Below are 56767 nucleotides of genomic sequence, written 5' to 3'. Positions count from 1 at the left end.
GCCGGTTCATGGCAGGACGCAGGTGAAATATGCAAACAGCACGGCTTTCGCGCAGGCTGGGCGCAGGTGAAACAGCTTTCTCTGGCCGCCCGCCACACCGGTTTCATCAAGGATCTGCATAATCGGCATGTCGACATCCTGTTCCTGTGGCGCGGCCTGCTTGGTCGTGCCGGATTGGCGTCATTGGCCAGCCGGGCGGCCAAGGTTCCCTGTGTCTATTTCGAGCGCGGTCCTTTGCCGGGATGGCTTCAGATCGACCTGAATGGCGTCAACGCGCGCAGCTCGATCCCGCGCGATCCGGCATTCTTCGCGCGGTGGCGTCAACAAGCGGGCAATATCCGCGACTGGCGCAATTTGAGCACCAGCCTCGTGGCCCGCACGCCGCGCCGCGATCTGGTCGCACAACATGCGCGCACCGATTGGACCGATGAAGGGCCGTTCCTGTTTTGCCCGTTCCAGCTGAACGCCCCGCGCGACATGCTGCCCGACGGAGGCTGGGTTTCCGACCCTGCCGAACTGGTCCGGGTTCTGGCGCGGGCCAGCGGCAATTTGCCCGATGGCTGGCATCTGCGCATCAAGCCCCATCCCAATGCCCCCGGCGACCTTGCCCGCCTGCTGGCACCACATCTTGGCCCCAAGCTGAAAATGGATCGCGACACCAACTCGCTGGATCAATTGGCCGCATCGCAAGGGGTCGTTACGGTCAATTCTGCAATGGGGCTTGAGGCGTTCTTCTACGACAAGCCGGTCATTGTGCTGGGGGACAGCTATTACAGCGATTTCGGCCGCAGTCAGATCGCAAACTCGGACCAACAGCTTGCTGAATTGCTGTCCAGGCCGGACCGCCTGTCCTTCGACCAACAAGCACGCGACGACCTGATGTCATTCCTGTTCAACGATTTCTTCGTCCCCGAACCAGAGCTGAAAGACGGAAGGTTTACGGTCGCCACGCTGCTGGCGCGACATGACCGGCATTTGGCGTTGCTTGACCAGAACCAGCCGCTTGCGTGACCGGTGCCAGATCGTGACAAGCCCGTCGAACATGACCGCAATTGCAAACAGCCCCGGAATTTCCGGGGCTGTTCGGTATTCAGGCGAAATCTGAAATCAACGCCACGCGATCACGCGTCGTTGGTTTCTTCTTTCTTCTCGGTGATCTCTTCGCCGGTCTCCTGATCGACCATCTTCATGCCAAGGCGCACCTTGCCACGATCGTCAAAGCCCAGCAGCTTGACCTTTACTTCCTGACCTTCCTGCAGCACCTCGGAAGGGTGCCCCAGACGGCGGTTGGCGATCTGGGACACGTGGACCAGACCGTCGCGCTTGCCGAAGAAGTTTACGAAGGCGCCGAAATCGACCAGTTTCACGACCTTGCCGGTGTAGATCTGACCTTCTTCGGGCTCTGCCACGATCGAATAGATCATGTCATAGGCCTTCTGGATCGACTCGCCGTTGGCGGAAGCGATCTTGATCACCCCATCATCGTTGATGTCGACCTTGGCACCCGAGGTCTCGACGATCTCGCGGATGACCTTGCCGCCCGAACCGATCACTTCGCGGATCTTGTCGGTCGGAATCTGCATCGTCTCGATGCGTGGCGCATGGGCGCTGAACTCGCGACGTCCTTCGGTCAGGGCTTTGCCCATCTCGGCAAGGATATGCATGCGGCCGTCTTTGGCCTGGCTCAGTGCCTGCTGCATGATCTCGGGCGTGATGCCTGCGACCTTGATGTCCATCTGAAGGCTGGTGATGCCGTTTTCGGTGCCCGCAACCTTGAAGTCCATGTCGCCCAGGTGGTCTTCGTCACCCAGAATGTCGGTCAGAACCGCATAGCGGCCATCGTCTTCCAGGATCAGCCCCATGGCGACGCCGGCAACCGGTGCCTTCAGCGGAACGCCAGCATCCATCATCGACAGCGAACCACCGCAGACCGATGCCATCGAGGACGAACCATTCGATTCGGTGATCTCGGACACGACGCGGATGGTATAGGGGAAATCGGTCGCAGCCGGCAGAACAGCCTGCAGCGCGCGCCATGCCAGTTTGCCATGGCCGATTTCGCGACGACCGGGCGAACCCACGCGGCCAACCTCGCCGACCGAATAGGGCGGGAAGTTGTAGTGCAGCAGGAAGTTCGAACGGAAGTTGCCGTGCAGCGCGTCGATGATCTGTTCGTCATCGCCGGTGCCCAGCGTGGTCACAACCAGACCCTGCGTTTCGCCACGGGTGAACAGCGCCGAACCATGGGTGCGCGGCAGGAAGCCGACTTCGCTGCTGATCGGACGCACGGTTTTCGTGTCGCGGCCGTCGATGCGCGCACCACCATTGATGATGTCACCGCGCAGGATGCCCGATTCCAGCTTTTTCAGTGCCGAGCCAAGATTGGCGTCAGCCAGTTCTTCTTCGCTGAGACCTTCTTTGACCTTCGCCTTCGCGGCAGCAACGGCGTCCTGACGGTCCGACTTGTCGCGGATCGCATAGGCGGCGCGCATGTCGGCCTCGCCCAGTTCTTTCACGCGGGCATAGAGCGCGCCATATTCCGGCGACTGAAAGTCGAAAGGTTCTTTCGCGGCGGCCTCGGCCAGATCAATGATCAGGTCGATCACCGGCTGCATCTGGTCATGGCCGAACTTGACCGCGCCCAGCATCTCGTCCTCGGACAGCTCATAGGCTTCCGATTCAACCATCATCACGGCGTCTTTTGTGCCGGCGACGACGAGGTCCAGACGCTGTTCGGGGTTGTTGCGCAGCTGATCCATATCCTGAACTTCAGGGTTCAGCACATATTCGCCATTGGCGAAACCGACACGCGCAGCGGCGATCGGTCCCATGAACGGCACGCCGGAAATCGTCAATGCGGCCGAAGCTGCAATCATGGCGACCATATCGGGGTCGTTGACCAGATCATGGCTCAGCACGGTGCACATCACCAGCACTTCGTGCTTGAAGCCGGGGGCGAACAACGGACGGATCGGCCGGTCGATCAGACGGGCCGTCAGCGTTTCTTTTTCGGTCGGGCGCGCTTCGCGCTTGAAGAAACCGCCCGGCACCTTGCCGGCGGCATAGTATTTTTCCTGATAGTGAACCGTCAGCGGGAAAAAGTCCTGACCCGGCTTGGGTTCCTTGGCGAAGGTCACGTTGGCCATGACGCTGGTTTCACCCAGCGTGGCAATCACGGTGCCATCGGCCTGACGGGCAACTTTACCCGTTTCCAGCGTCAGGGTTTCCTGACCCCACTGGATTGATTTCTTCACTTCATCAAACATCTGATTTCCTCTCGGGCATCACACCGACCCTTTCGGTGGTGCCCATGTCAAATGGCGGCCCCATTGCCGCCGCCCCGATCCTTTGCGTAGCCCCGGGGCCGGGCGTCACGTCTCAGATTGTGGGCGAATACAGGAAAACATGACAGTTGGGAAGTGCCGCATGCCATCCCGTCATGTGCCGCCCCGCCCCTTCACCAGACATCAACGAAAAACGCCCGCGGCGAGGGCCACGGGCGTTCGGATCAGCAGATCTGCAAAGCTTAGCGACGCAGGCCCAGCTTGGCGATCAGGGCCGCGTAGCGCGACTGATCTTTTTTCTTCAGGTAGTCCAGCAGCTTGCGGCGCTGTGCGACCATCATCAACAGACCACGGCGCGAGTGGTTGTCTTTCTTGTGCGACTTGAAATGCTCGGTCAGCGTTGCAATACGCGAGGACAGGATCGCAACCTGAACTTCGGCGGATCCGGTATCACCTTCTTTGGTGCCGAATTCCTTGATCAGCCGGTTCTTTTCTTCAACAGTGATCGACATCGTGATCTCCTTTCGGAAAAAGGGTGAAGGCCAAGCCCGGGATGTCGTCCAGAACCGGCCCAAAATATGAAACCGCCCAAGGTTTCCAAGGGCGGATGCGGGCGTTTAGCCGAGTTGGGATCGAATTGGAAGCCCCTTTCGCCCTCTGCCGATCGTCACGACGATCTAGCCCTGATGGGGAACGATCACGATGTCGGCGGCGCTCAGCCCTTCGGCCTGCAACAAGCGCCCCACTGGCTGCCCATTCAAATGGATCAGGGTCGTGCCATCATGGTCCGCCTGCAACGCCACCTGAACATCCGCCGACATGCCATCAGGCAGATGCAGCTGAATCACATCTTCGGCGGTGTTGTAGTCAGCTATGATGGGCAGGTCCGCATCGACAGGGCGCAACACGAAAGTATCGGCGCCGGCCAGACCCTCGGCAAAATCGCCTGCTCCGGGCATCAGGGTGTCATTGCCGTCTCCGCCCCGCATCCAAACGGTTTCATTGTCATCCGCGCCGATCAGCACATCATCACCGGCGCCGCCGTCCAGATCATCCGCACCGCCGCCAGAGACCAGCAGATCGTCACCCTCATGTCCGGACAACCAGTCATTGCCCGCGCCACCATACAGCGAATCGTTCCCCTGACCGCCCAGCAGCGTGTCATCGCCGCGACCACCATCCAGATAATCGTTACCGCCCTGTCCCGCCAACGAGTCATTGCCATCTTCACCAAAGATGTGATCGTCGCCCCCGGGGCCATAGGTGCCATCGCCCTGCACCCAGTCATCGCCGGTGCCAGCATAAATCGTGTCATTCCCCTGACCGCCACGCAAATCGTCATACCCGCCGTGGCCGTGAATCAGGTCATCGCCATCGCCGCCCATCATCACGTCGCTGTGATCCCCCCCATCGACGCGATCGTCCGAATCATCCGTGGCCATATCCGTTCCGGGTGAGGGCGGTGACGCGGGCTCTGTCGGGTCATTGTCCGCGGGATCAGGCGCAGCCGTCTGGTCAGCGGGCGCAGCGTCATCTTCGAGTTCATCGGGGTCGGGCATATAGGGCGGTAACAAACCCTCGTCGTCCTGCGCAGCCCCGTTGGGATCATCCAGATCATCATCATGGCCACCACCACTATCGGTGTCTGACGTCACATCGACGGTCAGGCCGGCCATCAGCAACCCCATAATACTGGCAAGCACAAACATGACATTAACCCTTAACGCGATTCAGGCATTCGCCCGAACCCAATATACACCCGGACATCGCCAACTGCGAAACCGTTTCTTAAGAAAGAGTTAATCCCACGGTACCAGCGCGGTTGCATAGCTGATATAGAGCGGATGACGCGGTTGCCCCGCGCGGGTGAGACCCAGATGACACAACTTGGACGAGTGTTCGCGCAACAGGCCCAGAACCTCCTGATCGCGCGCATGATGTACCCCGTGAACACCCCAGGCGCACAGCACCCGATCAGCCCACCCCACCGCCTCGGTCAGGATCCGGTCATTCATCGCCCCCACGGGATGCGCGGCGCGTTTCAGGTCGCGCGGGTCGGTTGCGCGAAAAGCAAACAGATTGACGATCTGCATCGCCCCGAAGCCCAACTGACGGGCGCGGCGTTCACATCTTTCGATGGTCGGGTCGTTGCGACGCTCGTCTGCCGTCGAAGGGTTCAACATCACATAAGCGATTCGCTGTCCCGGGCCCCACTCACGGGTCAACGCATAACGATAGGCCAGACAATCCGAGAAAACCGCCCAAGACCTGCATTCGCCATCCTGATGACTGCGGGTAATCATTTCCTGAAAATCCCATGAAAAAACCCGCCAGAGGCGGGTTGTTTCGTTTTCGCTGTGATCACGCGGCCGGATCAGCCCTGACGAGCCTTGAAACGGCGGTTGGTCTTGTTGATCACATAGATGCGGCCCTTGCGGCGCACGACTTGGCAGTCGCGGTGCCGGCTCTTGAGCGAGCGGAGCGAGTTGCGAACCTTCATCGGTCTTCTCCATCGTCGCGGCGCGTCGCAGCCGCTTGGAAAACGAAATGCCCCCGACGCCAAAGCCGGGGGCGGCGAAATAAATGGTGGGCGGTACTGGGATCGAACCAGTGGCCACTACGATGTCAACGTAGTGCTCTACCGCTGAGCTAACCGCCCTTACCTTTGGTGCCTCACACCGCCTTCCGTCAGAAAACTGTTGTGAAACCCCGTTGGTTCGCGTTCCTATATAGACCTGTTTCGGGGGATTCAAGACCTATCCGCACAACATTTTTTAAGGGTATAACAGATTATCCACGAGGACGCCGGGGGGCGGATTTGAACGCGCCTGACATGCCAATATCACTAAGCCGCCCCGATCGCTGGCGCAGCGGGGTGATTTTTGCATCCCCGCATTCAGGTTGTGACTATCCCGATTGGTTTCAACAAGAAACCAATCTTCCCATGCATTTGCTGCGTTCATCGGAAGATGCCTTTGTCGACAAACTGATCGAGACGGCACCGGATGCGGGCGCCGTCGCCCTCAGCACCACGGTGCCGCGCTGCATCGTGGATCTCAATCGCGGTTGCGACGAAATCGATCCGCTTGTCGTGCAAGGCGTGCCCCGCCACCCACTGAATCAACGAACCCTGGCGGGGCTGGGGGTGATTCCCCGCGTGGTGTCTCAGGGGCGGACGATCCATCAGCGCCCGATGTCCCGAATCGAGGCTGAGCGCCGAATCAACGCTTATTGGCGCCCTTATCACCAGATACTGACCGCCCTGATCAGCGAGGCCCGCGCCCGATTTGGGCAGGCGATCCTGATCGACATGCATTCCATGCCGCATGACGCATTGAACCACCTGCAGGGGCGTCGCCCGGACATGGTGCTGGGCAATCGCCACGGATTGTCCGCCTCGGCCCGGGTTTCGAACGCGGTTTGCGATGCTGTTCAGGCGCAAGGCTGGACGGTTCGGCGCAACTCACCGTTTTCCGGTGCCTATATCTGCACGGCCTACGGACGGCCCGGGCACAATATCCACGTGCTGCAATTGGAAATCGACCGCTCTCTCTATATGGACGAAGTGAACATTACGCCGCGCGCGGATTTCGACGATTTTTCGTCACGCATGGCAAGGGTGGTCGAAACCCTCGCCGGGCTGGGTGCCGAAGATGCGGGGGAATGCACCGAGGTCGCGGCCGAATAGCGACAACAGCGATCAAGGACATGGCATGCAGGACCCGATTGAAATTCTGACCCAGTTGCTGGGACAAAACCTGGCCCTGCTGATTTTGGCCCTGGTCATCTTCCTGACCATCGGTCGCGCCGTGCGCATCGTGCCACAATCCGAAAAATTCGTTGTCGAACGTTTTGGCCGTCTGCGTTCGGTGTTGGGGCCGGGAATCAATTTCATCGTGCCGTTTCTGGATCGCGTCGCCCACAAGATCTCTATTCTGGAACGCCAGCTTCCCACCCACAGCCAGGATGCGATCACAGCCGACAACGTGCTGGTCGAGGTTGAGACAAGCGTCTTCTATCGCATCATCGAGCCGGAAAAGACCGTCTACAGGATTCGTGATATCGACGCAGCCATCGCCACCACCGTTGCCGGGATCGTTCGCTCGGAAATCGGCACGATGGAGCTGGATCAGGTGCAGTCCAATCGCGCCCATCTGATCGGCCGGATTCGCGATTCGCTGGCCAATGTGGTGGATGACTGGGGCATCGAGGTGACCCGCACCGAAATTCTTGACGTCAATCTGGACGAAGCGACCCGCGCCGCCATGCTGCAACAGCTGAATGCCGAAAGAGCAAGGCGCGCTCAGGTCACCGAGGCAGAAGGGGCGCGGCGGGCGGTTGAACTGGCCGCTGATGGCGAACTTTATGCCGCCGAACAACTGGCCAAGGCCAAACGTGTGCTGGCGGATGCCGACGCCTATGCCACATCGACCATCGCCGCCGCCATCGCCGCGAACGGCATGGAGGCCGCCCAATATCAGGTGGCGGTCAAGCAAATCGAGGCGCTGACACAGGTCGGCCAAGGCGAAGGGAAGCAAACGGTCCTGATGCCCGTGGCCGCGCTCGATGCGTTTTCCGATGCGTTCAAGATGTTGAAAGGGCGACCCTGATGGGATGGCTGAATGGCTGGCTGTGGATCATCGCCGCGCTGGTGCTGGCCGGTCTGGAACTGTTGGTGCCGGGCTGGGCGTTCCTGGGAATCGCGCTGGCGGTCGCAGCCATGGGTCTGTTGCTGCTGTCAGGAATATGGACAGCCGGCCTGCCGATCACATTGGTGGTGACGGCGATGATTTCGGGGCTTGTCTGGCTGGCCCTGCGCCGCGTGGCGGGGGTGCGCAAGGGACAGGTCCGAATCTGGGATCGCGACATCAACGACTGATGCCCGTGACCGCGCAATCATCGGATTTCGTGGGGGCTAAGCTGTGCCTGACCTGTGACGGCCATATCCTGACCTATCTTCGCGACGACATCCCGGACATCCCCTTTCCGGGGCATTGGGATCTGCCCGGCGGCGGGCGCGAGGGAACGGAACCGCCGATGGATTGTGCCAGACGCGAGTTGCAGGAAGAATTCGGCCTGCACCTGGCCCCCGCGCGGCTGCGCGGAAGACCATTTCCTTCGGGGCAGGAACCGACCCGCCAGTCATGGTTGTTCAGCGGCAACCTGACGCGGGCCGAAATCGCAATGATCCGGTTCGGCGAGGAAGGTCAGTTCTGGACCATGATGGCCGTCAGGACCTTCGTCACCCATCCACGCAGCATCCCACATTTCACGGATTGGATCCGCGCGACGCTTGGCTGACCGGGCGCTTCGCGGTTCAGGCTTGCTGCAACTCTCCGTTAATGGCGCGCGCAGCGGCTTGCGGGTCGTCGGCCTGCCAGATCGGGCGACCCACGACAATATGATCCGCACCGGCGCGGATGGCGCTGACCGGAGTCTCGACCCGTTTCTGATCGCCCAGCTCGGCACCGGCTGGACGCACACCCGGCGTCACGATCAGGCCCGATCCGGGCAGCGCGCGAACTGCCGCAGCCTCGCGCGGAGAACAGATGATCCCATCGGCACCGGCCTCGAAGGCGCGCGCCGCGCGTTCGACGGTGATCTCGTGCAGATCGCCCTCGCGCATCATGCAGGCATCCAGATCGGCTCGCTCAAGCGAGGTCAGGATCGTCACGCCAAGGATTTTCAGGTTGCTTCCGGCCGCGCCCTGCTTGGCGGCGCGCACGACATGGGGGTCGCCATGCACGGTCAGGAAATCGATGTCATATTGCGCCAGACCTTTCACCGCGGCCTCAACCGTGGCGCCAATGTCGAAAAGCTTCATGTCCAGGAAGATGCGCTTGCCGTGTTCCTGCTTAAGCTCGTTTGCCAGGGCCAGCCCGCCGCCGGTCAGCATGCCCAGCCCGATCTTGTAGAAACCGACCTCATCGCCCAGCTTGCGCGCCAGCTCCAGCCCGGCAAGTGCGTTCGGCACATCCATTGCCACTATCAGTCTGTCATCCATGCCAGCCTCCGAAACGATGATCCGGCGGTATATTGCACGCCAGAGGCCGCAAAAAAAGGGCGCAAATGCCGCCATTTGCACTCAGCATGGCGGTCGCGACAAATCGACCTTATCGACCTGCTCAGCCTTGAAACCACCCTGCGCTGCCCCATTTCCTATACAAAGACCCGAACGGGAACGTGCCGCATCAGGGCGTTCGCAAGACGGGGGCTATTGAAAAGGAGAACTGCCGATGAACATGGAAAAGTTCACGGAACGGTCGCGTGGCTTCCTGCAGGCCGCCCAGACCATTGCGATCCGCGAAGAACAGCAGCGGGTCGTTCCCGAACATCTTCTGAAAGCGATGATGGACGATGATCAGGGGCTGGCCGCCAATCTGATCAACCGCGCTGGCGGCGATGCCGGGCGCGTGAAACAGGCCGTCGATCAGGCCGTGGCGAAACTGCCCAAGGTGTCGGGCGGCAGCGGTCAGGTCTATGTCGATCCGTCGATGGTGCGCGTGCTGGACGAGGCCGAAAAGATCGCCAAGAAGGCCGGCGACAGTTTCGTCCCCGCCGAACGTGTGCTGATGGCGCTGGCGATGGTGAACACCAACGCCAAGGATGCGCTGGATGCGGGGGCCGTCAGCGCCCAGAACCTGAACAGCGCGATCAACGACCTGCGCAAGGGCCGCACCGCCGATTCGGCCAGTGCCGAGGACAGCTATGAGGCCCTGTCTAAATATGCCCGCGACCTGACCGAGGCCGCCGAACAGGGCAAGATCGACCCGATCATCGGCCGCGACGAGGAAATTCGCCGCGCCATGCAGGTGCTGTCGCGCCGCACCAAGAACAACCCGGTGCTGATCGGGGAACCCGGCGTCGGCAAGACCGCCATCGCCGAAGGGCTGGCCCTGCGCATCATCGACGGCGATGTGCCCGAATCCCTGCGCGACAAGAAGCTGATGGCGCTGGACATGGGTGCGCTGATCGCCGGATCGAAATATCGCGGCGAGTTCGAGGAACGGCTGAAGGCGATCCTGAAGGAAATCGAGACCGCCGCCGGCGAAATCATCCTGTTCATCGACGAATTGCACACCCTTGTCGGGGCCGGCAAGACCGATGGCGCGATGGATGCCGCCAATCTGATCAAGCCCGCGCTTGCACGGGGTGAATTGCATTGCGTCGGTGCGACCACGCTGGATGAATACCGCAAATATATCGAAAAGGACGCGGCCCTGGCCCGTCGTTTCCAGCCGGTCATGATCGAGGAACCCACCGTCGAGGACACGATCAGCATCCTGCGCGGCATCAAGGAAAAATACGAACTGCATCACGGCGTCCGCATCAGCGATGCGGCGCTGGTGGCGGCTGCGCAGCTGTCGAACCGCTATATCACCGACCGTTTCCTGCCCGACAAGGCGATCGATCTGGTCGATGAGGCCGCCTCGCGCTTGCGGATGGAGGTCGACAGCAAGCCCGAAGAGCTGGACGCCCTGGACCGCCAGATCCTGCAAATGCAGATCGAGGCCGAGGCCCTGAAAAAAGAGGACGACGCCGCCAGCAAGGACCGTCTGGAACGGCTGGAAAAGGATCTGTCCGAACTGCAGGAACGCAGCGCGGAAATGACCGCCCGCTGGCAGGCCGAACGCGACAAGCTTGAAGGATCCCGCCACCTCAAGGAACAGCTGGACCGTGCGCGGGCCGAACTGGATCAGGCCAAGCGCGAAGGCAATCTGGGCCGTGCGGGCGAGCTGTCCTATGGTATCATCCCGGGGCTGGAAAAGCAGCTGGCACAGGCCGATGACGCCGAGGCCGACGGGCTGATGGTCGAAGAGGCCGTGCGCCCCGAACAGATCGCCGAGGTGGTCGAACGCTGGACCGGCATCCCCACCAGCAAGATGCTGGAGGGCGAGCGCGAAAAGCTACTGAAAATGGAAGAGGAAATCGGCAAGCGCGTCATCGGCCAGTCCGAAGCCGTGATCGCCGTCAGCAACGCCGTGCGCCGTGCGCGTGCGGGCCTGAACGATGAAAACCGTCCGCTTGGCAGCTTCCTGTTCCTTGGCCCCACCGGCGTCGGCAAGACCGAACTGACCAAGGCCCTGGCCGAATACATGTTCGACGACGATCAGGCGATGGTCCGCATCGACATGTCCGAGTTCATGGAAAAACACTCGGTCGCCCGCCTGATCGGCGCGCCTCCGGGCTATGTCGGCTATGACGAGGGCGGCGTCCTGACCGAGGCCGTGCGCCGCCGCCCCTATCAGGTGATCCTGTTCGACGAGGTGGAAAAGGCGCATCCCGACGTGTTCAACGTGCTGTTGCAGGTGCTGGATGACGGGCAGCTGACCGATGGTCAGGGCCGGACGGTGGATTTCAAGCAGACGCTGATCATCCTGACCTCGAATCTGGGGTCGCAGGCGCTGTCGACCCTGCCGGAACAGGCCGACTCGACCGAGGCACGCCAGCAGGTGATGGAGGCGGTGCGGGCCCATTTCCGTCCCGAATTCCTGAACCGTCTGGACGAGATCATCATCTTCCGTCGCCTGACGCGCGAAAACATGGACGGCATCGTCAACATTCAGCTGTCGCGGCTGGAATACCGTCTTGCGGCGCGCAAGATCGCGCTCGAACTGGACGCCGATGCCCGCAAATGGCTGGCCGATCAGGGCTATGACCCGGTTTTCGGCGCCCGTCCGCTAAAGCGGGTGATCCAGCGCGCGCTGCAGGACCCGCTGGCCGAACTTCTGCTGTCGGGCGAGGTGCTGGACGGGCAGACGGTCCATGTCTCGGCATCAGATGACGGGCTGGTCGTGGGGGACCGGATCGGCAAGGCCGGACACCGGCTTGGCGCGGTCGGCGAAGGCCCCAAGCCCGACATGCCGCTGCACTGATCCCCGAAGCCCCGGCCCCGAAAGGCCGGGGCTTTTCATTTGCAAAGCCTCGCGCCCATTTGTCGCCGCGTCACCCATTGCCGGACATGAAACCGCACGCCATCCTTTGCCCAACCAGAGGAGAGAGACGTTCATGCTACCACCCATTCTTCAGAACCTGCGCATTCCTGTCGTCGGATCTCCGATGTTCATCGTCTCGGGGCCCGAGCTGGTGATCGCCCAGTGCAAGGCCGGAATCGTCGGCAGCTTTCCCGCGCTCAACGCACGCGAAGGCGAGGGAGAGGCGCCGCTTCTGGAGGCATGGCTGACGCGCATCACCGAAGAACTGGATCGGCACAACCAGGCCAATCCCGATCAGCCGGCCGCGCCCTTTGCCGTCAACCAGATTGTCCATCGCAGCAATGCACGGCTGCAACGAGACATCGAAATCTGCCACAAGCACAAGGTGCCGATCTGGATCACATCGCTTGGCGCGCGCCCCGAGGTCAATCAGGCCGCCCATGACTGTGGCGGCATCGCGCTGCATGACATCATCAACAACAAATTCGCCCGCAAGGCCATCGAGAAGGGCGCAGACGGGCTGATCGCGGTGGCCGCCGGCGCTGGTGGCCATGCGGGACCGCAATCGCCCTTTGCGCTGGTCCAGGAAATCCGCGACTGGTTCGATGGCCCGCTTCTGCTGTCGGGTTCGATCGCCACGGGTCGCGCGGTTCTGGCCGCGCAGGCAATGGGGGCCGATCTGGCCTATATCGGCAGCCCCTTCATCGCGACCGAAGAAGCCAATGCCGATGGCAGCTACAAGCAGATGATCTGCGACAGCGGGGCAATGGATATTGTCACATCCTCGCTGTTCACCGGCGTGTCGGGCAACTATCTGGCGCCATCGATTCGCAATGCCGGGCTGGACCCCGAAAATCTGGACAAGGCCGATGTCTCGTCGATGAACTTCTCGAGCAGCAGCAGCAAGCCAAAGGCCTGGAGCCAGATCTTTGGCGCGGGACAGGGTATCGGCGCCATTCGCGACGTGCTTCCGGCCGCGCAACTGGTCGACCGCCTTGACCGTGAATACCACCAGGCCCGCACCACCTTGCTGGGCTGACCTTTTCACGACGCGACCTGCACCCCATATAGGTGGGCGACAGAAACCGACCTGTAGGGGGTGGCATGAACTATCGCAAATCAAAGGCCGCCGTTGACGCGCTGACCCCGGAACAATACCGCGTCACGCAGCAAAATGGCACCGAGCGCGCGTTCACCGGCGAATATGATCACCATTTCGAGCCCGGTATCTATGTAGATATCGTGTCGGGTGAACCGCTGTTCGCATCTTCGGCGAAATATAATTCGGGATGTGGCTGGCCGGCCTTCACCAGACCCATCGACGAGACGGTAACCGAACATCACGACGCCACGCATGGCATGATCCGCACCGAAGTGCGTTCGAAATTTGGCGACAGCCATCTTGGCCATGTCTTTCCCGATGGACCGGCCGATTCAGGCGGGCTGCGCTATTGCATCAACTCGGCCTCGTTGCGTTTCGTCCCAAGGCACGAGATGGAGGCCCAAGGATACAGCGCCTATCTGGATCACATCGAGGAACGTGAAAATGACTGAACGCGCAGTACTTGCCGGGGGGTGTTTCTGGGGCATGCAGGATCTGATCCGCAGACTTCCCGGAGTGATCGCGACCCGCGTGGGATATAGCGGCGGCGATATCGCCAATGCCACCTATCGCAATCACGGCACCCATGCCGAAGCGATCGAGATCCGTTTCGATCCGGAACTGATCAGCTATCGCAAGCTGCTGGAATTCTTTTTCCAGATCCACGACCCGACCACGACCGACCGGCAAGGCAATGATATCGGCAAGAGCTATCGCTCGGCCATCTATTACGAGAACGACGAACAGCTGCAGCTTGCCAAGGAAACCATCCGCGATGTCGAGGCGTCGGGCCTGTGGCCGGGCAAGGTCGTGACCGAGATCGTCCCTGTCGGGGATTTCTGGGAAGCCGAACCCGAACATCAGGACTATCTGGAGCGTTTTCCCAATGGATATACCTGCCATTTTCCAAGACCCGATTGGGTGCTTCCCAAGCAGAGCGTGAAAAACTGACCACGGTCAGATCTCGCCGCCCCTGTTTCGGCCGGCCCTGTTTCGGCCACCCCTGTTTCGACTGGCGCACCCGAAGAAAGGCTCCGCAAGATGAACTTGCGGAGCCTTTTGCGTCCCGCGATGGCGCCGCCGCCAGACCAGCCTTTGCGCTGCAGGACCAGCATCAAGGCGGCGCCGCAGACCAGCGGCACCAAAAGCAGGCAGGGCCGCTGATGGTGCCATCAGCTGTGAGGCTTCTTCACGTTGAATACGGCACAATAGAGCGCTGGCACGAAGACAAGGGTGATCAGCGTTCCCGCGATGATCCCCCCCATCATCGCGAAGGCCATCGGCCCCCAGAAAACCTGCCGCGAGATCGGTATGAGCGCCAGAGAGGCGGCGGCGGCCGTCAACAGGATCGGGCGTGCGCGACTGTCAGAAGCCTCGAAAACCGCGTCCCATTTGCTGCGGCCCTTTTCCAGCAGGACCTGAATTTCATGCACGAGAATGATCGAATTCCGGATCAGGATCCCGATCAGCGCCAGAATCCCGAGGATGGCGACAAACCCCATCGGAACACCGAACGGGACCAGCACCGCGACCACACCTATCAGCCCGAGCGGCGCGGCGGCAAACACGATCAGAGACAGGCGAAAGCTTTGCATCTGCGCCATCACCAACAGCGCCATGATCAGCAACATGACCGGCACCACGGCAGCGATCGGCGCCTGACTGTCAGCCGAACTTTCAACCGTGCCACCCACGTCGATCGTGACCGAAGACGGCAGGGTATTGCCGTATTCGGCAACCCGCTCCTTGAGCGCGGCAACCAGGGTCGCGGGCTGGTCATTGCCGGCAATCGCCGCCTTGACCGTGACGGTCGGCAGTCCGTCACGTTGCAGGATCAGGGGTTGTTCGGTGCCGTAATGCAGCCCGACCAGCGCCGTCAGGGGAATGCTTGGTCCCTGCCCCGTCGGCAGTTGCAGATTCCGGATCGAATCCAGTGATTCCCTGTCCGTATCTGCCCCGCGCGCGATCACATTGATCAGATATATATCGTCGCGCAGCTGGGTAACCACCTTGCCGGAAAACAGCACTGACAATGAATCGGCGATATCTTCGCCCGACACACCCAATTGCCGGGCCTGATCCTGATCGACCTCAAGGCGGACGACGCGCGCCGGCTCATTCCAGTCCAGAGAAATATCGCTGAGCCGGGGTTCCGTGGCCAGCACGGCGGCCAATCCGTTTGCAGCATCACGTGCTTCGTCTGTATCGGCGGCGCTGACGCGATATTGCACGGGCTTTCCGACCGGCGGGCCGATTTCCAGGTTTTTCACATAGAGGTCGACGCCCGAAAACTCTGTATCGGCAAGCGCGTTGATTCTGGCCTTGACCCGATCGCGCGCCTCGAGGTCCGGGGTCTGGATGACGATTTGCCCCATATGCGGCCCGGGTGTCGGCACGTCCATCGACAATACGAAACGGGGCGCACCGCGACCCACATAGGAGGACCAGAACAGGACATCCTCGTCCTCGGCCAGGACTGCCTCAAGGCGATCCATATCTGCCGTGGTCTTGGCGATCGACGCATTCTGCCGTTCGGTCACATCCACGATGACTTCGGTTCGGTCCGAGGTCGGGAAAAATTGCTGCTCGACAAATCGCATGCCGAACACGGCAAGGGCAAAGATCAGCAGCGTTACTGCGATGGTGAGCCATTTCAACCGCATGGCGCCCAGCAGCAGGCCATGGAAACGCCGCCGTAGCCAGCCCGCCTTTTGATCGTGATGCGCCATCTTGCTGGACAAGAAAGTTACCCCCAGCAATGGCGCGAACAACACCGCGACAATCCACGAAATGACCAGCGAAACCGCAATCACGACGAACAGCGAAAAGGTAAACTCGCCCGCCGCCGAGCTGTTCAATCCGATGGGAATGAACCCTGCAACCGTCACCAATGTGCCCGTCAACATCGGAAAGGCAATCGACGTCCAGGCATAGCTGGCCGAATTTTCCAGCGTATCGCCGACCTCAAGACGCGAGATCATCGTCTCGATCGCGATCATGGCATCATCGACCAACAGCCCCAGAGCAATGATCAGCGCCCCAAGCGAGATACGCTGCAAGGTGATGCCATACAGGTCCAGAATGACGAAGGTGATCGCCAGAACCAGCGGAATCGTCAGCGTCACGACAAACCCCGCACGCATGCCAAGACTGACAAAGCTGACGATCAGCACAATGATCACCGCCTCGGCCAGTGCCTTGACGAAATGGCCGACAGCGTGATCGACGACATGGGGCTGATCGGCGATTTTGGCCATTTCGATGCCGATGGGCAGATCGGCGGCCACATCGCTCATCAATGCATCCAGTTCGGCCCCGAACTCCAGGATATTCTCGCCCTCGCGCATGCCGATCTGCAAACCGATGGCTGGCCGACCATCATAGCGAAACAACGAATCCGGCGGATCCTTGTATCCTCGCCGCACCGAAGCGACATCGGTCAGGTTGAAGAACCGTTCGCCGACACGCAGATTGACCGCCTCAAGCGCCGAGGTATCGCTGAACTGTCCGCCGACCCGGATCAGGACCCGTTCTGGCCCCGACTGGATAACCCCCGATGGCGAGATCGCGTTCTGGGTTGCCAAAGTCGCCATGACCTGCTGTTGGGAAAGCCCCAGCGCCGCAAGCCGCGCGGAAGAAAATTCGAGATGAATTTCCTCTTCCTGCTCTCCCAACAGGACGGTTTTGCCCGCCGCATCCAGCGCCGCGACGCGCTTGCGGATGCTGTCCACCCGGTCACGCAATTCACGTGGGGAATACCCGTCCGCCGTGAAGGCATAGATATTTCCGAACACGTCGCCGAAATCATCGTCGAACTGGAACCCGGCGAATTCCTGCGGAAAATCGGGCCGGATATCCGACATCATCTGGCGGACGCGTTTCCAGATCTCGGGGACCTCGGCACTGCGTGTGGTGGGCAAAAGTTCGACATAGACAACCGATTGCCCCGCCGAGGTGACCGAACGCGTAAAGTCCAGCTCGTCCAGTTCTTCCAGCTTCTTTTCGATACGGGTGGTAACCTGCTTGAGGGTTTCATCCACCGTCGCGCCGGGCAATGCGGCACCGATCACCATGACCTTGATGGTGAAATTCGGATCTTCTTCCCGCCCCAGATTACCGTAGCTGATCGCCCCCGCGATCATCGACAGGATCAACAGGAACCAGACAAAACTGCGATGTTTCAAGGCCCAGTCGGACAGGTTGAATCGCTTCACGGCTTGACCCTCCGGCCGACGGGCTGACCCTCTTGCAGGGAATTGACACCCCTGATGACAATTTCATCCCCGGCCAATACCCCAGAGGCAATCACGACCCGACCCTGCAACTGCAATCCGGTCGTGACCTCGACGGCCTCGACATGAGCCTCATCGCCGTCGCGCAACACACACCAGACAAAGCTTCCGTCCTCGCCATGAACCACTGCCTCCGACGCGACCGTCAGCACCGGCGCCGAAGCGGTCCCCAACCGGGCGCGAACCAGCGCCCCAAGCCGAAAGCTGACCTCAGGCGGCAAGGACAGATACAGGCGCCGCGTCCGCGTGGCCGTGTCTGCCATCGGATCGATCCGGTCCAGAACCGCGGGAACCTGATTGGCCGGATCCGTGCGCTGCCACACGGTAAAGGCGGCATCACGTGACAACCCGGCAAGGGCGGTTTCGGGCAGGTCAATGACCACTTCTCGTTGATCTTCGGCCGAAAGCTGCATGACCGGTGCCCCGGCCCCGACGACGGCGCCGGTCGCTTCGTAGACAGCACTGATCACGCCGGAAAACGGTGCAGTCATCGTGGCAAAGCCTTCTGCGTCCTGCGCCTGAAGCAGTTCGGAATTCGCCTGCGCCACGGCCGCCGCCGCCGCCGCCGCCGCGCGTTGGGCCTGTTCCAGCTGTGCATCCGATGCAACATTGCGTTTTCTCAGGGCTTCGGTGCGCTCCAGCGTGCTTCTCGCGGTGCTCAGCTGAACCTCGGCGGAATCCAGCGCCGCCTGCGCTGCACGGGTGTTTGCCTGCAAATCCTCGATCGCCAGCTCGGCCAGAACATCGCCCTTGGCCACCCGCGCGCCCAGATCGACATTTCGCGCAATCATGCGCCCCAGGGTCTGAAATGCCATTTCCACCTGTGTTCTCGACGCGATCACCCCGGGCACCCAACGCGACGCCTCGCCGCGATCTTCGAGGATTTCGGTGACGACCGGGCGCGGATTTCCGGCTTCGACCGTTTCGCCGGATGCCGATAGCCAGGATGGAAGCCCCAGAGCCGCAGCCGACCCCGCGATCGCAACCGCGGCCACAACGGCAACAAGAAATCTGTGCAACGTCAACGCCCCCCTTCGACATTCGCGACCCGGCGTCCCGGATACATCCGCTGGGACCCGGCCGCGACAACGGTTTGTCCCGCCTGCACACCATCCGAGACATAGACCGTTCCATCCGAGAAATGCTGAATGGTGACGGGCGTCAGATGCACCCGCATGTCGTCATCGACCAGCCAGACCGCCGGTTCTTCGCCGCTGCGCATCAAGGCCGTCCACGGAATTGCAACGCCTTCCTGGCTGGTGAAATACAACCGCCCGCGCACGGCGGCACCAAGCAGCGCGGTCGTATGCGACAGGCCCTCGATCCGGGCCTTGACCGTCACGGTTCCCGTTTGCGGATCCACCAGCGGCGCGATCTCGGTGACATGGCTGGTCATCTGGGCGCGGTTGATATCGATGGTTTTCAGGCTGACCTCCTGCCCCATCGCATCGCGCAATTCAGGTTGGTCCGGGGCAAGAAAAACCGCTTCCAATCCATCGAGCGTTGCCAGGGACAGGGCGGGCTGGGCGGCAGCAATGACCTGACCTGGCGCGATATCACGCGCGGTGACAACGGCCCCCTGTGGCGCCACAAGAACCGTATCCTCCAGTGCCCGGCGCGCCTGATCGACTGCGCTTTCAGCGCGTTGCACCGCACCCGTAGCTTCGGACAGGGCCTGCGCCGCACTGTCGCGCGCCGCACGCGTCCCCACGCCTCGCTTCAGCATCGCGATGGCCCGGTCATAGGCCTGCTGTGTCTGTGATTGTGATGCCAGCGCCGATTCGAGGCTTGCCTGCGATACGTTCAGGGCCTGATCCTGCTGCACGGAATCCAGCCGCGCCAGAACCTGCCCCGCATCCACGCGATCGCCTTCTTCGACCAGAACATCGGTCACCCGCCCGCCTTGACGAAAGCTCAGCTCGATCGTGTCCAGGGCTTCGATCGTTCCCGACAGTTCCAGTTGCAGCCGCAGCGGTTTCTGCATCGCGGTCGCAAGTTCGACGGCAATTTCATCATCGGCCGCCAGTGAAGGCCCCGACAACATCAGCGCCACCCCGACCGCAAGCACACGACAAGCAAACATGGAACCCTCCAAAGCCTATCTTTTGCGTCAGATTTAGCAGCTTTGGAAGCCCCGTGACCCTACGTCACATCGGCGCGTTGTCGATAATCGTCACGATCCCACGATTGATTCGCCAATATCCGCGCCAGTCCATCCGCAGCACGCTCGACATCGCCGAGGTCATTGTAAAGCGGGGCAAAGCCAAAGCGCAAAACATCGGGCGCGCGAAAATCACCGATGATTCCCTCGGCGATCAATGCCTGCATCACGGCATAGGCCTGAGGATGGCGAAACCCGACCTGAGATCCGCGCTGCAGGGGATCGCGCGGCGAATGCAGCACCAAATCCGGGCAGCGCGCTTCGACCCGGGCGATGAACGCCTCGGTCAGTTCGATTGATCGTGCACGCAGGTCGTCAATCGACACACCTTCCCAAACGTCAAGCGCTGCATCCAATGCGGTCATTGCAATGACAGGCGGCGTACCAACGCGCATACGCTCGATCCCTGCGGCGGGTTGATAATCAAGATCGAAATCGAACGGCGCATGATGCCCCATCCAGCCCTGCAGGATCGGGCGCGCCTTGTCGGCATGTTGTGGATGCACCCAGATGAAAGCGGGAGCCCCCGGCCCGCCATTCAGGTATTTATAGGTGCAGCCGACCGCGAAATCGGCATCGCAGTCCAGCAAGGCAACGTCAACGGCCCCAGCCGAATGGGCCAGATCCCAGACGGTCAGGGCGCCAACCTCATGCGCCTTGCGGGTCAGGGCCTTCATGTCATGGCGCCGACCGGTGCGATAATCAACCTCTGTGATCATCAGAACGGCAAGGTCATCGCTGATTGCGGCTTCGACATCCTCGGGGGCGACGACACGCAACTCGGCATCCACCGCAGCCGCCAGCCCGTGGGCAACATATAGATCCGAAGGGAAATTTCCGCTGTCAGACAGGATCACGCGCCGGTCCGGGCGCATCGCACGCGCCGCACTGACGGCCTGGAACACCTTGATGGACAGGGTATCGCCCATCACGACCTGACCTGAACCGGCACCGATCAGCCGCGCGATCCGGTCGCCCACCTTGCGTGGCTGGGCATACCATCCTGCCTTGTTCCACCCGGTGATCAACATCCGGGACCATTCTTCAGACATCATCCGCGAAACCCGTTCAGCCGCGCTGGTCGGCATCGGCCCCAAGGAATTTCCATCCAGATAAGTGATCCCGGATGGCAGGTCGAACGCCTGTCTTGTCCTGTTGAAATCCGTCATGATGCCCCCCCTCGTGCTTGACCGCAGGCTAACAGCGGGTTCACCTGCCCGGAAGAGGAGCCGCACATGTTTTACACGATCACCGACTGGGATGACGCCTATGCCAATGGGCCCCATATCCCCGACGCAGCCCTGTATCCGCCCCGCTGGCAGGAACTGGCCGCAGCTTTTCGCGCGACGCATCCCCCACGACAGCTGGGTCGCAGCGACCTGTTCCTGCCACGCGGCGACGCGGCGGGCCTGGCAGTTTTCATTCACGGTGGATACTGGATGAAATTCGCGCCATCCGACTGGTCCCATTTTGCCGCCGGTCCGTTGATGACGGGTTGGGCAGTGCTGATTCCGGCCTATACTCTGGCACCGGCAGCCCGGATCGCACAGATGACCAGCGAAATCGCCAGCGCCATTTGCGCGGCGGGGCAGATGGTCGATGGGCCAATTGCCCTGACGGGGCATTCGGCGGGCGGTCATCTTGCCGCACGCATGATTTGCGATGACGGCACCTTGCCCGACACGGTTGCTGACCGCATTTCGGCCTGTGTTCCGATTTCGGCGCTTGCCGATTTGCGACCACTGATCCGCACCGCGATGAACGCGACCCTGAAACTCGACACGCCAGAAACCCTGAAGGAAAGCCCCGCACTGCTGACCCCGCGCCCCGACATTCCCGTCACGGCATGGGTCGGCGGCGCGGAACGGCCCGAGTTCATCCGTCAATCCAGATTGCTGGCTGATATATGGGCTGGTCTGGGTGCCCGAACCGATTTGGTGATCGACCCGGGTCGCCATCATTTCGACGTGATCGACGCATTGCGTGACCAGAACAGCCCCCTGACGCGCCGACTGCTTCAGCCGGCCTGACGGCACAGGGCTGTCAGATCGTGAAATCGGCAGCCTCGGCACCCGTCATCTCAAGCAAATGCGACGGCGAGATGGAAAAAATGTGGCGCGGCGTTCCTGCCGCGGCCCAGACCCGATCGAATTCAGACAGGCGCGGATCGAAATAGGTCCTTACGGGGTTCAGATGACCCACAGGTGACACCCCGCCAATTGCGAAACCGGTTTCGGCCCGGATCAACGCCGCATCCGCCTTGCCCAGAGGTTGGCCTGCAACCGTGGTTGCCTTATCTGCATCGACACGGTTTCCTCCGGCTGTCAGGAACAGAAAGACCTCGCCACTGTCGATGCCGCGAAAGATGATCGACTTGGCAATCTGGTCAACCTCGCATCCCGCCGCATCGGCCGCCTGGGCGGCGGTGCGCGTCGAGCCGGGCATTTCGAGGATATCGATTGCTTCACCAGCACTTTCCAGCGCCGCCCTGACGCGTTTCAAACTTTTGCTCATATGCGCCCCCTGTTTCGGGGCGACAATATCCAGCGAAGCAGCGGGCGAAAAGGCGGTTCCGCTACGCCAACCCGTTGCCTGCCGCCTTTGTCGGGCTTGCGCCAGCAGGTCGGCAGGGTTAGGCAAAACAGGTTAACGAATGCAAAAGGCACGTCATGGACGTCTATACCCTGTTGGTCGAAGTCGGTCGCAAAACCGGAGACGGGCTGCCCAGGAAAGCCACGGGCGCGGCGTTGATGTGCTTTGCAACCGGCAAGGATGAATCCGAAGCCGTGCGCGAAACCGTCGCGATTCTCAAACAGGCGGATATGGCGCCCCTGGATGTCACCGCCTATGGCACGCTGGAAGACAGGCTGGCCGAGGGCCATCAGATCGATGACGATGAACGCGCGCTGATGCAACGGGCGGCAGATGAGAATGCCGTGATCATCGCGCAGTTCCAGCCATTCTTCGATGGCATGGACAAACCATCCGGCGGGCAGGCCTAGGCCCGAAAACGCGGGCAAAATCCCGCCCTGGAAGAGGTTCACTGACCCTACCCAAGCCGATTCACGACTGCTACAGTTCAATCACAAGAACAACACCAGCAGTCACGAACAGGCGAACGACATGAGTTTTTCAAGATTTTTCCTGACCACGACCCTTGTCGGGGCGCTTGCCGCTTGTGCGGGGCCAAGCAATCGCGCCCCTGGCAGCTTTGGCGGCGCGGCACCGGTAACGCCTTCGCCGATCCCGGCTGCGGCACCGGGCGACGAAGCCGGCCTGCAACAATTCGTCCAGTCCTTCCGCTCTCGCGCGCTGTCATCCGGCATTTCGGCGAACACTTATGACCGGGCGATGCGCATTGCGCGCTACAACCCCGATGTCATTCGCCTTGATCGCAAGCAGGCCGAATTCTCGCGGCCAGTCTGGTTGTATCTGGACAGCGCGGTTTCGGACGCACGTATCCAGACCGGACGCGAAAAGCAGGGCCAATTGTCCAGCACGCTGTCGGCCATTGAATCGCGCTATGGCGTCCCTCGCGAGATCGTTCTTGCGGTTTGGGGCATGGAATCGAATTTTGGCGCCAATCGCGGCAAGATGCAGATCATCCCATCGTTGACGACGCTGGCCTATGACGGTCGCCGGGGCGAGATGTTCCAGAACCAGCTGATCGCAGCGCTGAAGATCATTCAGGCGGGCGACACCGATGCCGAGCACATGCTGGGCAGCTGGGCCGGCGCGATGGGCCACACCCAGTTCATGCCGACCTCTTATCTGGAATATGCGGTTGATTTCACGGGTGATGGCCGTCGTGACATCTGGTCCGAGGATCCAACCGATGCCCTGGCCTCGACTGCGGCCTATCTGGCGCGCAATGGCTGGAAACGTGGTCAACCCTGGGGCACCGAGGTGCGCCTGCCGGAAAACTTCAACATGGGTCAGATCGGCAAAGGCACCCGCAAATCGAATGCGACCTGGGCCGCTCAGGGTGTCACGCGGTTTGGCGGTGGCGCGTTGCCATCGGGCGGTGGCTCGATCATCATGCCGGCCGGCGCACGCGGCCCCGCCTTCCTGATCATGGATAACTTCCGGTCGCTGCTGCGTTACAACAATTCCGACAACTATGCGCTTGGCGTGTCCTTCCTGGGCGAACGTATCGCCGGGCGGTCGGGCATTCAGGGGGCATGGCCGCGCAACGACCGCCCGCTTTCAACCTCGGAGCGCAAGGAAATCCAGCAAAGGCTGCGCGCCAAGGGGTTCTATGACGGCGAGATCGACGGGCTGTTCGGTTCCGGTACCATGACCGCAGTGGCGGCCTATCAGCGTTCGATCGGGGTGACGCCGGATGGCTATCCCACTTCGATCCTGCTGGGGCAATTGCGCAAGTAAGGTTGCCTGATGCTTCCCCCGGAACCGGTTTTCGGGGGAAGCGCCTGACAGAAAAAACAACTTTTCAACGGGTTAATCTTTCCTTAAGCGCTTTGATCCATCAATTCGTTGAAAGATTGTTTAATTCATCAATGGGAGTTCGCCATGTTCCACAAAATCGCAATGGCCGCGATGGCCACCGCATTCATTGCCGCTTGTTCCCCCAAAAGCTTTGAATCCGCGCCGGTGACGGTGGAAACGGCACAAGGCCCCGTCATATGCCAGCTTTACACCAAGAGCCTTGGCGACTGGGACCGTTCCGTATCGCGCCCCGAGGGCATGAGCCTCGAAACCGCCGATCAGGTCTGCGTTGCCGAAGGTCAACGCGAGATGAAAAGCTGATCCTTGGCCAAAATACGGTGCGGCGCCTGAGGGCGCTGCACCCTGCTCAGCGAGCCAGATATTCGCTGAACGATCCCAGAACCTGCTCGTAGACCGCGCGCTTGAACGGCACGATACTTTCCAGCAATTCCGGTGCCGGCATCCAGCACCACCGATCAAATTCGGGATGGGCTGTCTCGATACAGATGTCACTGTTTTGCCCGAGAAAGCGCATCAGCACCCATTTCTGGCGCTGCCCGCCGAACTTCCCCTTCCACGCCTTGCCCAGCAATTCCGGTGGCAAATCGTAATAAACCCAGTTCGGGTCTTCGGCGATGATCTGAACATTGTCCGCGGCGACGCCGGTTTCCTCGGTCAATTCTCGCAACGCGGCTTGCGTCGGGCTTTCACCGGGATCGATGCCCCCCTGGGGCATTTGCCAGGCACCGGGCCAATTCAGGCGCTGGCCCGCAAAGACCAACCCCTGAGCATTGATCAGGACGACACCGGCACAGGGCCGATAAGGCAACCCGCCAGGCCCCAGACGTTCAGCGCCCGAAGCCTCATCCGTGCCGGATCGTTCAGCCATTGTCATTGGATGCCCCTGAATTTCCCGCCCCTTCACCGGTTACGGCCGGGGTTTCCGCCGTGGGCACATCACCTGCCTGAAAATCAACGGCTGCCAGTCCTTTCAGAATATCGACGGCATAGGCCAGCTGGTAATCATCTTCACGCAGCTTTGCGGTCGCCTCGACCTCGGCGGCCTCTTGTTCCATCTGCTTCTTTTCCTCGTCGCTGACGGAATCGTTGTTCAACGCACCGCGCAAATCGGCCTCGCTGCGCCCGAAATTCGACTGGCTGCGCGGTTCATCTTCTTCTTCATCGACGGGTCGGCGCGGTTGGGCGACCAGAATGTCGGGCTGGATGCCGAGCGACTGGATCGAGCGTCCCGACGGCGTGTAATAGCGTGCGGTAGTCAACCGGATCGCGCTGTCCGATGTGACGGGCATGACCGTCTGAACCGACCCCTTGCCAAAGGATTTTTCACCCACGACGATCGCGCGGCGGTGATCCTGCAATGCGCCCGTCACGATTTCCGAGGCGCTGGCCGAACCACCATTGATCAGCACGACCATCGGCTTGCCTTGCGCCAGATCGCCGGGTTCGGCATTCCAGCGTTCGCTTTCCTCGGGAACGCGGCCGCGCGTGCTGACGATTTCACCGGCGTCAAGGAAGGCATCGGACACGCTGATCGCCTGATTCAGCAAACCGCCCGGATTGTTGCGCAGATCCAGAACAAAGCCGGTCACCTTGTCGATACCGCCGCTTTCCTCGACAGCCTTGGCCAGTTCGGACTTCAATGTGTCATAGGTCTCGTCATTGAAGGTCGACACGCGCAGGACAACGGAATGACCTTCGAGGCGGGTCTTGACCACGGTCAGCTTGATGGTGTCGCGCGTCATGGTCAGATCAAAGGGCTCGCTTTCGCCTTCGCGCAGCAATGTTACGGTGATTTCCGATCCGACCGGGCCGCGCATCATGTCCACGGCTTCGTCCAGGGTCAGGCCCAGCAGGGATTCGCCATTCACATGCGTGATGAAATCACCCGATTTGACGCCGGCTTCCGCCGCAGGGGTATCATCGATCGGCGACACCACCTTGACCAGACCGTCTTCCTGGCTGACCTCGATGCCCAGACCGCCAAAGCTGCCGCGTGTCTGGGTTTGCATTTCTTCGTAATCATCCGCAGACAGGAACGAGCTGTGCGGATCCAGCGACGTCAGCATCCCGTTGATCGCCGCCTCGATCAATTGCTTGTCGTCAGGCGCCTCGACATAATCGGCGCGCACGCGTTCGAACACGTTTCCAAACAGTTCAAGCTGTTCATAGACCGAAACGTTGTTGCCTGCTTCTTGTGCGACCAGCGGCCCGGCAATCTGGGTCGTGACAACGGCTCCGGCAAGAATGCCCCCAAAGCCTGCGATCAGATAATGTTTCATGGCGGCCTTTCCTGCCTCAGTTCTCTTGCGGCTCGACTATCGGATTCAGCACGAACCAGTCCGCCGGGTCCAGCGTTTCATCGCCTTGCCGCAATTCCAGATACAGGCTTTCGGTTCGCCCTGCATCCAGACCGCGTGCGGCATCCGCAACGAATTGCGCCCCGAACTCTTGTGCCGGCGCTTCTGATCCCCCCATAAGACCGATCGGATCGCCTGCTTTCAATACATCGCCTACTTCACCGAACACCTGTGACAAACCCGCAAATATCAAAAGATAGCCCTGCGCGGGCTCGACAATCATCACATTGCCGTAATCCAGCAAGTTTCCGCGATAACGTATTGTCGCCGGCCAGGGTGCAGTCACCAAGGCAGCCGGCGCGGTTGCGATGATCCAACCGGGACGCTCGACGCCAGCCGCATCGGGCTGTCGATAGGGTCGCAGCACGGTTCCGATGACGGGCAGAGGCAGGCTGCCCTGCGCCCCGGCAAAGTCATCCATCGGCGGACCGACATCGCTTTCCATGCTTTCGATACCACTGGCGAAATCATCCAGGCTCTGGGCGGCGTCGCGCAGCTTCTGCAATTCCTGCGGCGCTTCGGAAAAGCGCACAGGAACGGTCGAACGATCGGTGACAGCACTGGCCAGAAGCCGGCGGGCCTCTTGCACCGACGCCAAACCCGACCCCAGCATCTCGGCGGCGGCGGATTGCAGGGCGCGAACGGTGGATATTTCTTCGAGATCCGCCTGCAACCGTTCGGCCTCGGTCTGCAATCCGGGCGTCACATCAGACAGGATCATGCCGGAACGGGCATTGGCCAAGGCCCCTGCCGGATGCAACAGCAAGGTCGTTTCCGGCGATTTCTGCAACGCGGTCATGGCCCCCAGAACACCGGAAAGGCGGGCGCGCTCGGCCTCGAAACGCGTGTGCAGCTCTGCTTCGCGCGCGCTGGCCTGTCGCAAGCCCTCGCGCAGCGCCGACAGGCCCTGTTCATAGCCACGAATGACATCGGTCAGGGCCGTCACCTGATCATCGGCAGACACCGCCTCGGCCAGCTTGCCCACCGAATCCCGCAATTGCGCGGCTGCAGCCTCGGCTTCGCGCACGGCGTCATTCGCAGGTGTCGAGGATTGGGCCGGTGCCGCGGTCGCGATCCCGCAGCACAATATCGCCAGAAGAAAGCGTCGGATCATGCGGGCACGATCAGGCTTTCGCCGGTCATCTCGGACGGCTTGTCCAGATCCATAAGCTCCAGCACGGTCGGCGCCAGATCGGCCAGACGACCAGCCCGAACCCCGGCGCCGACCGGACCGTTGTAAACGATCACCGGAACCGGATTGATCGTATGGGCCGTGTGGGGGCCCCCGCTTTCGGGATCAATCAGGGTTTCGCAATTGCCGTGATCGGCACAGATCACCGCAGCGCCGCCAGCCTTGTCCAAGGCCGCCAACATGCGCCCGACCTGGACATCCACCGCAGCGCAGGCGCGTTTGGCGGCTTCCAGACTGCCGGTATGGCCAACCATGTCGGGATTGGCGAAGTTCACGACAATCAGATCATAACCTTCGCCGATGGCCTGCACCAGACGATCGCCCACCTCGGATGCCGCCATTTCCGGTGCCAGATCATAGGTCGCGACCTTGGGGCTAGATGGCATATGGCGATCCTCGCCGATCTCCGGGGCCTCTTTTCCGCCATTCAGAAAAAAGGTCACATGCGGGTATTTCTCGGTTTCAGCCAGGCGAAACTGCCGCAACCCTTTCGCGGCAACCCAGGCACCCAGCGTGTTTTCCACCTGCCGCTTGGGATAGGCCGTGCCCATGAAATCATTGTGGCGCACACTGTAATCCACCATGCCCAGCATCTCTGCCCAATCGGGTCGATCATCGACAGAAAACTCAGCGAATTCGGGATCCGCAAGCGCGAACAGGATTTCGCGCGCTCGGTCAGCACGAAAATTCAGGCAAAAGAACCCGTCGCCATCCATTGCGCCATTGTAACCGTCGATCACGAAGGGCTGGATGAATTCGTCGGTCTCATTGCGCGCATAAGCTTGGGAAATCGCGGCCTCGGCGCTGTCCGCGGCCTCGCCCTGTCCGGCCACGATGGCACGATAGGCGCGTTCGACCCGCTCCCAGCGGTTGTCGCGATCCATTGCGAAATAGCGCCCGATCACGGTGCCGACACGGCAACCGTCAGGCAGTTGGTCCTGCAATTGCGCCGCGAAATCGCGGGCCGATTGCGGGGCCACGTCGCGCCCATCCATGATCGCGTGAATGACAACCGGCACGCCGGCCCCCGAAATCGCCTTGGCGGCGGCCAGCACATGGCGCAAATGGCCATGAACGCCACCATCGGAAATCACGCCCATCAGATGCGCGCTGCCGCCGGTTTCCTTCAAACTGGCCGCAAAGCCGCGAATAGCCTCGTTTTCAAAAAAGCTGCCATCTTCGATCGCCAGGTCGATCTGCCCGAGATCCATGGCCACGACCCGCCCGGCGCCGATATTGGTATGCCCGACTTCGGAATTGCCCATCTGCCCCGAAGGCAGGCCGACATCAGGACCAAAAGTCGTCAGCGTCGCGTTCGGGCAATCCTGCATCAGGCGGTCGAAATTCGGGGTTTCGGCCTGATCCGGGGCGCTCTGTTCGGGGCGATCAGAAATCCCCCAGCCGTCAAGAATGCACAGGATCACGGGTTTCGTCATGTCGGCCTCGCTATGGTTTGCGCCTTGTTACCCCCGCCAGCAGGCTGCGACAACCGCCCTCAAGGGCAGGTGAAGGCGGGTTTACATCATCAGGACACAGCTGCCGTCATGCGCGGTGATACGGAGACCCCGCCAAAATCGTCGCGCCGCGATACAGTTGTTCCGCCAGCATGACCCGCACCAGCATATGCGGCCAGACCATCCGCCCAAGGCTGATCTGCCAATCGGCACGCGCGCGCAATTCCGGTGCCAGACCATCCGCTCCGCCAATCACAAAGCAGACATCCTGCGCGCCATCGCGCCATTGCGCAATTTTCTGTGCTAATTCAGGCGAGGTCGGCTGATCGCCGCGTTCGTCCATCATGACAAGGACTGCGGATTGCGGGATGACCCGATCCAGCAACTCTGTTTCGGCGGCCATGCCACCGCCCCGCCGATCCTCGACCTCATTGATCTTGACCGGCGGCAATCCCAGCCCGCGACCGACTTTTGCAAAGCGATCCAGATAGTCCGCAACCATCACGGATTCCGGACCTTTTTTCAGCCGCCCGACAGCGGCGATTTCTATTCGCATTTTCTACTGCGTCGGCTGCGCGGAATCGCGGACACGGCTCAGCGTGTCAGCGGGCATCCACATCTTTTCCAACTGATAGAATTCGCGAACCTCGGGGCGAAAGACATGCACGATCACATCATCGGTATCGATCAGCACCCAATCGCCGGTTTCCTTGCCTTCGATGCGCGGCGCGCGACCTGTCGCTTCCTTGACACGCTCGGCCAGTTTTTCGGCGATTGCGCCGACCTGCCGGGCGCTGCGCCCAGAAGCAATCACCATGTGATCGGCCATGGACGAACGTCCCCGCAGATCGATGGTGACGACATCCTCGGCCTTGTCATCATCGAGCGAGGACAGAATACGGGCAAGTTGCTGGTCGCCCGCGGCGGTCGCGGCCGGCCCACCGGCCGACGAGACGTCTTGTGACAGGGTTGTATCCTCCGGTCAGCGCGCCGATCGCCCCCGGCGCAGGGGTCTTATAAAGATAACACTTTTTCGGCCCATCTCAATGATCCCTCTCGAAATCGGGATCGGCATGGGAAACCGCGTCACTACGCATTGTAAACTCCTTGTTCAACACCCTGACCTCACGTTGCGGGAACGGAATCTCGATCCGGTGTTCCTTGAACGCATCCCACAGGGCCAGATAGACCTGCCCGCGCACATTCGTCAGCCCGCTCTCGGCATCGCCGATCCAGAACCTGAGAACGTAGTCAACCGAACTGTCGCCAAAGCCGGTGATCCAGCAAACCGGGCGGCGATGCGCCAGAACCCGCTTGACGCCCATGGCGGCGCTAATGGCGACTTCGCTCACCTGATGGGGGTCATCGCCATAAGATGTGCCAAAGCTCAGGTCCAGCCTGACAAAATTGTTCGTATGCGACCAGTTCACAACCTGCCCGGTCACCAGGTCTTCGTTCGGGATCAGGTATTCCTTACCGTCCCGCGTCACCACGCTGACATAGCGCGCGCCCAGTTCCTCGATCCAGCCGAAGGTATCGCCAAGGCTGATCACGTCACCGGGCTTGATCGACTTGTCCAGCAGGATGATTACCCCCGAAACAAGGTTGGACACCACTTTTTGCAGGCCAAATCCCAGCCCGACACCGACAGCCCCCGAAAACACCGCCAGTCCCGTCAGGTCGAATCCCACCGCTTTCAGCCCGGAAATGATGGCTACGGTGAACAGCACCACTTGCGACAGCTTGGCCGTCAGGACGCGCATGGTCGGGGAAATATCCTCGTTGCGCGCCAGCCGCGTTGCGATCACACGCGACAGGGCGCGGGCGGCGGCAATCATCAATCCGGTGATCGCCAAAGCTTTCAGCACCGTCAATAAGGACAGGCGGAAATCCCCCAGCGTCAGCGCCACACTTTCCAGAAAAGCCGCAAACGGATCGGTCAGGCCCAGCAGGAACAGCGTCACCCAGACCCAGGCCGCCCAGGACACGATCCGGCGCAGAAACCGGTTCGAGATGATCCGAACCACGAAATAAATGCCGACCCAGGCTGCCGCAATGGTCGCGGCCAGGGCAATGACCTGGCTGCGAAAACTATAGGTCACCTCGCGCAGAACCAGCACGATTGCCCAGCTCAGCACCGTAAAGATGATCAATGTCAGGCGATGATCTATTAACAACCCAAGGCGCAAACGCCATTTCGGCCAGTTGTCGCGGCTGCGCAGCCAGCGGGTCAAGAGCGGTGACAACAGGCGCGCCGACAACCATGACAGCAGGACCAATCCGGCAATCGCAGGCAACTGATACATGCGCGATGGCACCAGCATGGTTTCCAGAAACATCCAGACACGTTCCATCAGGCCCTGCGCGGCCGAGACGACTTCGGGATCCAACTGTTCCATCAATTCCTCCTGCGACCAGCAAACCCCGTCCGAAGCTTTCCGACAAGCCCCAAGCCCATATTGCGTAAGCATGGCAGGATGCCTAAAATGGCGCACATGTCGGGCTTTATTTATTTTGACATCCATGATCGGGCGCGATTGCCATCGCGCTTTTACGGCGAGACGCTTTGCGTCACGTCGAACGGCTGATCGCGGGCGGATGATCCGCCACGCCACCGCCTGCCCAACCAAGAATTCGCCTCACAGCCGAAAGTCACAGCCATGACGAATCCCGCAACGCCGCGCACGCTTTACGACAAGATATGGGACGCCCATGTGGTGGACCGTTCCGATGACGGCACCTGCCTTCTGTATATCGACCGCCATCTGGTGCACGAAGTAACCAGCCCGCAGGCATTCGAGGGCCTGCGCATGACCGGGCGCAAGGTTCGCGCCCCCGAACGCACCATCGCGGTGCCCGATCACAACGTGCCGACCACGCTGGATCGCCAGAACGGCATCGACAACCCGGAATCGCGCATTCAGGTCGATGCGCTGGACCGCAATGCCCGCGAGTTCGGGGTGAACTATTATCCCGTGAACGATATCCGTCAGGGCATCGTTCATATTGTCGGACCCGAACAGGGCTGGACCCTGCCGGGCATGACGGTTGTCTGCGGTGACAGCCACACCGCCACGCATGGCGCGTTCGGCGCCCTGGCGCATGGCATCGGCACATCAGAGGTCGAACATGTGCTGGCGACCCAGACGCTGATCCAGTCGAAATCCAGGAACATGAAGGTCGAGATCACCGGACGGCTGGCTCCGGGCGTGACTGCCAAGGATGTGGTGCTGCGCATCATCGCGGAAACCGGCACGGCGGGCGGCACCGGCCACGTGATCGAATATTGCGGCGAAGCGATCCGCAACCTGTCGATGGAAGGCCGCATGACGATCTGCAACATGGCCATCGAAGGTGGCGCGCGCGCCGGTCTGATCGCACCCGACGAGACGACCTTCAACTATGTCAAAGGCCGTGCCCACGCCCCGAAAGGCGCCCAGTGGGAAGCCGCCGTCGCATGGTGGAAAACCCTGTTCAGCGATGCCGAGGCGCATTGGGACAAGGTCGTGACCATTCGCGGCGAAGATATCGAACCGACCGTCACCTGGGGCACCAGCCCCGAGGACGCGCTGCCGATCTCGGCCCGGGTCCCCGCGCCCGAGGATTTCGCAGGCGGCAAGATCGACGCCGCCCGCCGCAGCCTTGACTACATGGATCTGAAACCGGGCACCGAGCTGACCGACATCTCGATCGACGCGGTGTTCATCGGATCTTGCACCAATGGCCGGATCGAGGATCTGCGCGCCGCAGCCGATGTGCTGCGCGGCCGGAAACTGGCCAACGGTGTCCGCGGCATGGTCGTGCCGGGTTCGGGGCTTGTGCGCGCCCAGGCCGAGGAAGAGGGGCTGGACCAGGTGTTTCTGGATGCCGGCTTTGAATGGCGTCTGGCCGGATGTTCGATGTGCCTTGGCATGAACCCTGACCAGTTGTCACCGGGTGAACGCTGCGCCGCGACCTCGAACCGCAATTTCGAGGGACGGCAGGGCTACAAAGGCCGCACCCACCTGATGTCGCCCGCGATGGCGGCGGCGGCGGGTGTCGTGGGGCATCTGACCGATGTGCGCCAGCTCATGGCGCAAACGGTCTAGGCCCGGAATGCCGGACCGGTTCGACAATCAGCTTGCGGGACCAGGCGGTGCGGCCCTAGCCGCGCCGCAACACCCGAAATGCGTTCAGGCCGATCAGCACCAATCCTGTGTTTTCAAGCAGGTAATTGGTGCTGACACCAAAGCTGCGATGGCCGATCAGCGCATCCATATGGTGAAAACCGATGGCCCTGATCGCGACAAAGCCACACAGAACCGTCAACCCGGCAAGCGCCAGACCATACCGCGCCAACTGACCGCGCAGCGCTCGCAATCCCATCAGCAAGGCCGCCACCATCAGGGCAAGCACACCCAGAACAAAGGCGGCCTGAACGATACGGCGATTGTCATACCACCCCTGCGCCTGCGCCAGACAGCGCCCCGTTGCGGTCAGCGCGCTTTGCAGGTCCAGCTGCTTGTTCAGGGCCAGAAACAGCATCAGCAACGCCACCAGCCCCCAAAAGGCCCGGCCCGGCTGACCGCTGAGTTTCACCCAGACCCGCACCGACAGGACAAGGCACAGCACATAGGCCAGCACGGTCAGCCAACCCGTTGCGTTCGGATCTCCGATCCCCGGCTGCCACGCGGCTGCCACGCAAGTCATCAAACCAGACATACTCACACCATCACATCTTCTTGGCCGCTTTGGGCCTGACATTCCCCATTGCCGCGTCAAGATACAGCAACCCCGAGGACCACATGGACAAGTTCACCACGCTGACCGGTATCGCGGCCCCCATGCCGCTGGTCAATATCGACACCGACATGATCATCCCGAAACAGTTCCTGAAAACGATCAAACGTTCGGGACTGGGCGTAAACCTGTTTGACGAGATGCGCTATGACCGCGACGGGAACGAGATCGCCGATTTCGTCCTGAACCAGCCCGCCTATCGCAATGCCGAGGTTCTGGTTGCGGGCGACAATTTCGGCTGCGGATCGTCGCGTGAACACGCGCCCTGGGCGTTGCTGGATTTCGGGATTCGCTGCGTCATCTCGACAAGCTTCGCCGATATCTTCTTCAATAACTGCTTCAAGAACGGCATCCTGCCGATCACCCTGCCCCAGGAAGCCGTCGATGTGCTGATGGACGATGCGCGCAAAGGTGCCAATGCCCGCATGACCGTCGACCTGGAAAACCAGACGGTCAGCACCTCGGATGGGGTCGAGTTCCATTTCGACATCGACCCGTTCCGCAAACATTGCCTGTTGAACGGTCTGGACGATATCGGGCTGACCATGGAAAAAGCCCCCTCGATCGACAGCTACGAAGACCAGATGGCACAGGCGCGCCCTTGGGTCTGAAGGCAGCCGCCTTTCTTATGTGCCTGGCTGGGACGGCAGGTGCCCAGCCAGTGCGCATTGCGACATATGATCCGGGGCTGACCCGCAAGGGGCCCGGGCTGTTGCTGCGCGACATTCGCAAGGATGATCCGCAGGTGATCGCCGCCGCACAGGTGATTGCAGCCGCCCGGCCCGATGTGATCCTGTTGACGGGCTTTGACTGGGATCTCCGATCCATTGCCCTGTCGGAATTCAGGGCGCTGGTTGCGCAACAGGGGCATGACCTGCCGTTCTGGCATGCCAGCCGCCCCAATCGCGGCCTTCCCACCGGTCTTGACCTGGATGGCGATGGCCGATTGGCCGAGGCAGATGACGCACAGGGCTGGGGACAGTTTACCGGCCAGAACGGCATGGCAATCCTGTCTCGTCTGCCGATCTCTGCGGTGTCGGACTATTCGGACGCGCTTTGGCGGGACCTTCCCGATCATATCATGCCCCCCACCTTGCCAGAGGTCGCGAGTATTCAACGGCTGCCCTCGACGAACCATTGGGATGTAACCCTGACCACGACGCGGGGACCGATGCATCTTCTGGCATGGTCGGCAACCCCGCCCGTATTTGACGGCCCCGAGGACCGGAACGGGCGGCGCAACCACGATGAGACCGCTTTCTGGCTGCATCATGTGCCGGATGCGCCATTCGCGCTGATCGGCAAGATGAATCTTGATCCGGCCGATGGCGACGGCCGCCCCGAGGTTCTGACAAGGCTGAATGCGTTGGTTCAGGATCCCGAACCGCGCGGGGACTGGCAGCCCCCCCAGAACGGCGTCAATGCCGGGCATCGGGGCGATCCGGCACTGGATACTGCGGTCTTCGACGCGGCCGGGCCGGGAAATATGCGCGTGGATTACGTCCTGCCCGGCCATGAACTGAAGATAATCGACAGTGGCGTTTTGTGGCCATCACCCGATCATCCATTGGCCGGGGCGGTCGAGATTGCGTCCAATCACCGGCTGGTCTGGGTCGATGTCGTGCCCTACCCCTCGAATGAGGCAATGGCCCCCCAGGCCAGATCAAGATCATCTGCGGTCACGCAATAAGGCGGCAACACATAGACCGTGTTGCCAAGTGGTCGCAGCAGAACACCCTGTTCCAGAAAATGCGCACGCATTCTTGGACCGGTTTCTGCAAGATAGCCGCCATCCGTCACTTTCAGGTCCAGCGCGGCAATGGTGCCGCATTGCCGCGCGTTTTCGAAACGGCCATCCTGACCAAGCGCGGCAAGCCGCTCGGCCTGCATTGCGCCAAGATTCCCCAGAATATCGCCCATCGGTCGCTGCTGCCACAGACGCACCTGGGCCAAGGCAGCCGCGCAGGCAATCGGATTGGCCGTGTAGCTGGACGAATGATAAAATGTCCGGCGACGATCGGTCGAGTAATGCGCCTGAAAAACCCGCTCACTGGCCAAGGTCGCGGCCAAGGGAATGACGCCCCCCGTCAACCCCTTGGACGTGCACAGGATATCGGGTGAAATGGCGGCGTGATCACAGGCCCATAGCCGCCCTGTCCGCCCCCAGCCCGTCATGACCTCATCGGCGATCAGCAAGACGTCATGGCGGTCGCAGATCTTGCGCAGGCCAGCCAGGACCTCGGGGGAATACATCTGCATTCCACCGGCCCCCAGGACGAGCGGCTCGACAATAATCGCCGCCATTTGTCCGGTCCGGGCCAGCGCCTCGAACGCAGTCAGCGTGTCCTGACCGTCTGCGGAGGGAAATGGCAGCTTGTCGACAGCAAACATCAGCGGATCATAGGCGGCATTGAAGACGCCGCGTTCACCCACGCTCATCGTGCCGATGGTATCGCCATGATAGCTGCCTTCGAAGACCGCAATCCGATGGCGACCGTCGCCTTCATGCCGCCAATAGCCCAAGGCCATTTTCAAGGCCACCTCGACCGCGGTCGAACCGCTGTCACTGTAAAAGACCTTGGTCAGACCGGCAGGAGCCATCTTGATCAACGCCTCGGCCAGCTGTTCGCCCGGCTCATGACTTAGCCCGGCGAAGATAACCTGATCCAGACGCGACGCCGTGCTTTGAATCGCCTCGACAATTTCCGGTTGCCGATGCCCATGCGTGACCACCCACCAGCTCGAAATACCATCCAGCAAAGGCTGGCCCCGATCCGTGAACAGATAGGCGCCCTCGCTGCGCGCAATGCGCGGGGGGACGGGTTCGGTCGCATGTTGGGTAAAGGGGTGCCAGACCGCGCTCAACGGAAATCCTCCGGATCGAATTGTTCATGCATCGCCGCCGCAAGACTGTGGCGGTCCAGTTGTGGCAGCTGCGGCAGGCGCCCCAGCACCCTGACCTTTGCCAATTCGGCAATGGTCGCGATGTTGTCAGCATTGTCATCACCGACAAATGCCAGGCCATGCAACGCAACATTGCGTGCGCGCAGGCTTTCGACCGCGGTCAGGCTGTGGCTGATCGTGCCAAGCCCGGTCGAACAAACCAGGACGACCGGAATCTGCCATGTCGCGAACAGATCCGCATACAGCAGATCCCTTGTGATCGGGACGAGAACGCCCCCCGCCCCCTCGATGACCAGATCCTGCCAATCGGGGGGCACCAGATCGGCAGGGTCGATGGTTACGCCATCCAGCTCGGCGGCCCGGTGGGGAGAGAGTGGCTCGCGCAGCAGATAGGATTCGGGAAAGACCGCTTGGCCGGAAAGCCGTGCAACCTCGGCGGAATCAGTGCCGTTGGGGGGCAGATAGGGCTGACCAGCCGCCGATGGTGCAACCTGATGGCCACGCCCGTCTGCGGCAAGGTTGGGAAGATTCTGGGCCAACCCCGTTTGAACCGGCTTCCAGTATCTGGCACCGATCAAACCGCACAGCCCTGCGGCAAACACCGTCTTGCCGATATCGGTCCCGGTTCCCGTGATCACAAATCTGGCCACAATTCCTCCAGTGTTTCCGCCAGGCGCAAAATATCCTGCCTGGTCGCGTTCAGCGTCAGCGACACTCGCAGACGCGCAGTCCCGTCAGGAACAGTCGGCGGGCGTACACCCCGAATGTCGAACCCGCGCTTCCGGATACGCGCGGCAAGCTCCATGGTCGGGGCATCCGGTCCGACAATCAAGGGCGCGATCTGGCTGCCACTGATCTGCATTTGCGGCAGACGTTGGGCCATTTCTGCACCGAACAATGCGACATGACCCTGCAATTCGTCACGCCGCCAGGGTTCGTCGCGCAGGATGTCCAGCGCAGTCCGCCCCGCCACAGCCATCAAGGGCGACGGTGCCGTGGCGAAGATAAAGGGCCGACAACGATTGACCATAAAGTCCAGCAGTGGCCGTGCGCCACAGATCAACGCCCCCGAGCCACCCAACGCCTTGCCCATGGTATGCAGGGTCAGCACATTTTCGCGACCTTCAAGGCGATGGGACAAGCCGCGCCCGTCAGGCCCGAAAACACCGGTTGCATGGGCCTCATCGATGACGAGAAACCCGTGCTGATCCGCAAGTCCGACCAGATCATCAAGCGGCGCGACATCACCGTCCATGCTATAAAGGCTTTCGACCGCGATCCAGACGGCGCCTGTATGCCCTGCGCGGCGCCACATCTTGATGACCTGTTCCGCATGAGAGACATCACCATGCCGGAATTTCTGCACCTCTGCCCGCCCCGATCGCGCACCCTCATGGGTGCTGGCATGGGACAGTTCATCCATCAGCAACAGATCTCCACGTTGTGGCAATGTCGAGAACAGCGCAAAATTCGCGACATATCCGCCGCCGAACCCAAGTGCGGCATCGGCCCCGAAGAACCGGGCGGCATGATCCTCGAATTCGGCCTGCCACCGGGTATGGCCACGCAACAGGCGCGATCCGGCCGCCCCGACCGGAACGCCCTCCCGCACGGCATTGCGCACGGCATCGCCCAACCGGGCAGATCCCGCCAGCCCGATATAGTCATTCGATGAAAAATCAATTCCGGCGCGTTCGGCCAATCCGCGCAAACGCCCGCGCGCGGCAAGCTGATCCATATCCTGGCGGTAAAACGCCAGCCGATCCACACCGACAGATCCCGCCATGTCCACCGGCTCGTCCCGGCTCAGCGCAGGACAGGTATTGCGGGATCTGCAGCCCGTGCCGCCAGTCGACGCGCCTCGCCCACATCATCATCGGTCGCGGGCATATGTTCGTGAACCGTCATCGGCTGCAGCCCAAGTTTGGCGAACAGACGCATATCATCGTCTTCATCCGGGTTGTCCTTGGTCAGCAATGTATCGCCAACGAAGATCGAGTTTGCGCCCGCGAAAAAGCACAGCGCCTGCATCTCGTCAGACATCTCGGTGCGCCCGGCCGACAACCGGACATGACTTTCCGGCATCATGATCCGCGCCGTGGCAATGACACGCACGAAATCGATCGGATCGACCGGGTCGGCATCGGCCAAGGGGGTGCCGGCCACCGGGATCAGCATATTGACCGGCACGCTTTCAGGTGGCTCGGGCAGATTGGCCAGCGTAACCAGCATATCGACGCGATCCTGCGCCCCTTCCCCCAGCCCGAGAATACCGCCCGAGCAGACCTTGATACCACTGTCCCTGACATTTTGCAGGGTTTCCAGACGGTCAGCGAAGGTGCGGGTCGTGATCACATTCGAATAATGCGCTTCCGATGTGTCGATATTGTGGTTGTAATAGTCCAAGCCCGCGGTTTTCAGGCGCCGGGCCTGATCGCCGTCCAGCATGCCCAATGTCATGCAGGTTTCCATGCCAAGCGCCTTGACGCCCTCGATCATGGCGACGATCTGCGCCATGTCGCGTTCCTTGGGGCTGCGCCAGGCCGCCCCCATGCAGTATCTTGTTGCGCCCGCATCCCGGGCACGGCGCGCTTCGGAAATCACGCGCTGAACCTCGATCAGCTTTGACGCCGACAGCCCCGAATCATAGCGTGATGACTGGCTGCAATAGGAACAGTCTTCCGGGCACCCGCCTGTCTTGATCGATAGCAGCCGGCTCATCTGTACCCGGTTGGGATCAAAGCTGCGGCGATGCACGGTCTGCGCCTGAAACAGCAACTCCATGAAGGGCAAATCGAAAAGCTCGCGCGCCTCCTGTGCCGTCCAGACCTTACGGGATGTCGCTGCGTCGGGGCGCGGGCTGGCTTCGAGCATCGGGTTCCTCCTCGGATGACTGACGCGTTGAGTAGCATTTCAAGTTCGCGCTGTCCAACCCGCCGCTGCGCCGCGGCAACGGAATATGGGGCGTCACCCGTGGCCGTTTCGATCCACCTCACGCCTTGCCAGTTGGGCCAATACCTCGGCGCGACCGAATTCCCGCGCCGCATTCTGCCTTGCAGCCTCGAAACCCGGCCGCATCTGGAGGAGATCCCGTTCCGCCCGCGCCATCTCGCGTGCGGCGCGTGCGGCCTGGGCATTGGCCATCCGTGCCTCGGACAAGGCCAGCGGAGCGTCATCGCGATAGCTTTGACCCAATGCGGTGCGCGTTGCCGCCACACGACCCTGCGCCGCTTCGACATGAAGACGGAACGCGGCCAGCTTTTTCAGCTCTTGCTCGGCGCGAATACGGGCAATCTGTTCCAGTTTTGCCAGCTTTGCGCATGTGTCTACCATCCGGCCCGAACCTTCTTGCGCATGTTTTCGGCAAAGCGAATCGCCGCCGCCACGGCCGCGAAATGTTCGCGCCTGATCTCGGCCCCTATGTCAACGCTGGCGTGGATCGCACGCGCGCAAGGGGGATCGGACCAGATCGGAACGGCTCCTTTCCTGGCCCGCTCGCGAATCCGCGCTGCGACGTCATCCGTGCCCTTCGCCAGACAAACCGGCGCGCGCCCGCTGCCGGGTTTCCATTGCAACGCAACCGCATAATGTGTCGGATTGACAATGACGACATCGGCCTTTTCCACATCTGCCAGCATCTGCTTCATGGCAATATCGACCGCACGCTGGCGTCTGGCGGCCTTCAGATGTGGATCACCTTCGGCATCCTTGTATTCATCTTCCATCTCTTTTCGCGTCATACGGTTCTTGCGAAGATGTTCGAACCGCTTCCATGCCATGTCCAACGCCGCAAACACCACCGAGATCGCCACCGCCAACAACAGCACACGCCCCAGCAAATCGCCAAGCCCTGTCACCCAGCGGGTTCCCGCCATCGCGCTGGAAGCCATTCGATCGACAAGCCCCGCGAACAGATACCACCCCCCCAGACAAACCAACGCCGCCTTGGCAAAGGAAATCCCAAAGGTCACCAGACCGGACGTGCCGAATTTCTGGCCCGCTGTCTTGATCGGGTTGATGCGATTGAAGTCAGGCGCGATCTTCTTGGGCGAAAAGATCAAGCCTCGCTGCACGATCAATCCGATCAGAATCGTTGCGCAAGGGATCAGCACCAGCGCGATCAGGGCAATTGCTGCATAGCGCCAAAGCGAATCGGCCAGGGCAAACACCGATCCGATGGGCCATCCATCCGCCCCCATTCCACGGCTTGCCATCGCAAGCCATTGTTTCACCGCGAAAGCGGCCCCGACACCAAAGGCCAGCCAGGCGCCGGCATACATCATTGCCACGTTGAACTCGGTCGAGCGCGGGATATCGCCTTGCTCGCGCGCTTTGCGCAGTTTTTGCTCGGTGGGTTCGAATGTCTTGTCGTCGTTGTCGTCGCTCATGCGTCCCTCGGCAAGGTAAAGTCCAACACGGCATCGGCCCAAATTCCGATCAGGATCGGCGCAAGGACCGCCAATGCGATCAGGGCAAGCAGGATCGCCACCGGTGAACCAATGAATACAACAGGCAATGCGGGCATCACGCGATTGATAACCCCCGACAGCGCCTGAAACAGAAAGCCGCCCAGGGTAAAGGGCGCCGCGATCATCATTGCCAGAAGAAAACTGTCGGCCAGGACCATGACCGCCGCGGGACCAAGAACCGCGATGTCGGGCAAGACCCCGGCAGGCCACAAGAAGAAACTGTCGCGGATCAGTTCCAGCAGCATGATCGGCAACCCCAGCGCCATCAGAACCGCAATCCCCGCAAGATGCATCAGGTTGCCGATCGGATGCGGCGCGGCCTCGTTCTGAACCCCGACAAGTTGCGACAGGGATGCCGTGGCAGCGATGGCCGTCGTCGCGATATCCAGCGCCAGGGCGAACAGCCGCACCAGGATGCCCGCGGCAAGCCCGATCAGCATTTCGACGGATACCAGCCCCAGACCCGCCAGCAGGCTTGCGGGATAAGCAACAGGCGCAAGACCATCAGCCAGCAACGGTGAAACAGCCATGGCGACCGAAACGCGAACCCGCACAGGAATGACGCGCTCTCCCAGCCCGGGCAGCGCAAGGACGCAGGCCTGAACGCGAATATAGACCAGGATCAAGGTCCAGCCTTGCAAGGGCATCCAACCCGCGAGTTGTTCCCAACTCATGAAAACTCTATCGCTCCGAGCAATTGCAGATCGGCGGCGGGATCCACCTCTTCGAGGCCCAAGACCGGGGCCGAAAGCCCCGCCGAACCCAGCACCGCCCGCACCATGCGCCGACGATGATCCGGCACGACGACAACCACCGAGGTGCCAGGAGCGGCCTCTGCAAGCATCTTTCGCGTGGCATCCAGCAATTTTCGTGTCAGTGCCGGCGGCAATGCCCCACCCCCGCTGCGGCCCGTTTCGCTATCGGCGCGCACGAACTCGGCCTCCCATGCCGGGTGAAGCTGGAGGGCATGCATCTTTCCGGAAACATCGCTGAATTGTTGGGTGATCTGACCCCGCAAGCGTTTGCGGGTCATCTCATAGATCGTTTCAATCGATTCCAGCGTACGAAACTCTGATACTGCATCGATAATCAGAGGCAGGTTGCGGATCGAAATCCTTTCATCCAACAACGCACGCAAGACCGCCAACAGTGTTTCGGGTGAAACCTTGTCAGGGATCATGCTGTCCAGATAGCGCCGGTTACGTTCGCTGCGAACCGGATCGGACAGCGATTTCAGTTCCTCTAGCTGGCGCTGCATCGCCCCCAAAGTCATCAGAGACGACAGATTCGCCTTGACTACCTCCATCAGATGAGTCGACACGACCTCCATTGGCGTGACCACGGTGGCCCCCATCGTCGCAGCCTCATCCTGATCGTCAGGTGCAATCCATCTTGCTGGGCTTGAATAGACGGGCTCTTTTACGGCAGCGCCCGCCAACTGTTCCAACAAGTGATCAGCGCCCAATGCCAAGACCTCACCGGGGCGCAAAGAGCCACGCCCCCGCACCACGCTCTGGATCCTGATTACATAATCGCCCGCAGGCAATTCATCCGTGTCGGTAATGCGGACATCCGGCAGGATAAGCCCATACTGACGCGCGACGTGAATGCGCAAATTGCCGATACGCCCACCCAGACCGCGCGCCTGATCCAATGCGCTCAGGATCAACCCAGAACCGATTTCGACGCTGATATCATCAGTATCCAGAATATCGCCGATCTTGCTTGCAGGCGGCACGGTATCCCGTGGCTGCTCATTGACCTCATCGCTTGAGGATTCAGACGCCTTTCGTGACGCAATCCGCCACGACATCGCCGCCATTGCACCCGCAAGCGTAATAAACAGCAGCTTGGGCATGCCTGGCACCAGCGACATCAACAACATCGTGGCGGAAACAACAGCCGCCGGCTGCCAGGTTCTGGAGAACTCGGACGACAGGAGGTCGGCGGTCTTGTCGGTTGCCCCCCCGCGCGACAATAGCAGCGCGGCCGCCATCGAGGTGATCAGCGCCGGGATCTGACTGACAAGGCCGTCACCGATCGTCAGGTGCGAATATGTTGTCACCGCGTCGCCAAAGCTCATGCCATGGCCGACAATGCCGACCGTCAGGCCGATCAGCAGGTTGATCAGCGTGATGACAATCCCTGCAACTGCATCGCCTTTTACAAACTTTGACGCGCCGTCAAGAGATCCGAAAAAGCTGATCTCGCGCTGTTCCTGACTGCGGCGCAGCTTTGCCTCATGATGATCGATCGCACCAGCATTCAGATCTCCGTCGATTGCCAATTGCTTGCCAGGCAACGAATCCAGGGCAAAACGCGCGGCGACCTCGGCCATCCTGCCCGAACCCTTGGTTATAACCATGAAGTTCACAACGGATATCACGGCAAACACGGTCAACCCGACAAGCAGCGATCCCCCGGCAACGAAATCCGCGAATCCATTGATGACCTGCCCTGCGGCATCCGTACCTGTGTGGCCCTGTGTCAAAATCAGGCGCGTCGAGGATACGTTCAGCGACAGCCGGATGATCAGGCTGACCAACAGCAAGACGGGAAAGGCCTGGAAATCCGTAGGCTTGTCCACCAGGGACGCCATCACCAGAACCAAGGTCGCCGTCGCGATCGACAATGCAATTCCGAAATCCAGCAGCCCGGGTGGCAAAGGGATCACCAGCGATATCACGATCACCATCAAGGCGCCGGTCACCAGCAGTGGTGCATCCAGCAATTTGTTGGACTTGGATTCGATCGCGCCCAGCGCCTTCATTCCGTGACCTCATTGTCCTTTGGGCCGGGCCTCAAAATGTCGTCAAGGCTCCAGCTGTCGCCTGTCAGCAGGCCGGAACGGCGCAAAAAGACCAAGATTTGCAGCCGCTCGGAAGGCCCCATTTCCAACAGGCGCAATCGATAATCTGGTGGCAGATCCCGCCCCTCCAGAAGCCAGTTCGTGGCGTCCCGTTCAAAGGCGGACATTTGCGGGGTTGGCATCTCTGCCGACGCCCCGGCCGCACTGACGGCAAGCATGAATGCCAGAACCAGCATCACGCGGCCTTCTTGAGGTCGCGCAATGCTGTTTCCAGCGTGTCAAATTGCGGTCGGACATGTTCCGGCACGGCCTGTCGTCCGACCTCGACACAAAGATTCGTCGCGTGCTGATGCAGCCCGGCAACCAGAACCGATTTCACGACTTCGTAAAACCCCAGGTCCTGTTTCACCACGCCGCCCAGACGTTGGGCCAATGGCGCGACAAAGCCATAGGCCAGAAACACCCCCAGAAAGGTTCCCACCAATGCGCCGCCGATCATCTTTCCCAGAACCTCGGGAGGCTGGTCGATCGCGCTCATGGTCTTGATCACCCCAAGAACCGCCGCCACGATCCCCAATGCTGGCAGGGCATCGGCCATGCTTTGCAGTGCATGAGGCACGTGCATTTCCTCTTCGCGCATGATCGCGATCCGCCGCGCCAGCATTTCCTCGACCTGATAGGGATCGTCATAGTTGAGGCTGGCGGAACGCAAGGTGTCTGAAATCAACGAAACCACATGATGATCTGCTGCCAGTCTGGGATAGGCATTGAAGATCGCCGATTCCGCAGGGCGTTCGATATGATGTTCCAGCTCGACTGGGTTTTCTCGTGCGATCCGCAGCAGTTGGAACATCAGGCATAGAACATCCTGATGGTCCTGCGCGCTCCATTTCGGGCCGGAAAAGGCGCGCTTCAACCCGCCCAATGTCGCCTTCAGAACATGGCTGTCATTGGACAGGATATATGATCCGATTGCAGCGCCCATGATCATCATCATCTCGAACGGCAATGCGTGGGCGATAACCCCCATCTTTCCGCCCGCCAGAAGATACCCGCCAAAGACCATCGCAAAGGTCAGAATGATGCCAACAAAACCGAACATCGCGGTGCCTCCTATTGTTTGCGAACGCTGCGCGCACCCATTTGCGCGGTCAGCAATGCGGCCTGACGGGGTTCGACCGCCGCAATAATTCTTGCGCCCGCCTCTGGGCGCACACGGATCAGGATTTCGGCAGCGAAATCAGCCGGAAGATTGGTCAGAACCGCCGCAGCTTCGGCAGGTTTCATCTGATCGTACAAGGCGACCAGTCGTTCGATATCGGCACGCACATCGCTGGTGGTACCTTGCCGTCGCGACTGCAGGCCGCTTTTTTGCGCCTTGAGTTCGCGCAGGCGGGCACGCAACGTCGCTTCGGCATTCGCCAGTTCAGCTTTCCGATCATCAATGCTTTGCATGTACCGTTCGATGCGCAGGGCACGGTCACGCAGTTCTTCGGCAAGGGCAATCGCCTCGGGCACATCGCCGCAACCTTGCAGCAATTCCCCGGAATCCGCAAAGGCGGCCAGAAGATCGGGCAGATCCTGTTTCTGCCACAAAGCCATGAGGGCGGGTGCAGTAAAGGCAAGGATCAGCACCGGCATCAAGAACCTACGCATTCTGGCCTCCGACGCGCTTGCGCAAACGGCGGGTTGGCGATGCCTGCGCGGGATCGGACTTGGCAGCCTCTCCGATTTTCTGGCGCAGCTCCCACAAGGACCGCTCCTTGCGGGCACGCGCGATTTCCTGCGCCAGCCCTTCGCTGGCCTCGGTTGCTTCGCTGCGCGCAGAGCGAATCGCCTGTTCCAGCCGGTCCACTTCCGCGGCCATAACAGCAATTGCCCCCCCGAGCCCGGTTTCAAGATCATTGAGCCGGCGCAGCCGGCGCGTCAGGACCATGCAAAAGCAAGCCAACCCGATCGACGCCACCACGAGGATTATCTGCAAGATCATTTCCATTGTCATCTGATCAAGAACTCCGTGATCAAAAGCCCCTTTACGGCTTCTTCCCCAAGAATCTGCCGGGCGCGCGTTGTCAGTTCGGCCCGAACGATTTCAAGAACGCCGCGCTTGTCATAGGCTGCGGGGTCCACACCAGCGATGAAACCATTGAAAGAATCCGTCACCCTGGGCATCAGCTGCTCGATCGTCGGGGCGTGACCTGCATCCGTCTCGATCGATGCCGCCAACAGCAGATTGCGCCCGCGACCACCCGGCAGACTTTGTTCGATACGAGGCACATTGACGAAGATCACATCAACGACCGCTTCGGGCGCCGGGTCGTGACCCTTGGCCCCCAGCATTGCGGTCGGCGACCACAATCCCAGATAGGTCGAGGCAAAACCGCATCCTGCAAGCAGGACGACAGCCCCGATCATAACGAGGGGCCGTTTCTTTCCGGGGCTTTCCCCGGGCTGTGCCTCGGTAGCTTGGGTCATGGTGATTCTCCGTCGTGACAAGACGGAATTAGCAGTTCGCGACTAACCAATTCTTAATCGGCCCCATGGCATCAAGGCGTCGACGATAAACGGCGGCTGATTCGAAAGGGACGGTTTTGCAAAAATTGCGGGACTATTGGAACGAGCGAAGCTCAGGTCAAAAAGCCATACTCGCAACCGCGTTTCTGGCATCATTCTTGCTGGTTGCCGGATTCGGCTGGTTGGCAAGCCGTCCGAACATGTCACTGCTATATGGCGGGCTTGATGCCGCGCAATCAGGCGATGTCATCGCAGGAATCGAACAGGCGGGGGCCAGCTACGAAATCCGCGGTGATTCGATCTGGGTGGATTCGCGTCACCGCGACCGATTGCGGATGGAACTGGCGGCGCAGGGCCTGCCTTCGGCCGGGGGGGCCGGGTACGAGCTGCTTGACGGCATGTCAGGCTTTGGAACCACGTCGCAAATGTTTGACGCGGCCTATTGGCGTGCAAAGGAAGGCGAACTGGCCCGCACGGTTCTGGCCCTGCCAAATGTCAAAGCAGCCCGGGTGCATCTGGCTGTCGAGAATGGCCGGGGCTATCGTCGTGACGTTACCGGCAGCGCCTCGGTCACGCTGACAACCAACGGCCAGAAGATCACGCGTGAACAGGCCTCTGCCCTGCGCTATCTGGTATCGTCCGGAGTGCCGGGTATGCAGCCCGACGCGGTCACGGTTATCGATAGCCAGCGCGGCGTCGTATCGGCATCGGAAGAGACCGCAGGCGAAGACCGCGCAGCCCAGATGAAGCGCAATGTCGAACGGATTCTGGAACCCCATGTCGGGATCGGAAACGCCATCGTCGAACTGAACCTGGATCTGATCACGGAATCGGAATTGCTGACCGAACAGCGTTTTGACCCGGACCAGCGTGCGCTCATCTCGCAAGTGACAGAAGAAACCAGCGATCAAAGTAATTCGACAGGTGCCGGCGCTGTGACCGCCGCATCGAACCTGCCTGATGGTGATGCGGCAGAGGGCGAAGCAGAGCAATCTTCGCGCTCGGAAAACCGCCAGCAGGCGAATTACGAAGTCAGCAGCATGGTGCGCGAAGTAACGCGCCAGCCTGGCGCCACGCGACGCCTGACCGTGGCCGTGCTGGTCAATGGCGTTGCCGAGACCAATGGCGGGGATGAAACCGTTCTGGTTCCGCGCCCGGATAGCGAACTGGAAATTCTGCGCGAACTAGTCGCTTCGGCCGTTGGTTATGACGAAACGCGCGGCGACCTGATCACCGTCAAATCGCTGCCATTTGCACGGCTTGGCAACAATGGAACCGCTGCGAATGCCAGTTTTCTTGATCGCCTGGAGCTGAATACCTTGGCGCGTATCGCAATTATCGGGATCTTTGCACTTGCGCTGGCGGTGCTCGTCCTGCGCCCGATCATGAAGAATCGCGCCAATACCCAGGCTCCGGCGCTATTGGATGACAGCATCCCTCCGACACCGCCCGTCGAAGCCGAAATTGAACCGGTACAGGAAAACCCCGCCCGCGAAAGCCAGCTTTTGCCACCCGGGGACCCTCCCCGTCCGCAACTCTCGCTGCCTCAGGGGGATCCGGTGGCACGCCTGCGCGGCATGATGCGAGAGAGGCATGACGAAAGCGTCAAGATTCTGAGCGGCTGGATCGACAACAAGGAGAACGCACATTGACCCCTGCTTCCTTCCAACTTGAATCCTTTGCCAGCATCAGGGCAGGTCAGAAGCCGGTCCCAAGTTATCTTCAGGCAGATCTGGATCAGGCATATATCGACGGCAAGGCTGAGGGCGTCGCAACAGCCGTTGATGAGCAGCTGCGAAATCTCGATGCGGGGCTGACCCGGCTTGCCGAGGCATTGAAAGCCGACGACGCCTATCGCCGCAGGATCCGCTGCGAGGCTGTCACGACACTGGCGCCGATTCTGGACGCGATCATCGACAATCTTGCACCTCCGGCATCTTCACGCCGCATGGAAGAGGCGCTGAAACATGAGCTGGAGCGCCTGTCAGACAGCGCGTCCCCGCTGCGTGCCGCGATCTGCTGCGGTCCGCGTCAGATGGATCTGGTGCGCCGGTGCATCCAGGAACACGCGTTAGACGGGATCGAGCTTGCCGAATGCGAAGGGGATCGCATCAACCTGGCGCTTGAAGGTGGCCGCATCGAGATTTCCGGCGAACAAATCGCCGAGGAAATTCGCGCACTTGTTTCGGAACTTGGAAAAGGCGAATAGGCTATGGACGGACTTAAACACCTGATCGACACCGATAATATCGAAGTCGAGGTCACGATCCGGCTTGGCCGGACACGCAGAACGGTCGCGCAGCTGTCGGAGCTGTGCGAAGATGATGTGCTGGTTCTGGATCAGACCATCGATGACGGCGTTGAAATCTGCGTCGGGGACAAGGTCATCGCGCGCGGAGAGCTGAGCGGCGATGGCTCATCCGAAGACAGGCTCTGCGTCCGCATCATCGGCCCGACGGAGGTCGTGTGAAACCGGCCTCCAGGCTCGTCCTTCTGCTGATCGCGCTTGTCTTGCCCGACATCGCCATTGCGCAGGATATCGGCCCGCTGGAGCAGGCGGCGGGCGGCCTGGGTCAAAACGCGGTCTTGCTGGCGCTTGGCCTTACGGCGCTGTCACTGGCGCCGGGCATCGCGATCATGGTGACCTGTTTTCCGTTTATCGTGACGGTTCTGTCGATTCTGCGGCAAGCTATCGGATTGCAGCAATCACCGCCCAATATGCTGATCGTCAGCCTGGCGATGTTCCTGACTTGGTTCATCATGGACCCGGTCTTGCGCGAAGCATGGCAGGTCGCGGGATCGCCGCTGCAAAATGGCACGATCGGCATTTCGGACGCATTCCGCCTTGGCATCGAGCCTTTCGCCAAGTTCATGCAGGCACGCACCAACCCGGACACGCTTGCCGGGCTTGCGGAACTGGCACCGGCATCATCTGCCCCCCCTGATCGCCTGTCGGTGTTGGTCCCGGCATTCATGCTGTCCGAAATTCAGCGCGCTTTCGAAATCGGCTTCCTGATCGCCTTGCCTTTTCTGATCATAGATCTGGTGGTTTCAGCGGTGCTGATGTCCATGGGCATGATGATGGTACCACCGGTGGTGGTGTCCTTGCCATTCAAGCTGGCATTCTTTGTTGTCGTCGATGGCTGGACCATGATTGCCGGGGCCCTGATACGCAGCTACCAATAGTCATATCGCGCCCGTGTCAGGCCCGGCGGTCGGCGATGGCTTCAACCCCAAGAACGTCCAGCACCTTTGCTTCGATATGGCGGGCATTCAACGCCGAATCGTCATACATCGCAAAGGGCGCATCGTGATCGACAAAGCGATCCGGCAACACCATCGAGCGGAATTTCAGCCCGCGATCAAAGACGCCCTCCTCGGCAAGCAGATGTGCGACATGGCTGCCAAATCCACCAATCGCCCCTTCTTCGACGGTGATCAGGACGTCATGGTCTTGCGCCAGCTCAAGGATGAGTTCCCGGTCCAGAGGTTTGGCAAATCGCGCGTCGGCAATGGTCGGACGAATGCCACGCGCCTCAAGCGCCTCTCGCGCTTCGATCGCCCCGGCCAGACGGGTGCCCAGGCACAACAGGGCCACGCCGTTTCCGCGCTGTACGATCCGCCCCCGCCCAATCGGCAGAACCTCGCCGCATTCGGGCAGATCGACACCAGTTCCCTCGCCGCGGGGGAACCGGAACGCGATCGGCCCATCATCATAGGCCGCAGCCGTCGCAACCATATGCGACAGTTCGGCCTCATCGGCGGCCGCCATGACGACGAAACCGGGCAGATTCGCAAGAAATGCTATATCGAATGCCCCCGCATGCGTCGGACCATCCTGTCCGACCAGCCCCGCACGGTCGATGGCAAAGCGCACGGGCAGACCCTGCACCGCGACATCATGCACGATCTGGTCATATCCACGCTGCAGGAACGTGGAATATATCGCGCAGAACGGTTTCAACCCGCCCGCCGCCAACCCGGCGGCAAACGTCACGGCATGCTGTTCGGCAATGCCCACATCGAAATTGCGCCGCGGAAAGCGATCTGCGAATTTTTTCAAGCCGGTACCGTCTGGCATCGCAGCCGTAATCCCCACGATGCGATCATCTTTCGTCGCCTGAGTGATCAGCTCGCGCGCGAAGACCGAGGTATAGCTGGGCGCATTTGACTTGGCCTTGGCCTGCACCCCGGTTCCCACGTCGAATTTCGCCGTCGCGTGACCGCGATCCGCAGCGTTTTCCGCAGGGGCGTATCCTTTGCCCTTGCGCGTCACCGCGTGGATCAGGATCGGGCCTGTCGCACGTGACTTGACCGTGCGCAGCAAAGGCAGAAGCTGTTCAAGATCGTGACCATCGACAGGGCCGATATAGGAAAATCCAAGCTCTTCGAACAAGGTCCCGCCAACCGCAATTCCCTTGAGCATTTCCTTGGCGCGACGCGCGCCTTCCTGGACCGCATCGGGCAACATGCCAACGGCGCCCTTGGCCACGGCCTTCAGTTCCTGAAACGGCCCCCCGGTATACAGCCTGGTCAAATAGGATGACATCGCCCCGACCGGTGGCGCGATCGACATTTCATTGTCATTCAGGATCACGAATAGCCGCTCGCCCAGATGGCCGGCATTGTTCAATGCCTCATAGGCCATGCCCGCGCTCATCGCGCCATCACCGATCACCGCAATTGCATCACCGGGATCACCACCCAGGTCCCGCGCCACGGCAAAACCCAGCGCCGCCGAAATCGAGGTGCTGGAATGGCCTGCGCCAAAGGGGTCAAAGGGGCTTTCCGCGCGTTTGGTAAAGCCAGCCAGCCCGCCCCCCATCCGCAAGGTGCGGATGCGATCGCGACGCCCGGTCAGGATCTTGTGCGGATAGCATTGATGACCGACATCCCAGATGATCTTGTCGCGCGGCGTATCAAAAACCGCGTGCAAGGCCACGGTCAGTTCGACCACACCCAGCCCGGCCCCCAGATGCCCCCCGGTGACACTGACCGCACTGACGGTTTCCGCGCGCAGTTCATCGGCCAACTGCCGAAGCTGGCCATCATCAAGCGATTTCAGGTCCGAAGGCAGGTTGACCCTGTCAAGTAGCGGTGTCTTGGGACGGTCTGTCATTGCTGGCCCTCCGGCGCGCGGCATTCAAGTGTCGCGTTCGATAACGAACCGCGCCAGATCACGCAAGTTTTCCGCGGCATCACCATACTGAGCCAAGGCATCGGTCGCCTTGGAAACATAGCGCCGCGCCTCGGTCTTGGCACCCTCAAGTCCCAGAAGGGAAACGAAAGTCGCCTTTCCCGCCGCATCATCCTTGCCGACACGCTTGCCGGTCAAATCCTCGTCACCAGTCACGTCCAGAATGTCATCGGCAATCTGGAAGGCCAGTCCAAGCGCCTTGGCATAACGGTCCAGCGGTTTGTGATCTTCGTTGGCAATCAATGCACCGGCTATGGCCGAAAACCGGATCAGGGCACCGGTTTTGGCGCGCTGAAGCTGTTTGACCTCGGAAATGTTCAGGGGTTGGTCGGCGGTTTCGGCGGCAATATCCTGCGCCTGCCCCCAGACCATGCCTTGTGCCCCAACAGCCTCGGAGAAAGCACGTATCAAGCGCAGTCGCGCCTCGGCATCGCCGATGGCGTCACTTCCAAGCAGTTGAAACGCAAGCGTTTGCAAGGCATCGCCGGCAAGAATCGCCGTCGCTTCGGACCATTGCACATGACAGGTCGGCATCCCGCGACGCAGATCGTCATCATCCATCGCGGGCAGATCGTCATGCACAAGACTATAGGCATGCAAGGCTTCGACCGCTGCCGCAACCGGGGCCGCCGCCTCACCCTGAATTCCGTGCAGGCGGCATGATTCCATTACCAGAAACGCCCGCACGCGCTTGCCCCCCACGGTGGAATAAACCATCGCATCCCGCAATTCGCTATCGGGCAGCGCCGCCATCGCAGCATCCAGCGCAGCCTGAACCTGCGCCTTCACGTCGTCCAAACGTGCCTGCATCACAGCCCCTCGGCCGGCTTCACCGCTTCGGGCTGGCCATTTGCGGACAGGGTGATCTTTTCGACCCGCTCTTCCGCCTCGCGCAGGCGCTTTTCGCAATGCGCGCGCAGGGCTGCGCCACGTTCATACAGCGCGATGGATTCCTCCAGGGTGGCCTCACCGGTTTCCAGCTTGCCAACTGTCGCTTCCAATTCACGCATCGCTTCCTCGAAGGACAGTTTTTCGATTTCGCTCACTTTCCGGCCTCCATCAGGACATCTACATGGGCGCGGACCGACCGCCCCAAAGCGGGCAGATCATAGCCACCTTCCAAAGAGGATACCACCGGGGCACCACATTCTGCCGCCATGTCGCAAATTGCCCGCGTCAGCAACGCGAAATCCTCCTCATGCCATTCAAGCTGGGCAAGCGGATCGGCAGCATGGGCATCGAACCCGGCGGAAACAAGAACCAGTTGCGGTGCGGTGTCCCGGCATCGGCGCAGAATCGCATCCCATGCCCTTTGGGCAAGCTGCCCGTCAGAACCCGGTGCCAGAGGTATGTTCATGACCTGACCATATGATCCGGTTTCCGACGCGGCACCGCTGCCGGGAAATAGCGGCATCTGATGGGTCGATGCAAAGAACACGTGCGGTTCATGCCACAAAAGGTCCTGCGTTCCGTTCCCGTGATGCACATCGAAATCCAGAACGGCGACATTCTGCAATCCATGATGTTCAATCGCCCGCATCGCGGCAATCGCAACCGTGCCAAGCAAACAGAACCCCATCGCGGTTTCGCGTTCGGCGTGATGTCCCGGTGGTCGCATGGCAACAAACGCATTGTCGATTTCGCCTGCCAGAACCGCATCCACCGCGTGGCAGGCCGCGCCAACAGCACGCAATGCGGCATCGAGGCTGCGCGGCGACATATGCGTATCCGCATCCAGCGCGGCCACCCCCGCTTGCGGCGAAAGGTTCTGCAAACGATCCAAGTATGACCGAGGATGACATCGCAACACATCGTCGATCGCGGCAACCGGCGCTTCGCGATGAATCAAGCGTGCGTCCTGCAGCGCAGCCATCACGTGATGAAAGCGCGACACCTGCTCGGGGTGTCCCATGGGCGTTTGGTGCTGCGCCGCCGCCGCATGCGAATACAAGGCTGTGGCCATCATGCCCCCCAACACGATCCTGCCGGTCAGGCTAGAAGGTGATCGCGGCGGCCGCAACCTTGCTCGCTTGCTCAGGCGGTCAGACGCAATCCGTCATGCCCCTGAATGGCGACATCCATCAAGGTTCCCTCGGGTTGATCAACCGAAAACGTCACCTCGGAGAATTGTTCGGTGCGCCCCATGCGCGGCCCTTCGGTCAGCACGCGATGCACCTGCCCGACCTGCGCCGTCAGGTGACGTTGCAACGCCATGTCGCCGACCTGGCGCAAACGCCCTGCACGTTCGCGGATGACCTGCCCGTTCACGGCAGGCATACGGGCCGCAGGTGTCCCCTTGCGGGCCGAATAGGGAAAGACGTGCAGGAAAGTCAGCCCGCAGTCATCGACCAACCTAAGGCTGTTTTCAAACATCTCTTCGGTTTCGGTCGGAAAGCCTGCGATGATATCCGCGCCGAACACCAGATCCGGGCGCAGCTTACGCGCATCTTCACAGAACCTGATTGCATCGTCGCGCAGATGCCGTCGTTTCATCCGCTTGAGCACCATGTCATCGCCGGCCTGCAGCGACAGATGCAAATGCGGCATCAGACGGGACTCGGATCCGATGGCCAGCATCAAGTTTTCATCCGCCTCGATCGAATCGATACTGCTGATGCGCAAACGCGGCAGATCGGGAACAAGCCGCAGGATCCGCATGACCAGATCGCCCAGACGCGGCGCACCCGGCAGATCAGCGCCCCAAGAGGTCAGATCGACACCGGTCAGCACGACCTCGTTGAAGCCACGCCCGACAAGGCGCTTGATCTGTTCAACCACGACGCCGGCCGGAACGCTGCGGGAATTGCCGCGGCCATAGGGGATGATGCAGAAGGTGCAGCGATGGTCGCAGCCGTTCTGGACCTGAACATAGGCGCGGTGGCGGCCGAAACCGTCGATCAGATGGCCAGCTGTTTCCTTGACCGACATGATGTCATCAACCCGCACCTTTTCGGTATCTCCGATCAGGTCGGGGGCCTTCAGCGTCTGCCATGTTTCCGGCAGCATCTTTTCGTGATTTCCGATCACTTTGCTGACTTCGGGCATGGCGGCGAATGTTTCCGGCTCGGTCTGGGCAGCGCATCCCGTGACGATCACCGGCGCGTCCGGATTTTCCCGCGCCAGCCGACGGATTTCCTGGCGCGCCTTGCGCACCGCCTCGGCGGTGACAGCACAGGTATTGACCACCACGGCGCCGGAAAGCCCTGCTTCCTCGGCCATTTCGCGCATCGCTTCGGTTTCATAAGCGTTCAGGCGACAACCAAGTGTCGAAAAGACCGGCGCGCTCATGATGCCAACCACAAAGGCGTCAAAACGCCGTCAAAGACATATACCGTCGGCCCTTCCATCCAGACGCCATCATCGCGCCAATCAATCATCAGGACACCCCCGGGCACATTGACCTTGACGCGGCGCCCCGTCAGACCGCGCCGCGCCGCCGCGACCGCAGCCGCGCAGGAACACGACCCCGATGCCAGCGTCGGACCGGTGCCCCGTTCCCAGATGCGCAAACGGATCTCATCCGGCGCCAGCACCTGCACGATTTCGACATTGGTTCTTTCGGGATATAGCGGGTGATGCTCATGCAGAGGACCGAAACTGTCCAGGGCAACGGCATCGGCGTCATCCACGAAAAAGGTCAGATGCGGGTTTCCCATGCCTGTCGCGGTCGGGTCGCCGTCAATCGGCAAATGGTCGATATCCACGTCCTGCGCCAGTGGTATCCGTCGCCAGTCCAGAACTGGATGGCCCATATTCACACGCGTCACGCCGTTTCCGGCATCTTCGGCATACAGCACCCCGTGATCCGTGCGCAGGCTCAGCCGATCACGCCCGGTTTCGTCCATGACATAGCGGGCGATACAGCGCGTCGCATTCCCGCAGGCCGAACTGAGGGAACCATCAGCATTCCAGAATACCAGCCGGACATCGGCCTGATCATCCCACGCCACCGTGGCCAGCTGATCGAACCCGACCCCGCGATGACGGTCCGCAATACGCGCAATCACCCGCGCATCCGGCGGCAGCCCACCGTCGCGCAGATCCAGAACCACAAAGTCATTGCCCAGGCCATGCATCTTCATGAATCGCAGGCCGTCGGAGAATTTATCCATCATGGGACGCATATAGATATCCTGAAAGATTTTCGCCAGTAGTGATGTTTTTTCCGCTTGACGCCCCCGCACAGCCCCCCTAGTAAGCGCCGTGTTGGGCCCGTAGCTCAGTTGGTAGAGCAACTGACTTTTAATCAGTGGGTCACAGGTTCGAATCCTGTCGGGCTCACCACTTTATTCAATAAATACAGGCGACTAGTCGCCAGAAAGTCAGCGGGTCGCGGTGCGGTTCTGGCCGTGGCAACCATATGGCAACCGATTCCGCGTATAGGCGTCGCGGGCGGCCATCAGCTATGGTCACGCTAGGGGTGGATGATCGCCCTGCGGATACAGACCTGCCTGCGCAGGCGAAGAATCCGCCCCGTCCTGTTTGGTTGTATGATCAAGCTAGAGGGTCGGAGGGGGCGCAGCGCGCGGCGGCGGTCGGCAAAAGCGGGAACGTCCGGGGGCGGCGCTCTATTTCGGCCACGATCAGGCACAGGACGTGCTGTTCGTCAGCGGGTCATTGCAGCAGATCGCGGCCAGCCTGCCAGTCTGCAAGTTCGTCGTCGGTGCCGTCCAACAGGATGCGCCAGTCGGCGTCGGTCGGTCTGGGGGCCAGCGGGCGGCCATCGCGGGTTAGGCTCAGGACCCATTGATTTGTTTGGGGGTTCGTGATTCACCGCAAAAAAGAGAGCGGTGACCATGTCTGATCTTTTCTGGTTGAGCGATGCCCAGATGGCGCGTCTTGAACCTTAC

General features: G+C 60.9%; 58 protein-coding genes and 2 tRNA genes (1 of these 60 cut by a window edge). 21 read left to right on the top strand and 39 right to left on the bottom strand.

The window, feature by feature from the left end; all coding sequences use genetic code 11:
• Positions 1–1011: the 3' portion of a capsular polysaccharide export protein, LipB/KpsS family gene (locus PAF17_RS14945; protein WP_271889904.1), read on the top strand. 138 nt of this gene lie to the left of the window's left edge; the window shows 1011 of its 1149 coding nt (coding positions 139–1149); the start codon falls outside the window, past its left edge; the stop codon is at positions 1009–1011.
• A gap of 110 nt (positions 1012–1121) precedes the next feature.
• Here PAF17_RS14945 and pnp read toward each other — a convergent pair whose 3' ends face one another.
• The 6 genes from pnp to PAF17_RS14915 all read right to left on the bottom strand — a co-directional run bounded on the left by pnp (position 1122) and on the right by PAF17_RS14915 (position 5943).
• Positions 1122–3266 (bottom strand): polyribonucleotide nucleotidyltransferase, encoded by a 2145-nt coding sequence (gene pnp / locus PAF17_RS14940; RefSeq protein ID WP_271889903.1) that lies wholly within the window; start codon positions 3264–3266, stop codon positions 1122–1124.
• A 260-nt stretch (positions 3267–3526) separates the two neighbouring features.
• Positions 3527–3796 carry a 30S ribosomal protein S15 gene (rpsO, locus tag PAF17_RS14935; RefSeq protein WP_271889902.1) on the bottom strand — a complete coding sequence of 90 codons (270 nt, stop codon included), beginning with the start codon at positions 3794–3796 and terminating at the stop codon, positions 3527–3529.
• A 165-nt stretch (positions 3797–3961) separates the two neighbouring features.
• Positions 3962–4993, bottom strand: coding sequence for a calcium-binding protein (locus PAF17_RS14930; protein ID WP_271889901.1), 1032 nt, complete (start codon positions 4991–4993; stop codon positions 3962–3964).
• A 90-nt stretch (positions 4994–5083) separates the two neighbouring features.
• Positions 5084–5587, bottom strand: a complete 504-nt coding sequence (locus PAF17_RS14925; protein WP_271889900.1) for a DUF1643 domain-containing protein — start codon at positions 5585–5587, stop codon at positions 5084–5086.
• Positions 5588–5658: 71 nt separating this feature from the next.
• Positions 5659–5784, bottom strand: a complete 126-nt coding sequence (gene ykgO / locus PAF17_RS14920; protein WP_042245282.1) for a type B 50S ribosomal protein L36 — start codon at positions 5782–5784, stop codon at positions 5659–5661.
• 84 nt (positions 5785–5868) lie between these two features.
• Positions 5869–5943: transfer RNA gene (locus tag PAF17_RS14915), tRNA-Val, on the bottom strand.
• A 174-nt stretch (positions 5944–6117) separates the two neighbouring features.
• Here PAF17_RS14915 and PAF17_RS14910 point away from each other — a divergent pair.
• From PAF17_RS14910 to PAF17_RS14895, 4 genes are read left to right on the top strand one after another with little or no spacing between them, the layout of a single operon-like run.
• On the top strand, positions 6118–6972 hold the full coding sequence (locus tag PAF17_RS14910) for an N-formylglutamate amidohydrolase (RefSeq protein WP_271889899.1): 855 nt from the start codon (positions 6118–6120) through the stop codon (positions 6970–6972).
• A gap of 25 nt (positions 6973–6997) precedes the next feature.
• Complete coding sequence (locus PAF17_RS14905) at positions 6998–7894, top strand: SPFH domain-containing protein (protein ID WP_271889898.1); 897 nt, start codon at positions 6998–7000, stop codon at positions 7892–7894.
• Positions 7894–8163 (top strand): NfeD family protein, encoded by a 270-nt coding sequence (locus PAF17_RS14900; RefSeq protein ID WP_271889897.1) that lies wholly within the window; start codon positions 7894–7896, stop codon positions 8161–8163. The genes PAF17_RS14905 and PAF17_RS14900 overlap by 1 nt, the downstream gene beginning before the upstream one ends.
• A 5-nt stretch (positions 8164–8168) precedes the next feature.
• The gene (locus tag PAF17_RS14895; protein WP_271889896.1) at positions 8169–8585 is read left to right on the top strand and encodes an NUDIX hydrolase; all 417 of its coding nucleotides are present in this window, start codon (positions 8169–8171) and stop codon (positions 8583–8585) included.
• Positions 8586–8601: 16 nt separating this feature from the next.
• Here PAF17_RS14895 and pyrF read toward each other — a convergent pair whose 3' ends face one another.
• A complete protein-coding gene (pyrF, locus tag PAF17_RS14890) occupies positions 8602–9288 on the bottom strand; it encodes an orotidine-5'-phosphate decarboxylase (RefSeq protein WP_271889895.1) in 687 nt (228 codons plus the stop codon).
• Positions 9289–9520: 232 nt separating this feature from the next.
• Between pyrF and clpB the strand changes: the two genes are divergently transcribed.
• The 4 genes from clpB (at position 9521) to msrA (ending at position 14273) form a co-directional block, all read left to right on the top strand.
• A complete protein-coding gene (gene clpB / locus PAF17_RS14885) occupies positions 9521–12160 on the top strand; it encodes an ATP-dependent chaperone ClpB (RefSeq protein ID WP_271889894.1) in 2640 nt (879 codons plus the stop codon).
• A 133-nt stretch (positions 12161–12293) separates the two neighbouring features.
• Positions 12294–13259, top strand: a complete 966-nt coding sequence (locus PAF17_RS14880; RefSeq protein WP_271889893.1) for an NAD(P)H-dependent flavin oxidoreductase — start codon at positions 12294–12296, stop codon at positions 13257–13259.
• A gap of 65 nt (positions 13260–13324) precedes the next feature.
• Entirely contained in the window at positions 13325–13774 is a 450-nt protein-coding gene (gene msrB / locus PAF17_RS14875; protein WP_271889892.1) for a peptide-methionine (R)-S-oxide reductase MsrB, read from the top strand.
• Positions 13767–14273, top strand: coding sequence for a peptide-methionine (S)-S-oxide reductase MsrA (gene msrA / locus PAF17_RS14870; protein WP_271889891.1), 507 nt, complete (start codon positions 13767–13769; stop codon positions 14271–14273). Before msrB ends, msrA begins: the two co-directional genes overlap by 8 nt.
• A 221-nt stretch (positions 14274–14494) precedes the next feature.
• Here the strand turns inward: msrA and PAF17_RS14865 are convergent, their stop codons facing one another.
• The 4 genes from PAF17_RS14865 to kynU are packed head-to-tail and all read right to left on the bottom strand — an operon-like array spanning position 14495 to position 20944.
• Complete coding sequence (locus tag PAF17_RS14865) at positions 14495–17536, bottom strand: efflux RND transporter permease subunit (protein WP_271889890.1); 3042 nt, start codon at positions 17534–17536, stop codon at positions 14495–14497.
• Positions 17533–18633 carry an efflux RND transporter periplasmic adaptor subunit gene (locus PAF17_RS14860; protein ID WP_271889889.1) on the bottom strand — a complete coding sequence of 367 codons (1101 nt, stop codon included), beginning with the start codon at positions 18631–18633 and terminating at the stop codon, positions 17533–17535. Before PAF17_RS14860 ends, PAF17_RS14865 begins: the two co-directional genes overlap by 4 nt.
• Positions 18634–18635: 2 nt before the next feature.
• The gene (locus PAF17_RS14855; RefSeq protein ID WP_271889888.1) at positions 18636–19697 is read right to left on the bottom strand and encodes an efflux RND transporter periplasmic adaptor subunit; all 1062 of its coding nucleotides are present in this window, start codon (positions 19695–19697) and stop codon (positions 18636–18638) included.
• 59 nt (positions 19698–19756) lie between these two features.
• Positions 19757–20944, bottom strand: a complete 1188-nt coding sequence (gene kynU, locus PAF17_RS14850) for a kynureninase (RefSeq protein WP_271889887.1) — start codon at positions 20942–20944, stop codon at positions 19757–19759.
• Positions 20945–21010: 66 nt separating this feature from the next.
• Between kynU and PAF17_RS14845 the strand changes: the two genes are divergently transcribed.
• Positions 21011–21805, top strand: coding sequence for an alpha/beta hydrolase (locus PAF17_RS14845; RefSeq protein WP_271889886.1), 795 nt, complete (start codon positions 21011–21013; stop codon positions 21803–21805).
• Positions 21806–21818: 13 nt separating this feature from the next.
• Here PAF17_RS14845 and PAF17_RS14840 read toward each other — a convergent pair whose 3' ends face one another.
• Positions 21819–22289: a YbaK/EbsC family protein gene (locus PAF17_RS14840; protein ID WP_271889885.1), complete on the bottom strand. Its 471-nt coding sequence runs from the start codon at positions 22287–22289 to the stop codon at positions 21819–21821.
• Between the two features lie 155 nt (positions 22290–22444).
• Between PAF17_RS14840 and PAF17_RS14835 the strand changes: the two genes are divergently transcribed.
• The 3 genes from PAF17_RS14835 (at position 22445) to PAF17_RS14825 (ending at position 24542) form a co-directional block, all read left to right on the top strand.
• A complete protein-coding gene (locus tag PAF17_RS14835) occupies positions 22445–22777 on the top strand; it encodes a hypothetical protein (RefSeq protein WP_271889884.1) in 333 nt (110 codons plus the stop codon).
• A gap of 121 nt (positions 22778–22898) precedes the next feature.
• Positions 22899–24161: a lytic murein transglycosylase gene (locus PAF17_RS14830; protein WP_271889883.1), complete on the top strand. Its 1263-nt coding sequence runs from the start codon at positions 22899–22901 to the stop codon at positions 24159–24161.
• Positions 24162–24305: 144 nt separating this feature from the next.
• Entirely contained in the window at positions 24306–24542 is a 237-nt protein-coding gene (locus tag PAF17_RS14825; protein WP_271889882.1) for a hypothetical protein, read from the top strand.
• 46 nt (positions 24543–24588) lie between these two features.
• Here the strand turns inward: PAF17_RS14825 and PAF17_RS14820 are convergent, their stop codons facing one another.
• The 7 genes from PAF17_RS14820 to PAF17_RS14790 form a co-directional block, all read right to left on the bottom strand.
• Complete coding sequence (locus PAF17_RS14820; protein WP_271889924.1) at positions 24589–25110, bottom strand: RNA pyrophosphohydrolase; 522 nt, start codon at positions 25108–25110, stop codon at positions 24589–24591.
• Positions 25103–26521: a S41 family peptidase gene (locus PAF17_RS14815; RefSeq protein ID WP_271889881.1), complete on the bottom strand. Its 1419-nt coding sequence runs from the start codon at positions 26519–26521 to the stop codon at positions 25103–25105. The genes PAF17_RS14820 and PAF17_RS14815 overlap by 8 nt, the downstream gene beginning before the upstream one ends.
• Positions 26522–26537: 16 nt before the next feature.
• Positions 26538–27713 carry a murein hydrolase activator EnvC family protein gene (locus PAF17_RS14810; RefSeq protein ID WP_271889880.1) on the bottom strand — a complete coding sequence of 392 codons (1176 nt, stop codon included), beginning with the start codon at positions 27711–27713 and terminating at the stop codon, positions 26538–26540.
• Complete coding sequence (gene gpmI, locus PAF17_RS14805; protein WP_271889879.1) at positions 27710–29227, bottom strand: 2,3-bisphosphoglycerate-independent phosphoglycerate mutase; 1518 nt, start codon at positions 29225–29227, stop codon at positions 27710–27712. Before gpmI ends, PAF17_RS14810 begins: the two co-directional genes overlap by 4 nt.
• A 106-nt stretch (positions 29228–29333) precedes the next feature.
• Positions 29334–29801, bottom strand: a complete 468-nt coding sequence (gene rlmH / locus PAF17_RS14800; protein ID WP_271889878.1) for a 23S rRNA (pseudouridine(1915)-N(3))-methyltransferase RlmH — start codon at positions 29799–29801, stop codon at positions 29334–29336.
• Between the two features lie 3 nt (positions 29802–29804).
• Complete coding sequence (rsfS, locus tag PAF17_RS14795; protein WP_271889923.1) at positions 29805–30212, bottom strand: ribosome silencing factor; 408 nt, start codon at positions 30210–30212, stop codon at positions 29805–29807.
• Positions 30213–30288: 76 nt separating this feature from the next.
• Positions 30289–31644, bottom strand: a complete 1356-nt coding sequence (locus PAF17_RS14790) for a mechanosensitive ion channel family protein (RefSeq protein ID WP_271889877.1) — start codon at positions 31642–31644, stop codon at positions 30289–30291.
• A 261-nt stretch (positions 31645–31905) separates the two neighbouring features.
• Here PAF17_RS14790 and leuC point away from each other — a divergent pair, with 261 nt between their 5' ends.
• Positions 31906–33333 carry a 3-isopropylmalate dehydratase large subunit gene (gene leuC / locus PAF17_RS14785; protein WP_271889876.1) on the top strand — a complete coding sequence of 476 codons (1428 nt, stop codon included), beginning with the start codon at positions 31906–31908 and terminating at the stop codon, positions 33331–33333.
• A 55-nt stretch (positions 33334–33388) separates the two neighbouring features.
• On the opposite strand, the gene PAF17_RS14780 is transcribed toward leuC, so the two are convergent.
• Positions 33389–33946 carry a hypothetical protein gene (locus tag PAF17_RS14780; protein WP_271889875.1) on the bottom strand — a complete coding sequence of 186 codons (558 nt, stop codon included), beginning with the start codon at positions 33944–33946 and terminating at the stop codon, positions 33389–33391.
• A gap of 83 nt (positions 33947–34029) precedes the next feature.
• Here PAF17_RS14780 and leuD point away from each other — a divergent pair, with 83 nt between their 5' ends.
• Entirely contained in the window at positions 34030–34635 is a 606-nt protein-coding gene (leuD, locus tag PAF17_RS14775) for a 3-isopropylmalate dehydratase small subunit (protein ID WP_271889874.1), read from the top strand.
• A gap of 50 nt (positions 34636–34685) precedes the next feature.
• A complete protein-coding gene (locus PAF17_RS14770; RefSeq protein WP_271889873.1) occupies positions 34686–35714 on the top strand; it encodes an endonuclease/exonuclease/phosphatase family protein in 1029 nt (342 codons plus the stop codon).
• On the opposite strand, the gene PAF17_RS14765 is transcribed toward PAF17_RS14770, so the two are convergent.
• The 13 genes from PAF17_RS14765 to PAF17_RS14705 form a co-directional block, all read right to left on the bottom strand.
• Entirely contained in the window at positions 35651–36889 is a 1239-nt protein-coding gene (locus PAF17_RS14765) for an adenosylmethionine--8-amino-7-oxononanoate transaminase (protein WP_271889872.1), read from the bottom strand. The two genes, PAF17_RS14770 and PAF17_RS14765, sit on opposite strands and share 64 nt — an antisense overlap.
• Positions 36886–37578, bottom strand: coding sequence for an ATP-dependent dethiobiotin synthetase BioD (gene bioD, locus PAF17_RS14760; RefSeq protein ID WP_271889871.1), 693 nt, complete (start codon positions 37576–37578; stop codon positions 36886–36888). The genes PAF17_RS14765 and bioD overlap by 4 nt, the downstream gene beginning before the upstream one ends.
• Complete coding sequence (locus tag PAF17_RS14755) at positions 37563–38714, bottom strand: 8-amino-7-oxononanoate synthase (protein WP_271889870.1); 1152 nt, start codon at positions 38712–38714, stop codon at positions 37563–37565. The genes bioD and PAF17_RS14755 overlap by 16 nt, the downstream gene beginning before the upstream one ends.
• 20 nt (positions 38715–38734) lie before the next feature.
• A complete protein-coding gene (bioB, locus tag PAF17_RS14750) occupies positions 38735–39802 on the bottom strand; it encodes a biotin synthase BioB (RefSeq protein ID WP_271889869.1) in 1068 nt (355 codons plus the stop codon).
• A gap of 93 nt (positions 39803–39895) precedes the next feature.
• The gene (locus tag PAF17_RS14745) at positions 39896–40261 is read right to left on the bottom strand and encodes a hypothetical protein (protein ID WP_271889868.1); all 366 of its coding nucleotides are present in this window, start codon (positions 40259–40261) and stop codon (positions 39896–39898) included.
• Positions 40255–41316 (bottom strand): flagellar type III secretion system protein FlhB, encoded by a 1062-nt coding sequence (gene flhB / locus PAF17_RS14740; RefSeq protein ID WP_271889867.1) that lies wholly within the window; start codon positions 41314–41316, stop codon positions 40255–40257. The genes PAF17_RS14745 and flhB overlap by 7 nt, the downstream gene beginning before the upstream one ends.
• Positions 41313–42071: a flagellar biosynthetic protein FliR gene (locus PAF17_RS14735; protein ID WP_271889866.1), complete on the bottom strand. Its 759-nt coding sequence runs from the start codon at positions 42069–42071 to the stop codon at positions 41313–41315. The genes flhB and PAF17_RS14735 overlap by 4 nt, the downstream gene beginning before the upstream one ends.
• Complete coding sequence (locus PAF17_RS14730) at positions 42068–44167, bottom strand: flagellar biosynthesis protein FlhA (RefSeq protein ID WP_271889865.1); 2100 nt, start codon at positions 44165–44167, stop codon at positions 42068–42070. The genes PAF17_RS14735 and PAF17_RS14730 overlap by 4 nt, the downstream gene beginning before the upstream one ends.
• A complete protein-coding gene (locus PAF17_RS14725) occupies positions 44164–44442 on the bottom strand; it encodes a hypothetical protein (protein ID WP_271889864.1) in 279 nt (92 codons plus the stop codon). Before PAF17_RS14725 ends, PAF17_RS14730 begins: the two co-directional genes overlap by 4 nt.
• Positions 44442–45308: a flagellar motor stator protein MotA gene (gene motA, locus PAF17_RS14720; RefSeq protein WP_271889863.1), complete on the bottom strand. Its 867-nt coding sequence runs from the start codon at positions 45306–45308 to the stop codon at positions 44442–44444. The genes PAF17_RS14725 and motA overlap by 1 nt, the downstream gene beginning before the upstream one ends.
• An 11-nt stretch (positions 45309–45319) precedes the next feature.
• Entirely contained in the window at positions 45320–45862 is a 543-nt protein-coding gene (locus PAF17_RS14715) for a MotE family protein (protein WP_271889862.1), read from the bottom strand.
• A complete protein-coding gene (locus PAF17_RS14710) occupies positions 45855–46196 on the bottom strand; it encodes a hypothetical protein (RefSeq protein WP_271889922.1) in 342 nt (113 codons plus the stop codon). Before PAF17_RS14710 ends, PAF17_RS14715 begins: the two co-directional genes overlap by 8 nt.
• Positions 46197–46204: 8 nt before the next feature.
• A complete protein-coding gene (locus tag PAF17_RS14705) occupies positions 46205–46681 on the bottom strand; it encodes a flagellar basal body-associated FliL family protein (protein ID WP_271889861.1) in 477 nt (158 codons plus the stop codon).
• 116 nt (positions 46682–46797) lie between these two features.
• Here PAF17_RS14705 and fliF point away from each other — a divergent pair, with 116 nt between their 5' ends.
• The 4 genes from fliF to fliP are packed head-to-tail and all read left to right on the top strand — an operon-like array spanning position 46798 to position 49906.
• Entirely contained in the window at positions 46798–48372 is a 1575-nt protein-coding gene (gene fliF / locus PAF17_RS14700; RefSeq protein ID WP_271889860.1) for a flagellar basal-body MS-ring/collar protein FliF, read from the top strand.
• The gene (locus tag PAF17_RS14695; RefSeq protein WP_271889859.1) at positions 48369–48929 is read left to right on the top strand and encodes a hypothetical protein; all 561 of its coding nucleotides are present in this window, start codon (positions 48369–48371) and stop codon (positions 48927–48929) included. The genes fliF and PAF17_RS14695 overlap by 4 nt, the downstream gene beginning before the upstream one ends.
• Positions 48930–48932: 3 nt before the next feature.
• On the top strand, positions 48933–49190 hold the full coding sequence (locus PAF17_RS14690) for a FliM/FliN family flagellar motor C-terminal domain-containing protein (RefSeq protein ID WP_271889858.1): 258 nt from the start codon (positions 48933–48935) through the stop codon (positions 49188–49190).
• The gene (gene fliP / locus PAF17_RS14685; protein WP_271889857.1) at positions 49187–49906 is read left to right on the top strand and encodes a flagellar type III secretion system pore protein FliP; all 720 of its coding nucleotides are present in this window, start codon (positions 49187–49189) and stop codon (positions 49904–49906) included. The genes PAF17_RS14690 and fliP overlap by 4 nt, the downstream gene beginning before the upstream one ends.
• A 16-nt stretch (positions 49907–49922) precedes the next feature.
• On the opposite strand, the gene dxs is transcribed toward fliP, so the two are convergent.
• From dxs to dapF, 6 genes are all read right to left on the bottom strand, one after another.
• Positions 49923–51839 carry a 1-deoxy-D-xylulose-5-phosphate synthase gene (gene dxs / locus PAF17_RS14680; RefSeq protein WP_271889856.1) on the bottom strand — a complete coding sequence of 639 codons (1917 nt, stop codon included), beginning with the start codon at positions 51837–51839 and terminating at the stop codon, positions 49923–49925.
• 24 nt (positions 51840–51863) lie between these two features.
• The gene (locus PAF17_RS14675; RefSeq protein ID WP_271889855.1) at positions 51864–52727 is read right to left on the bottom strand and encodes a polyprenyl synthetase family protein; all 864 of its coding nucleotides are present in this window, start codon (positions 52725–52727) and stop codon (positions 51864–51866) included.
• A complete protein-coding gene (locus PAF17_RS14670) occupies positions 52727–52963 on the bottom strand; it encodes an exodeoxyribonuclease VII small subunit (protein WP_271889854.1) in 237 nt (78 codons plus the stop codon). Before PAF17_RS14670 ends, PAF17_RS14675 begins: the two co-directional genes overlap by 1 nt.
• Entirely contained in the window at positions 52960–53880 is a 921-nt protein-coding gene (locus PAF17_RS14665) for a histone deacetylase family protein (RefSeq protein WP_271889853.1), read from the bottom strand. Before PAF17_RS14665 ends, PAF17_RS14670 begins: the two co-directional genes overlap by 4 nt.
• Positions 53881–53951: 71 nt before the next feature.
• The gene (gene mtaB / locus PAF17_RS14660) at positions 53952–55205 is read right to left on the bottom strand and encodes a tRNA (N(6)-L-threonylcarbamoyladenosine(37)-C(2))-methylthiotransferase MtaB (protein WP_271889852.1); all 1254 of its coding nucleotides are present in this window, start codon (positions 55203–55205) and stop codon (positions 53952–53954) included.
• On the bottom strand, positions 55202–56041 hold the full coding sequence (dapF, locus tag PAF17_RS14655) for a diaminopimelate epimerase (RefSeq protein ID WP_271889851.1): 840 nt from the start codon (positions 56039–56041) through the stop codon (positions 55202–55204). Before dapF ends, mtaB begins: the two co-directional genes overlap by 4 nt.
• Before the next feature lie 84 nt (positions 56042–56125).
• Between dapF and PAF17_RS14650 the strand changes: the two genes are divergently transcribed.
• Positions 56126–56201 (top strand) — tRNA-Lys (locus tag PAF17_RS14650).
• Positions 56202–56767 lie beyond the last annotated feature (566 nt).

Origin of the sequence: Paracoccus onchidii (genome assembly GCF_028294535.1) — a bacterium.
Taxonomy (GTDB): domain Bacteria; phylum Pseudomonadota; class Alphaproteobacteria; order Rhodobacterales; family Rhodobacteraceae; genus Paracoccus; species Paracoccus onchidii.
Note: the sequence above shows the minus strand (reverse complement) of the source record. Positions and strands in the feature narration are given on the sequence as shown.

Coding starts and splice junctions, on each gene's coding strand:
- PAF17_RS14790 (WP_271889877.1), bottom strand. CDS start 31,644: ATGGAACAGTTGGATCCCGAAGTCGTCTCGGCCGCGCAGGGCCTGATG.
- PAF17_RS14755 (WP_271889870.1), bottom strand. CDS start 38,714: ATGGCGGGATCTGTCGGTGTGGATCGGCTGGCGTTTTACCGCCAGGAT.
- rlmH (WP_271889878.1), bottom strand. CDS start 29,801: ATGCGAATAGAAATCGCCGCTGTCGGGCGGCTGAAAAAAGGTCCGGAA.
- clpB (WP_271889894.1), top strand. CDS start 9,521: ATGAACATGGAAAAGTTCACGGAACGGTCGCGTGGCTTCCTGCAGGCC.
- flhB (WP_271889867.1), bottom strand. CDS start 41,316: ATGAGCGACGACAACGACGACAAGACATTCGAACCCACCGAGCAAAAA.
- PAF17_RS14900 (WP_271889897.1), top strand. CDS start 7,894: ATGGGATGGCTGAATGGCTGGCTGTGGATCATCGCCGCGCTGGTGCTG.
- PAF17_RS14815 (WP_271889881.1), bottom strand. CDS start 26,521: ATGAAACATTATCTGATCGCAGGCTTTGGGGGCATTCTTGCCGGAGCC.
- pnp (WP_271889903.1), bottom strand. CDS start 3,266: ATGTTTGATGAAGTGAAGAAATCAATCCAGTGGGGTCAGGAAACCCTG.
- PAF17_RS14745 (WP_271889868.1), bottom strand. CDS start 40,261: ATGGTAGACACATGCGCAAAGCTGGCAAAACTGGAACAGATTGCCCGT.
- gpmI (WP_271889879.1), bottom strand. CDS start 29,227: ATGACGAAACCCGTGATCCTGTGCATTCTTGACGGCTGGGGGATTTCT.
- leuC (WP_271889876.1), top strand. CDS start 31,906: ATGACGAATCCCGCAACGCCGCGCACGCTTTACGACAAGATATGGGAC.
- PAF17_RS14835 (WP_271889884.1), top strand. CDS start 22,445: ATGGACGTCTATACCCTGTTGGTCGAAGTCGGTCGCAAAACCGGAGAC.
- PAF17_RS14715 (WP_271889862.1), bottom strand. CDS start 45,862: ATGCGTAGGTTCTTGATGCCGGTGCTGATCCTTGCCTTTACTGCACCC.
- PAF17_RS14925 (WP_271889900.1), bottom strand. CDS start 5,587: ATGATTACCCGCAGTCATCAGGATGGCGAATGCAGGTCTTGGGCGGTT.
- PAF17_RS14880 (WP_271889893.1), top strand. CDS start 12,294: ATGCTACCACCCATTCTTCAGAACCTGCGCATTCCTGTCGTCGGATCT.
- PAF17_RS14705 (WP_271889861.1), bottom strand. CDS start 46,681: ATGACCCAAGCTACCGAGGCACAGCCCGGGGAAAGCCCCGGAAAGAAA.
- PAF17_RS14840 (WP_271889885.1), bottom strand. CDS start 22,289: ATGAGCAAAAGTTTGAAACGCGTCAGGGCGGCGCTGGAAAGTGCTGGT.
- dxs (WP_271889856.1), bottom strand. CDS start 51,839: ATGACAGACCGTCCCAAGACACCGCTACTTGACAGGGTCAACCTGCCT.
- bioB (WP_271889869.1), bottom strand. CDS start 39,802: ATGCTCGAAGCCAGCCCGCGCCCCGACGCAGCGACATCCCGTAAGGTC.
- motA (WP_271889863.1), bottom strand. CDS start 45,308: ATGTTCGGTTTTGTTGGCATCATTCTGACCTTTGCGATGGTCTTTGGC.
- PAF17_RS14825 (WP_271889882.1), top strand. CDS start 24,306: ATGTTCCACAAAATCGCAATGGCCGCGATGGCCACCGCATTCATTGCC.
- PAF17_RS14855 (WP_271889888.1), bottom strand. CDS start 19,697: ATGTTTGCTTGTCGTGTGCTTGCGGTCGGGGTGGCGCTGATGTTGTCG.
- PAF17_RS14830 (WP_271889883.1), top strand. CDS start 22,899: ATGAGTTTTTCAAGATTTTTCCTGACCACGACCCTTGTCGGGGCGCTT.
- rpsO (WP_271889902.1), bottom strand. CDS start 3,796: ATGTCGATCACTGTTGAAGAAAAGAACCGGCTGATCAAGGAATTCGGC.
- leuD (WP_271889874.1), top strand. CDS start 34,030: ATGGACAAGTTCACCACGCTGACCGGTATCGCGGCCCCCATGCCGCTG.
- PAF17_RS14690 (WP_271889858.1), top strand. CDS start 48,933: ATGGACGGACTTAAACACCTGATCGACACCGATAATATCGAAGTCGAG.
- PAF17_RS14845 (WP_271889886.1), top strand. CDS start 21,011: ATGTTTTACACGATCACCGACTGGGATGACGCCTATGCCAATGGGCCC.
- msrA (WP_271889891.1), top strand. CDS start 13,767: ATGACTGAACGCGCAGTACTTGCCGGGGGGTGTTTCTGGGGCATGCAG.
- mtaB (WP_271889852.1), bottom strand. CDS start 55,205: ATGAGCGCGCCGGTCTTTTCGACACTTGGTTGTCGCCTGAACGCTTAT.
- PAF17_RS14930 (WP_271889901.1), bottom strand. CDS start 4,993: ATGTTTGTGCTTGCCAGTATTATGGGGTTGCTGATGGCCGGCCTGACC.
- PAF17_RS14730 (WP_271889865.1), bottom strand. CDS start 44,167: ATGAAGGCGCTGGGCGCGATCGAATCCAAGTCCAACAAATTGCTGGAT.
- PAF17_RS14735 (WP_271889866.1), bottom strand. CDS start 42,071: ATGAGTTGGGAACAACTCGCGGGTTGGATGCCCTTGCAAGGCTGGACC.
- dapF (WP_271889851.1), bottom strand. CDS start 56,041: ATGCGTCCCATGATGGATAAATTCTCCGACGGCCTGCGATTCATGAAG.
- msrB (WP_271889892.1), top strand. CDS start 13,325: ATGAACTATCGCAAATCAAAGGCCGCCGTTGACGCGCTGACCCCGGAA.
- PAF17_RS14710 (WP_271889922.1), bottom strand. CDS start 46,196: ATGATCTTGCAGATAATCCTCGTGGTGGCGTCGATCGGGTTGGCTTGC.
- PAF17_RS14780 (WP_271889875.1), bottom strand. CDS start 33,946: ATGTCTGGTTTGATGACTTGCGTGGCAGCCGCGTGGCAGCCGGGGATC.
- PAF17_RS14810 (WP_271889880.1), bottom strand. CDS start 27,713: ATGATCCGACGCTTTCTTCTGGCGATATTGTGCTGCGGGATCGCGACC.
- PAF17_RS14675 (WP_271889855.1), bottom strand. CDS start 52,727: ATGCAGGCACGTTTGGACGACGTGAAGGCGCAGGTTCAGGCTGCGCTG.
- kynU (WP_271889887.1), bottom strand. CDS start 20,944: ATGACGGATTTCAACAGGACAAGACAGGCGTTCGACCTGCCATCCGGG.
- pyrF (WP_271889895.1), bottom strand. CDS start 9,288: ATGGATGACAGACTGATAGTGGCAATGGATGTGCCGAACGCACTTGCC.
- ykgO (WP_042245282.1), bottom strand. CDS start 5,784: ATGAAGGTTCGCAACTCGCTCCGCTCGCTCAAGAGCCGGCACCGCGAC.
- PAF17_RS14820 (WP_271889924.1), bottom strand. CDS start 25,110: ATGGCTGAACGATCCGGCACGGATGAGGCTTCGGGCGCTGAACGTCTG.
- PAF17_RS14725 (WP_271889864.1), bottom strand. CDS start 44,442: ATGCTGGTTCTGGCATTCATGCTTGCCGTCAGTGCGGCCGGGGCGTCG.
- PAF17_RS14665 (WP_271889853.1), bottom strand. CDS start 53,880: ATGGCCACAGCCTTGTATTCGCATGCGGCGGCGGCGCAGCACCAAACG.
- PAF17_RS14905 (WP_271889898.1), top strand. CDS start 6,998: ATGCAGGACCCGATTGAAATTCTGACCCAGTTGCTGGGACAAAACCTG.
- PAF17_RS14910 (WP_271889899.1), top strand. CDS start 6,118: ATGCCAATATCACTAAGCCGCCCCGATCGCTGGCGCAGCGGGGTGATT.